Raw genomic sequence first — 56,313 nt, 5'->3', positions numbered from 1 at the left:
CATGCAGTCGGCCCTGGGCAAGATGCAGAAGGCCATGCAGTCCGCCCAGTCGGGCGCCGGGCAGTCGGGCGCCGGGCAGGGCTCGCAGTCCTCGTCCTCACAGTCCTCGGATTCGAAGTCCTCCACGTCGAAGTCGGCGGCCAAGCAGGAGGTCCCGAACATCACGGTGACGGACATCGTGCCGCTCAACGACAACGATCCGAACGGCTCCGGCCTGGCGATCGCCGGCCTGCCGCTGACGATCGGCGGCATCGTGGGCGGCGTGCTCATCAGCACCCTGGTCCACAGCCGCCGGATGCGCGTCGTGGCCGTCATCGCCTACGGCGCCGTGGGCGGCCTCGCGCTCGCAGGCATCCTCCAGGGGTAGTTCGGCATCCTCCAGGGCTCCTTCGGACTCAACATGCTCGCCGCCGGCCTCGCGATCGCCTCCACGGCTGCGATCGTCAACGGCTTCGTCTCGCTCATCGGCCCGGCGGGCATCGCGCTGGGCGCCCTGCTCACGATGTTCGTGGGCAATCCCATCTCCTCGCTGTCCCAGCCCAAGGAGTTCCTCGCCTGGCACTGGGGTGAGATCGGGCAGTACTTCGTCCCCGGCGCAGCGGGCACCCTGCTGCGCGACGTGTCCTACTTCCCCGACGCACCGCTCGGCCAGGCCTGGTGGACGCTCATCGCATGGACGCTGGCAGGCCTCGTGCTCATCGTCGTGGGGCACCTGATCGCCAAGGCCAAGGAGCGCGGCGCCCACCGCGGCCGGCACTAAGGGGCCGGCGGCCGGCTACCGGTCGCCGCGCGCTCCACCGGAGACGCGGTGGACCTCGGTCAGGCGCAGCGCCTCGGCGCGCTCGCGGGACTCGATCGCGGTGACGAGGTCCGCGTGCACGCCCAGGCGCCGGCGCACATACGGGGCCAGGGGCTCCTCCGGGTCCGGGAGGACAGCCGTCGTGTGCTCCTCGACGATGTCGAGGAGGCTGAGGTAGATCGAGCGCAGCAGCGCGTTCGGGCTCAGCTCCGCGATGCGGCGGTGGAGCTCCCAGTTCGCGCGCACGAACTCCTCCGGGTCCGCCACCGCGGCCTCCATCCGGGCCAGCGCGGCCCGCAGCTCCACATAGCCCGCGGGCGTGCCGTGCGCGACGGCGTCCTCGACGAGCAGGGGGTCCAGGGCGTCGCGGATCCGCACGGCCTCGCCCACGTCCGCGGCGGCCGCATCGAGGGCGAGCAGCGAATTGCCCAACCGGGCGACCGGGGTGGGCGCACCCGCGAAGAGACCACCGCCGGGCCCTGGGCGCAGCTCGACGGCACCGCTGGCGCGCAGCAGGCGCAGGGCCTCGGCAAACGTCCCCTTGGACACGCCGGCCCGCGCCTGCAGCTCGTCCTTCGTGCCGAGCCGCTGGCCGGGCTCGGCGCCCGCGAGGACACCCCTGAGCGCCTCGACCGCGTCGTCGATCCGCGACATCCGGTCCTCCTTCGTCGAGCCTCGGCTTCGTCGTCAAGCCCCCGCGCCTGCGCCGAGACCCGGCCCCACGGTAGTTGAACTGTTGACAACAGGGGGTGCGGGGCGCAGACTGCTATTCATCATAATCAATCATGATGAATAGCAGTCATGGTGAACAGCGGAGCAATGCACCCGCTCGGCACCGCAATTTCGTAGCACCGCCACTCAAAGGAGAGCAACGGTGAACACGACAGCAGCGCACACCCCCTATGACGTCGATGTCCTCGTCGTGGGCGCCGGCCCGGCCGGCCTCACCCTGGCGAACCTGCTCGCCCGCGAGGGGGTGGACGCGCTGACGATCACCAAGTACCCATCGACCGCCCACTCCCCGCGCGCCCACATCACGAACCAGCGGGCCATGGAGGTCTACCGCGACCTGGGCCTCGAGGCTGCCGTGCGGGCCGTGGCCACGGACAACTCGTACCTGCGCAACAACGTGTGGGCCACGAGCTTCGCCGGCCGCGAGATCGCGCGCCTCGAGACCTGGGGCGCCGGCGTCGAGCGCAGCTCCGACTACGAGGCCGCGAGCCCCACCGCCATGTGCAACGTCCCCCAGCACCGCCTCGAGCCCGTCCTGCTCGACGGGGCGCTGGCCGCCGGCGCCCAGGTGCGCTTCGACACCGAGCTCATCGCCGTCGCCCAGGACGAGGCGGGTGTGACGGCGAGGGTTCGCGACCGCCGGACGGGGGCCGAGTCCGCCCTGCGCGCCCGCTACGCCGTGGGAGCGGACGGCGCGCGCAGCCGCGTCGCCGAGCAGCTGGGCTTCTCCTTCACCGGGGAGACGGACCTGGGGGCGGCGCTCAACATCTGGCTCGAGGCCGATCTCACGCAGTACTGCGAGCACCGCCGCGGCACGCTGTACTGGATGGCGCAGCCGGGCAATGACTACTGGGTGGGCTCCGGCACGTGGATCAACGTCACGCCGTTCACCGAGTGGGTCCTCCTCGTCATGTACGACCCGGCCGAGGAGCCGGACATGTCCGAGGAGGCGCTCATCGAGCGCGCCCGCCTGACGATCGGCGATCCGGACGTGGAGATCACCATCAAGAGCGCCTCGAAGTGGTCGATCAACCACCTCGTCGCCGATGACTACCGGCGCGGGCGGGCGTTCCTCGCCGGGGATGCCGCGCACCGCCATCCGCCGGCCAACGGCCTGGGCACGAACACCTCCGCGCAGGATGCGTTCAACCTGGCCTGGAAGCTCGCCGCCGTGCTGCGCGGGCAGGCCGGCGACGCGCTGCTCGACACCTACTCCGCCGAGCGCCAGCCCGTGGGCCGCCACGTCGTCGACCGCGCCCTCAAGAGCGTGGAGGACATGGCCGGGATCTCGCGCGCGCTCGGCTTCGAGCCGGGTCAGAGCGCCGAGGAGGGCTGGGCCGCGCTCGACGCGCTGTTCGGCCCCGGCGAGGCCGCGCGGGCCCGCCGGGACGAGTTCAACACGGCGATCGAGCTGCAGAACCACCAGTTCAACGCGCTCGGCACGGAGATGGACGTCCGCTACGCCTCCACCGCCGTGCTCGCGGACCCGGCCGACGAGGCCCCACAACGCCCGGCCGACCGCGACCCCAACCTCCACTTCGAGCCCAGCGCCCGCCCCGGGGCCATGCTCCCGCATGCGCGCATCGAGCGCGAGCGCCGGGCCGCGTCGAGCATCGACGTCGTGGGCCACGGCCGCTTCGCCCTCATCACCGGCATCGACGATGCCGCCTGGCGCCAGGCCGTCGACGAGTTCAATGCGCAGGCCGCCGCCGCGGGCCGCCCGGGACTCGAGCTCGTCCAGATCGCGCAGGGCGGCCAATGGCACGACGTCTTCGCCGAGTGGGACCGGCTGCGCTCGGTGGGCGACGCAGGGGCCCTCCTCGTGCGCCCCGACCGCGTCATCGCAGCGCGGTTCCCCGCCGCCGATGCGGCCGAGGCGCGCGCCCGGCTGGGTGCGGCACTCGACGCCATCCTCGGCACCGCGCGCCTCGCGCCCGCCTGAGCCCGGGCGCCGTGCAGCCCGCGGCCGTATGACCCCGGACGTCAGCGGCCCTGGGCAGGCGGTGGCGGGCCTGGTAGACATGAGCCAGACCCGCCACGCCTACGAAGGAGCACGCATGAGCACCCAGATCCGCACCTCGCACGCGGGCTCCCTGCCCCGCAGCGAGGCCCTCATCGCCGCGAACCGCGCCAAGCGGGAGGAGGGCCGGGCACCGGCGGACTTCGGCGAGCTGCTGCGCGGCAGCGTCGTGGAGATCGTCGCCCGGCAGCGCGAGCTGGGCCTCAGCGAGCCCAACGACGGCGAGTACGGGCACACGATGGCCTCGCCGCTGAACTTCGGGGCCTGGTGGCACTACTCGTTCGAGCGCACGGGCGGCCTCGAGCTCGCCGAGGGCGGCCTCTACAACGCCACCCCCGCCCCGGCGGCGGCCGGCGGGCTGGAGCTCACGAGCTTCGAGCAGCGCCGCGACCGCCAGGCCTTCCCCGGCGCCTACCGCGACGAGGCGGAGGCCATCCATCCGCGCCACAACATCGCCTTCCCCACCATCGTCGGCCCGCTGGCCTACACCGGCCAAGAGGCCGTGGCCGCGGACATCGCGGACCTCAAGGCCGGCCTCGCAGCGGCGGGCTACGAGGAGTCCCGCGGGTTCCTCAACTCACTCGCCCCGGGCTCGGCCGCGCGGATCGGCAACAGCCACTACGCCACCGACGAGGAGGTCGTGTGGGCGTGGGCGGACGTGCTGCGCGAGGAATACCTCGCCATCACCGAGGCGGGGCTCATCGTGCAGATCGACGACCCGTCCATCGCGGAGAGCTGGGACCAGATCAGCCCCGAGCCCAGCTACGCCGACTACCGCGCCTACATCCAGGTGCGCATCGACGCCCTCAACCACGCGCTGCGCGGGATCGACCCGCAGCGGGTGCGGTTCCACACGTGCTGGGGCTCGTGGCACGGCCCGCACACGACGGACATCCCGTTCGCCGAGATCGTCGACCAGGTCCTCTCCGTCAATGCGGCCGGACTGACGTTCGAGGGCGCCAACGCCCGCCACGAGCACGAGTGGCGGATCTGGGAGGACACGGCCCTGCCGGACGGGAAGTACCTGATCCCCGGCATCGTCTCGCACGCGACGAACGTCGTCGAGCACCCGGAGCTCGTCGCCGAGCGCATCGAGCGCTACGCCCGGCTCGTGGGCCCCGAGCGCGTCGTGGCCTCGACGGACTGCGGACTGGGCGGGCGCATCCACCCGGAGATCGCGTTCGCCAAGCTCGCCTCCCTCGTCGAGGGCGCCCGCCTGGCCAGCGCGCGGCTCTGATGGCCACCGCGCCGGGCGACCTGTCCCCGGCCGAGGCGCGAGCGGAGTTCCGCGCGGGGCTCGCCGTGCCCACGGCGGGGTGGTCGGCCGGCCACGCGCAGGCCAACCTCCTCATCGTGCCGCGCGAGCTCGCGTTCGACGTGCTGCTCTTCGCCCAGCGCAACCCCAAGCCGTGCCCCGTGCTCGGCGTGCTCGACGCGGGCGAGACGACGGGTCCCCTGCTGGCCGGCGGCGACATCCGCACCGATGTGCCCCGCTACACCGTCTACCGCGACGGGGAGAAGACGGCCGAGCCCACGGACCTGCACGCGGTGTGGCGCGATGACCTCGTCACGTTCATCATCGGCTGCTCGTTCACGTTCGAGGCGCCGCTCCTGGCCGCCGGCATCCCGATCGCGCACATCGAGCAGGGCGTCAACGTGCCGATGTACCGGACGAACCGCCGGTGCGCGCCCGCCGGCCGGCTGGGCGGCCCGCTCGTCGTGTCGATGCGGCCCATCGCGCCGGACCGGGTGGCCGATGCCGTGCGCATCACCTCGCGCTACCCCGCCGTCCACGGCGCCCCGGTGCACGTGGGCGACCCGGCGGGGCTGGGCATCGCGGACCTCGGAGCCCCGGACTTCGGGGACCCCGTGGCGATCCCGGCCGGCCACATCCCCGTGTTCTGGGCGTGCGGCGTGACCCCGCAGGCGGCGGTCATGGAGTCCCGCCCGGAGCTCGCACTGGGCCATGCGCCCGGCCACATGCTCATCACGGATGCCCGCGACGCGGACTACGCCGTACCCTGACCGCCCAGGGCGCCGGGCACGCGCTGCGGCGGCGCGGGGCTCAGCGCACGTCCTTGGCGGCGAGCTGGGCGAACACCGCGGCGAAGATCACCAGGAAGACCGCGCTCGCCAGGCCCACGAGGCCCACGGTGAGCGCCGCGGCCGGACCCGCGAGGATCCAGCCCACGACGCCGAGCACGGCGCAGCCGCCCGCCGTCCACGGCATGTAGCGCGCATAGAGCATGGCGGCCCCGTGCCCGCGCCGCCACGCCTCGGGCGAGGCCCGCGTGGCGGGCGTGCGGATGCCGAGGAAGCCGTTGGGGCCCAGCTGCCCGCGCGCGGCACGGCGCGTCGTGACGAAGCAGAGCGCGGCCACCCCCGCCTGCGCGACGAGCACCACCGCGGCCGCGATTGCGTCATCCACGCGGCACCCCCTCCGGCCGGTCAGCGCCTGATCCGCCGTGGCCGGGCCGCCCCGCCCCGCCCGCGCCGAGCACGTCGAGGATCCACGCGTACTCGAAGGCGCGCTCGCGCCAGGCGTCGTAGCGCCCGGACACGCCCCCGTGGCCAGCGACCATCTCCGTCTTCAGCAGCGCATCCGCGCCCACCTCGCGCAGCCGCGCAACCCACTTGGCGGGCTCGACGTAGAGCACCCGGGTGTCGTTGAGCGAGGTCAGGGCCAGGATCTTCGGATAGGGGTGCTCGCCGACGTTCTCGTAGGGCGAGTAGGAGCGCATGTACGCGTAGACCTCGGGGTCGTGGAGCGGATCGCCCCACTCGTCCCACTCGATGACCGTGAGCGGCAGCTCCGGCATGAGGATCGAGGTGAGCGCGTCGACGAACGGCACGCCCGCGCTGATGCCGGCGAACCGGTCGTAGCCCATGTTCGCGACCGCGCCCATGAGCAGCCCGCCCGCCGAGCGGCCGGTCGCCACGAGGCGCGCCGGCTCGGTGAGGCCCGCGGCGATGAGGTGGTCCGCGGCGGCGATGAAGTCGGTGAACGTGTTCTGCTTCGCCACCGTCTTGCCCTCGTCGTACCACCGGCGGCCCAGTTCGCCGCCGCCGCGCACGTGGGCGATGGCATAGACGACGCCGCGGTCGAGCAGCGAGAGCCGCGGGACGGAGAAGAACGGATCGACGCTCGTCTCATAGGACCCGTAGCCGTAGAGGAGGACGGGCGCCGGGGCGGCGCCGTCCGCCCAGCCGGCGGGCACGGCATCGCGGCACCAGACGAGCGAGATGGGCACCTGCGTGCCATCGGCCGCGGTGGCCCAGCGCAGCGCCTGCTCGTAGGCCGCCGTGTCCACCCCGCCCAGCACCTCCTGGCGCTTGAGCACGGTGCGCTCGCCCGTGGCGACGTCGAGGTCGAAGACGGTCGCCGGCGTCACGAGCGAGCCGTAGGCCAGGCGCAGGGTGGGCTGCGCCCACTCCGGGTTCGCCCCGAGCTCCAGGGTGCCGATCGGCTCGTCGACCTCCACCTCGTCCAAGGGCCCGTAGGGGCCGGCCTCCGCCGCCGAGGCGCCCGCCGGGCGGGCGAGCGCATCCTGGGCGGGCGCATCCTGGGCGAGCGGGATGAGGCCCACGCGGGCGAAGCCGCCGCTGCGGTAGCTCAGCGCCAGGAAGCCCTCGAATGCGTCAACGCCCTCGATGCGCTTGCCCTCGGCGGTGCCGATCACGGGCCGCTCGGGGCCCGTGGGATCGGCGACCGCGACGTCGAGGACGTCGAAGTCGACGCGGTCGCGGTTCGTCGTGATGAGGAAGCGGTCCTCACCCGCGACGACCACGTGCTCGACCGCGTAGTCGACGCCCTCGGCGCGCGGCCAGACAGGCTGCGGCTGCGCCTGGGGGTCCGCGGCGTCGACGAACCACCAACCGGAGGTGACCTTCGACTCGGTCACGAAGAAGACGAACCGCTCGGAGCGGGAGAGGAACATGCCCACGAAGTAGCGCTCGTCGGGCTCGTGGAAGACGCGCACGTCCTCACTCGCCGGGGTGCCCACCCGGTGGCGCCACACGGTGTCCGGGCGCCAGGCGGCATCGACGGTCGTGTAGAAGACGAACTCGCCGCTGCGGTCGAACTCGGCGCCGCCGAACGTGTCGGGGATGGCATCGGGGAGGTCCTCGCCGGTGCGCAGATCGCGCACGCGCAACAGGTAGCGCTCGTCGCCCGTGGTGTCCGCCGCCCACGCCAGACGGGCTCCGTCCGAGCTCAGCGAGAACGAGCCCAGGGAGAAGAACTCGTGGCCCGCGGCCTCGGCGTTGAGATCGAGGACCACCTCCTCGCCCTCCAGCGTCTGCCCGTCGCGCAGGGCCGGCGGCGTCCAGTCGCCGGGGACCGCCGGGATGCGGCACTGGACGGGGTAGTCCTTGCCCTCGAACGTGCGCGCGAAGTGCCAGTGGCCGCCGCGGCGCACGGGCACGGACATGTCCGTCTCCTTCGTGCGCGCGCGGATCTCGTCGAACACGTCCTCGCGCAGCGCCGCGAGGTGGGCGGTGCGCGCGGCGGTGTAGTCGTTCTCCGCTGCGAGGTGGTCGAGCAGCTCCTGCGAGTCCTTCTCCCGCATCCACTCGTAGTCGTCGCGGAAGGCATGCCCGTGGTGCTCGCGGACCTGCGGGTGCTTGGCCGCGATCGGTGCCTGCGGTGACTCCGGTGCCTGCGGGGCGGATTCCGTGCGCGCGTCGTCAGTCATGGCACCCACCCTACGCAACGGCGCCGGGTGCCCGCGGCCGCGGGAGCGGGCCCCTTAGCCTGGCCTCACCTCGGCGGCCGGGAGCCGATATGCTGGCCGGGATGAAGACGCGCCTGCTGACCGCCCGGCCCCCCGCCGCGCCGGCCCAGAACTCCGAGCCCACCGCCCCGCGCAGCACCGCGCCCGCGCAGGACCCGGCCGCGCGCACCGCCCCGCCCACGCGCCGCGCGCGCGGGCTCATCTGGACGCTGACCGCCGTCTTCATCCTGGGCTGGCTGGCCGTCTCCGGCGTGGGCGGGCCGTACTTCGGCAAGATCGGCGAGGTCTCGACCAACGACCAGAGCTCGTTCCTGCCCCGCTCGGCGGAGTCGACGCGCGCCTCGGACTGGGTGGAGCGCTTCAGCGACAGCTCCGGGCCCCCCGCCATCATCGTCGCCGAGCGGCCCAGCACGAGCTCCCCCAGCGATGCGCGCGCCGCCGACGCGCTCGAGGAGATCACCGAGCGCGCCCAGGACGCCGGGATCGTCGACGAGGCATCGCCCCCGGTGCCGTCCGACGACGAGCGCGCCTACGAGGTCATCGCCCCCATCGTCTCCGAGGATGCCGGCGAGGGGGTCGAGACCCTGCGCGCCATCATCGCCGACGCGGATGTGGAGGGGATGACGGTCCAGGTCACCGGGCCCGCCGCGTTCACCGCGGACCTCGTCGAGGCCTTCCAGGGCATCGACGGCCTCCTGCTGCTCGTGGCCGTGGGCGCGGTCTTCGCGATCCTCGTGGTCGTCTACCGCTCCCCGCTCCTGCCGATCGTCGTGCTCCTCACCTCCGTCTCCGCACTGTCCGCCGCGATCTTCGTCATCTGGCACCTGGCCAGCGCCGGCGTGCTGCCCATCAACGGGCAGGTCCAGGGCATCCTCTTCATCCTCGTCGTGGGCGCCACGACGGACTACTCCCTGCTCTACGTGGCCCGCTTCCGCGACGCGCTCGCGGTGCCGGGCGTGGGCCGCGCACGGGCCACGCTCACCGCGCTGCGCGGCGCGTGGGAGCCGATCCTCGCCAGCGGCGGCACCGTCATCGCCGGCCTGCTGTGCCTCCTGACCTCGGATCTGTCCTCGACGCGCGCCCTGGGGCCGGTGGCCGCAATCGGGCTGGTCATCGCGATCGCGGCCGCGCTCACGTTCCTGCCGGCCATGCTCGCGCTCCTGGGCCGCGCGGCGTTCTTCCCATTCGCACCCAAGCCCGGCCGGGGCACGGCCGCCCTCGGCGTCGATCCCGCGGTCGATCCGGGCTCCCGGGCCCAGCGCGTCGAGGGCCGGGGGCTGTGGGCCTCGATCGCCCGCCTCGTCGCGGCCCACCCGCGGCGGGTGTGGCTGGGCGCGCTCATCATCCTCATCATCCCCGCGCTGTGGGCGCCGCGGTTCTCCGCCGACGGGGTGTCCCAGGCCGACCTCGTGCTGGGGCAGTCGCAGACCCGCGACGGCCAGGCGACGCTCGAGAAGCACTTCCCCGGGGGCTCGGGCTCCCCGCTCCAGATCGTCGTGGACGCCGCTGAGCAGCGCCCGGTCGCCCGCGCCCTCCAGCGCCTGGACACGGTCGAGTCGCTCACGGTGACCTCGGCGGAGATGAAGTCCGGCTCGGCCTCCTTCGAATCCGACGGCCGGCTCACGAAGGTCCCCGAGCAGGCCACCGACCGCACGCCCACCGCGACCGCGTCGGACGCGGGCCCGGGGGCGCGCCGCGGGCCGCCGAAGACCGTCACCCCGAAGCCCACGACGGTGGAGGGCAGGGTGCTGCTCCAGGCTACGCTCGCCCAGGACCCCAACAGCCCGGAGGCGTGGGATTCGGTGGCCCAGGTGCGCGACGTCGTCCACGCCGAGGACCCCGATGCGCTCGTGGGGGGGCCGAGCGCCGTGGCGCTGGACTCCAACGACACGGCCGAGCGCGATCGCACCATCGCCATCCCGCTCATCCTCGCGGTCATCACGCTCATCCTCATGCTGCTGCTGCGCTCCGTGCTGGCGCCCGTGCTCCTCGTGGGGCTGACGGTCGTGAGCTTCGCGACCGCGCTGGGCACCTCCGCGCTCGTGTTCCAGCACGTGCTCGGGCTGCCCGATGCGGACCCGTCCGTGCCCCTCTACGCGTTCGTCTTCCTCGTGGCGCTCGGCATCGACTACAACATCTTCCTCATGTCGCGGGTGCGGGAGGAGGCCGTGCGGGTGGGCACCCGCCCCGGTGTGCTGCTCGGGCTCATGCGCACGGGCGGGGTCATCACGTCGGCGGGGATCGTGCTGGCGGCGACGTTCGCCGCGCTGGCCGTGCTGCCCATCATGTTCCTCGTCCAGCTCGCCTTCATCGTGGCCTTCGGCGTGCTGCTCGACGCGATCCTCGTCCGCTCGTTCCTGGTCCCGGGCCTCTTCTACGACATCGGCCGGGCCAGCTGGTGGCCGTTCGCGCGGCGCATCCGCTGACGCGAACCCCCGCGCGGGCCCCGGCGGGGGGTTAGAGTGGGCCCCACCGCGCACGGGCTCCGCGCGCGGTCCCGCAGCAGACTGGATGTGGATCGACGATGACCGACACTCAGCACACCCCGCCCGGTGAGCCCGCGCGCCCGCAGCCGGAGGGCGGCGGGATCACGCGCCGCCGCCTGGGCGCCTTTGCGTTCGGCGCCCTCGCCGTGGCGTCGGTGGGCACGGCGACGGGCTTCTCCATCAGCTCCGGCACGAAGTCCGGCGATCTGTCCGCCAACCTCACGATGATCGCGCCCGCCGGGGCCGGCGGCGGCTGGGACGGCTTCGTCCGCGAGACCCAGCAGGCCATGCGCCTGGCGGGCGTGACGAACAACGCCCAGGTGGTCAACATCCCGGGCGCCGGCGGCACGATCGGGCTGGGCCGGTTCTCCACGATGGACGGGCAGGCGGACACCATCCTCGCCACCGGCACCGCGATGACGGGCGGCATCGTGCTCAACAAGTCCCCCGTCGGCTTCGACGACGTCGCCCTGCTGGCCCGCGTGGCGGAGGACTACGACGTCCTCATCGCACCCGCGGACTCCCCCCTCAAGGACCTCGACGGGCTCATCTCCGAGTGGAAGAAGGACCCGGAGCGCTTCACGTGGACGGGCGGCTCCGCGGGGTCCGTGGACCACCTGACGATCGCGCAGCTGGCCAAGGCCAACGACATCGACCCCGCGGCCTTCACCTACATTCCCAAGGCCGGCGGCGGCGAGGCGATCGCGACCCTGCTCTCGCACACCTCGGACTTCGCCTGCACCGGCTACAACGAGGTCTCCGACCAGGTGGAGGCCGGGCGCGTGAAGGCGCTGGCCATCGCGGCGCCCCAGCGGCTCGAGGGCATCGACATCCCCACCATGACCGAGCTCGGCAGCAAGGTGGACCTGACGAACTGGCGCGGCTACCTGGGCGCCCCCGGCATCACGGACGAGCAGGCGGGGCAGCTCATCGACATCCTCCGGCGCACCCGCGATTCGGCGCAGTGGCAGGACGCGCTGGCGCGCAACGAGTGGACGGACGTGTGGCTCACGGGGCCCGCGCTCGCTGACTTCATCCGGGACGACCAGAAGCAGGTCAGCGAACTCATCGGGGAGCTGGGACTGTGAGCGAGCACGACGAGACCGCGGGCAGCACCAGCGCGGGCAGGGCGAGCGCGCGCACAGGCGCGGGCGCTGGCGCGGATGCCGCTCGCACCTCGGGCGCTGGCGCGGATGCCGCTCGCACCTCGGGTGCGGGTGCGGAGCCCGCCCACACCTCGGGTGCGGCGCCCGCCCCCGTGCGCTGGGGCCAGGGCACCTGGTGGGAGGGCCGCTCGAACCTCCTGGTGCCGCTCATCATGGCGGCGTTCTCGACCTACCTCCTCGTCGGCATCCTCGTGATGCCCACCGTGGAGGACGCGGACCCGCCTGGCCCGCGCTTCTTCCCCGCCATCATCATGGTGGCCGGCTACGTGCTCGCCGTGCTCCTCGCGATCGCCTGCATCCGCCATCCCGAGCCGGTCGAGGAGACGTTCCCCGAGCCGGACGCGGACGAGCTCAAGGCCCGCGAAGCCGCCGAGGAGGAGGGCGCCTTCACCTCCCCCCTCACCACCGCGCTGGCCTCCTCGCAGCTCAACGCGCACCCGGAGGAGGGCGAGGCGGGCGGCTCCCACGGCCAGGTGAGGGTGCGCCGCTCGGCCGACCTGCGCCACCGCACGCACTCGGACTTCGCGGCGCTGGGCTGGGCGGCCGGCGGTTTCGCGGCCTTCGCCGCGCTCATCGTGCCGATGGGCTGGATCATCGCCGCGGCCATCCTGTTCTGGTGCGTGTGCCGCTCGATGGGCTCGCGGCGTCCGCTCTTCGACCTGGTGCTCGCGCTGACGTTCGCCTCGCTCGTCTACCTGGGCTTCGATGTGGCGCTGGGGCTCAACCTGCCGTCCGGCATCCTGGGAGGCCTGTGATGCAGTCCGTCCACCTGCTCATCGAGGGCTTCGGCCACGCGCTCACGCCCATCAACCTGCTCTGGGTGGTCATCGGCTGCCTGCTCGGCACCGCCGTGGGCGTACTGCCGGGACTGGGCTCGTCCATGGCGGTCGCCCTCCTCCTGCCGCTGACCTTCGCCCTCGATCCCACCGGGGCGTTCATCATGTTCGCCGGCGTGTACTTCGGCGGGCTGTTCGGCGATTCGACGATGGCGATCCTCATGAACACGCCGGGACAGTCCTCGGCGATCGCCTCGACGTTCGAGGGCCACAAGATGGCCCTGAGCGGGCGCGCCCCGCAGGCGCTCGCCACCGCTGCGATCGGCGCGTTCATCGGCGGCATCGTCTCCTGCGTGGTCGTCGTCTTCCTGGCCCCGCAGCTGGCGGACCTCTCCGCGAGCTTCGGGCCCGCCGAGTACTTCGCGCTGGCGCTGTTCGCCTTCGCCGCCACCTCGTCCGTCGTGGCCGACTCGGTGCTCAAGGGGCTCGCCGCGCTGGTGCTGGGCATCGGGATCTCCGTCATCGGGATCGACTCCGTCTCCGGCACGGAGCGCTTCACGTTCGGCGTGCCGGAGCTGTTCGACGGCGTCTCGCTCGTCACCGTGACGGTGGCCGTCCTGGCGCTCGGCGAGGTGCTCTTCACCGCCTCGCGCATCCGGCGCCAGCGCAACGACGCGACCGTCCGCTCGTCCGGCCGGCCGTTCCTCTCCCGCGCGGAGCTCAAGGAGGCCGCGCCCGCCTGGTTCCGCGGCACCGCGATCGGGCTGCCGTTCGGCGTCATCCCGGTGGGCGGCGCGGACGTGCCGACGTTCATGGCCTACGGGCTCGAGCGGCGCCTGGACCGCCGGCGCAAGGACCCGCAGTTCGGCCACGGCGCCATCCGCGGGCTCGCAGCCCCCGAGGCCGCCGGCAACGCGACGACGGGCACCGCGATGGGCGCGCTGCTGGCGCTGGGCCTGCCCATCTCATCGACCGCCGCGATCATGCTCGCCGCGTTCCGGCAGTACGGCCTGCAACCGGGGCCCCTGCTGTTCGACCGCGCCCCGGAGCTCGTGTGGGGCCTGCTCGCCTCGTTCTTCATCGCCATGGTCGTGCTGCTCATCCTCAACCTGCCGTTCGCGCCACTGTGGGCGAAGCTCCTCCTCATCCCCGAGCCCTACCTGTACGCGGGCATCGCAGTGTTCTGCGGGCTGGGCATCTACGCCACCTCGTCGTCCGTGTTCGACCTCTTCATGCTGCTGGGCATCGGCATCCTGGGCTTCGTGCTGCGCCGCTACGGGGTGCCGTTGGCGCCGCTCATGATCGGCATGGTCCTGGGACCGCTCGCGGAGACGAACATGCGCGACGCGCTGCTGTCCTCCGACGGCGACTACCGCGTCTTCTTCCAGTCGCCGATCGCGATCGTCCTCTACATCGTGCTGCTGGGCGCGCTCGCCTACACCGGCTGGGGTCGCCTGCGCGCGCGGAGCAACGAGCGGGCGGAGGCCGAGGCGGCGGCGTGAGCCGCGGTGCGGGGGCGTCGACGTGAGCCGAGGCGTGAGCGTGAGCGCGGCGGCGTCGGCGTGAGCGCGGGGGCGTGAGCGCGGGTCCGGGTTGTCGTGGACAATCGCCGGGTCTGGCCCGGTGCTGGGTGAGGCGCTGGGCACGGCGCTACGGCTGAGTAGCCGAAGTGCTGGGCAGGGTAATCCGGCCGCTCGGCAGTGATCGGCGGCGGGTGCCATGATCGGCGCATCATGACGGCAGAACGTCGCCGAGGAGCGAGAGACATACCTCAGTGCGACGGGGCCGGTGGTGAGGCCCTTTGGACCCAAGCTGCGAGGCACTGTGAAAGCCGTGCAGTGGAAGAGGCGCCGCCACCGGGTGCGCCCAAAGCCACTCACGAGTGCCCACGAGAAGCGCACCGACGATCCGTTTGCCCGTCCGCAGCTCTGGTCGGTTCAGCCCCGCCCGCATGCACCGACGAAACACTCCCACATGGAAAACTTCTCGATCCACAGGCTTCTAACGCGTTGCGATTGGCTTTGTGTTCGATTAGTATTCGTATACCGATCGCGATGAGGCGGTCGCGGTGACAGGGAGGTGAGCCCGATGTCCACGACAGTGCACTGCCCGTTCCCCGCGGATGACCATGACGGCCCCGAGACACCGGGCACCTCCCACGGGGAGTTCGGCCAGCAGTCACTCGCGAGTTCCATCAACCTCCTCGAGGACGCGCAGCTCGGCCGTGCACACGCCCTCTGCCGCCATCTCACGACCGCGTACCTGCGCCACAATGCCCCGCTCACGGCCCGCGACCCCGAAGCCCATATCCCCGCCGATTACACACAGCTGCTGGGCGCACTGCCGGAGATCGTCTGGATCGAGCTGGCGTCGGCTCTCGACGTCACCATCTTCCGTGCCCACACGATCGCGGGCCGGGCCTTTGGCGTGACGGCAACCATGCCTCTCGTGCACGCACTGACCGTGGAGCACCGGCTCGGCTTCACCCGGCTCGAATACGCCAGCGGCAAGACCGCGACGCTGCCCCTCGGACTGCGCGGCGAGTTCGATGCACTCGTCAGCGACCTCGACGCCGCATGGGAGTGGAAGCGCTGGAAGAAGGCCGTGGACGACATCTTCGCCGCCCTGCTGCCGCCCGAGGACGCGCTCGACGATGCCCAGCGCAACCGCCGCGTGCGGTTCTGGAACAACGGAGACGGCACCGGCTGTTTGCAGTACACCGGCCCGATCGCGGATGTGACCGCGGCTTGGCGGCGCTCAACGGCATGGGCACACGCCATCGCGCTGTCGCACGCATCGCTGTTCACCGACCCTGAGACCGGGCGCCGGTTGGATCACGCGACCGCCTTCGACGAGGAGCGCTCGATCGATCAGCTGCGCTTCGACCTCGGCCTCTTCACCATCCCGACGCTGCCCCTCGAGGTCCTCGCAGCAGACGGCAGCCGGCGCTCACTCCAGCTCCAGATGCCGACGGCACGCGGCTGGCTGCGCCGACAGGCCGCCGTGTGCGTCACCATCCCATTCCTCTCTCTCATTGGGGAGTCGGAGCTGCCGGGCCACTTCGACGACGCCTCCCCCGTCTCGGCTGCGGATGCCCGGCGGATCGCCGCCTGCGCCCCCTCGATGCGGCGCCTGCTCACCGACCCCGCCACCGGGCGAGTAATCGAAGCGGTCGCCCGCACGTACGCGATCCCGCAGGCCCTGCGGACCACCGTCAACGCGAGATGGGTCTGGTGCACGGTGCCCGGCTGCTCGCGGCGCGCAACAAGCAGCGACACGGACCACATCACCCCGTTCAACCGCAGCGATCCCGCTCGGGGCGGCCCCACTCAGCTCGACAATCTCCACCCGCTCTGCCGCAGGCACCACCTGCACAAGACCAATGGGCTCTTCGCGGTCGAACGCGTGGGCGACGAGCCGGATGGCTCGGTCCGCTGGACATTCCCCGCGCCCCTCGTCGGCCCCGTTGACGCACCCTGTTCCCACATCGACATCGAGCATGCCCGCCGCGTGGCGCAGCTGTGCCGCGGTCGCTCCGAGGAAGCCGGTCGCCCATCCCGGCGAGGTTTCAGAACGGTCGTCCCAGATGATCCCTCGCGCTTATTAGCGGCCAACGGCGCAGAACCACACGAACCCGCGATCGAGGAAGACGATCCACCGCCGTTCTGACATGTTCCATTCCATTCATGGACTGCAACACCGCACTTCCCCCTCGTCGCTTTACTACCTCGAGAGTGGATGACGGGTGCACACAGGACAGCGGAGCGATTGTCTGCAGCGGGCCAACAACGGCTGGCTACGGTGGTGAGGCCCACACACCGTCTCCCGACTCCGACTGCGCACCGTGGACACCCGAAACCGCTCCCCCGCCGTTCTGACCAGCCTCGTTCTCCTCGACCAGCGTTCCGCAGGGCCGCCCAAAACTCCACGCTCCGTACCCGCCCCCACCAGCCCCCGAGCCCACAGCCGGGGCACCCCCGGGCACCCCCGGGTACCGCCGGCGTCAGTCGAGGCCGGCCTCAGTCGAGGAGGTCGTGGCGCACGATGGACTGCTCGCGGTCGGGCCCCACGCCGATGACGGACATCCGGCAGCCCGAGACCGCCTCGAGCGCCAGCACGTAGTTCTGCGCGTTGACGGGCAGATCCTCGAACGTGCGGGCGGCGGAGATGTCCTCGGTCCAACCGGGGAACTCCTCGTAGATGGGCTTCGCGTGGTGGAAGTCCGACTGGCTCATGGGCAGCTCGTCGAAGCGCACCCCGTCGACGTCGTAGGCCACGCACACCGGAATGGACTCGATGCCGGTGAGGACGTCGAGCTTGGTGAGCACGTAGTCGGTGAAGCCGTTGACGCGCGCGGCATAGCGGGCCACGACGGCGTCGTACCAACCGCAGCGCCGCGGCCGGCCCGTGTTCACGCCGAACTCGCCACCGGTCTTCTGCAGGCGCTCGCCCATCTCATCGAACAGCTCCGTGGGGAACGGCCCGGCGCCCACGCGGGTGGTGTAGGCCTTGACGATGCCCACGACGCGGTTGATCCGCGTCGGACCGATCCCGGCGCCGATGCACGCGCCGCCGGCAGACGGGTTCGAGGAGGTGACGAACGGGTACGTGCCGTGGTCCACGTCGAGCATGGTCGCCTGGCCGCCCTCCATGACGACGACCTCGCCGGCATCGAGCGCCTCGTTGAGCAGCAGCGAGGTGTCGGCCACCATGGGCCGCAGGCGCTCGGCGAACTGGAGGAAGTACTCGACGGTCTCCTCGACCTCCGCTTCGCGCCGGTTGTAGACCTTGATGAGCAGCTCGTTCTTCTGCCGCAGCGCGCCCTCGACCTTCTGGCGCAGAATCGACTCGTCGAAGATGTCCTGCACGCGGATGCCCAGGCGGGCCGCCTTGTCGGAATAGGCGGGCCCGATCCCCCGGCCCGTCGTGCCGATCGCGCGCTTGCCGAGGAACCGCTCGGTCACCTTGTCGAGGACCTGGTGGTAGGGCGCCACGAGGTGCGCGTTGGCGGACACGCGCAGCTTCGAGGTGTCCGCGCCGCGGGCCTCGAGCGCGTCGATCTCCTCGAACAGCGCCTCGAGGTTGACCACGACGCCGTTGCCGATGACGGGGGTGACGTTCGGGGACAGGATGCCCGCGGGCAGCAGCTTGAGCTCGTACTTCTCCCCGCCCACCACCACGGTGTGGCCGGCGTTGTTGCCCCCGTTGGGCTTGACGACGTAGTCGACGCGGGTGCCGAGGATGTCGGTCGTCTTCCCCTTGCCCTCATCGCCCCACTGGGCGCCGACGACGATGACTGCTGGCATGGGACCTCATCACTAGCGGTGCTGCGGCGGATGCGCACCCGCTGCACGAACCCCTCGATCCTATCGCGGCAGCCGTCCCGTCAGCTCAACCCTGCCCGTCAGCTCTGCCCGTCCCGTCTGCTTCACCCGTCCCGTCAGCTCCGCCCGGCCCGTCAGCTCTGCCCGGCCGCGATCGCATCGAGGGCCGCGGGATCGGACTCGCGCAGGAACTTCTCGATCCGCTGCGCCTCCTCGCCCTCGCCGATCGCCGCCGAGGCGCGGCCGAGCGCGTAGAGCGCGCGCAGGAATCCGCGGTTGACCTCGTGCTCGTAGGGAATCGGGCCGGCCCCGCGCCATCCCGCCGCGCGCAGCGCGTCGAGGCCGCGGTGGTAGCCCACTCGGGCATAGGCGTAGGAGTCCACGCGGCGGCCCTCGTCGAAAGCCTCGTCGGCCAGCAGCGCCCAGGCCAGCGAGCTGCCGGGCAGGTCGTGGGCGACGTCGAGGGGCTCCTCGCCGCCGTCCAGGCGCCGCCGCGCCTCCACATCGGGATGGTCGGCGGGCAGGTACGTGGGCTGGGGGCCCAGCTGGCTCGCGTCGAGGTTGCCGATGCGCTGGGGTCCGCCGATGCTCTGGCTCATGGTCGTCCTTCCTGTCATGGGCCCCGTCGCGGGTCCCGTCGCGGGTGTCTGCCTGGAACGATAGCCCGCCGGGCAGGCGTGGGCTCAGCCGGTCTGCACAGCCGCCGGCGCCACGGCGTAGGGGTTCGCGGTCAGGGCGCCCACGACCCCGCGGTCGGCGAGCCCGCTGAGCTCGTCCTTCGACCCGGCGCCCGTGACCCACACGGAGACGTCCGAGTGCAGCCACGCGTCCAGGTCCTTCGCATCGTGGGCGACGGCGGCCATCGTGATGCCCTCCGCGTGCAGGCGCTGCGCGCCCACCGCGGCCGGGCCCGTGTAGAGGCCGGCGAGGCCCTTGTTCGCGGCGGCCTTGAGCACGGAGACCTCCGCCGAGCGGATGATGACGGAGTCTTTGGCGCCGTGGCCCTCCACCGCGCCGGCCACCGCGTCGAGGGTGCGGGCGTCGTCGACCTGGGGCACGAAGACCGTGTCGTCGCCGTACTCGTCCAGGGCGGCCTCCCAGGTCATGGGCGTCCCGGAGCCGCTGCCGTCCTTCGGCCCGGGCACCGAGGCGCGCTGGAAGTCGGCGGTCGAGGTCTGGTCGAGCGGCTTGGCAAGGCCGAGCGCCCGCTGCGCGGTCCGGGCGTCGGCGAGGACCACCGTGCCATCCGCGTCGAGGGCCGTGTCCACGGCCGGGAGGTAGCCGAACTTCACGTTCTCCCCGATCGCCTCCTTGGAGTTCGCGGGGTAGACATCGGAGCCGGCGCCCAGCGCGGCCACGGCGGGGTGCTGCAGGCTGTCGACGGTCAGCCGCTGCTTGGGCGCCAGCAGGCTCCACGCCACCACCGCGATCACCGCCACCACGGCGATCGCTCCCGCGAGCAGCGGGGCGTTGAAGCTCCGGCGGCTCATCGGCTGCGGTCCGCCGTGGTGCCGGCGCCCCGCAGCAGCCCGCGCAGGAAGCCCGCTCCCCAGCACAGGTGCATGGTGGGCAGGATCGCGAGGTACCACGCGCGCTCCCGCAGGCCGAGGTCCCGGGCCCGCGCGACCTCGGCGAGCAGGCCCAGCACGTAGCCGGCCGGCGCGACATAGACGAGCGAGGTGAAGCGGCGCAGGAACTTCGGCCAGCGGCGGGTGGTGCCGCTGAGCTGGGCGAGCGCCTCGAGCCCGGCGGCGGCGAGCCCGAGCACCAGCAGGGGCGGGGCGAAGTAGCGCAGGGAGTTCTTCGCACCGTGGCGGCGGATGAGCTCGGCGCGCCAGATGCCGGTGGCGCGGAACTGCTGGGCGATCTTCTTCCAGCTGGTGCGCGGCCAGTAGGTGACCTGCAGGTGCGGGTCGAACCAGATGCGCCCGCCGGCCTCGCGGATGCGCAGGTTGAGCTCCCAGTCCTGGCCGCGGCGCAGCGTGGGGTCGAACCCGCCCAGCTCGTCGAAGACCTCGCGGCGGAAGACGCCCAGGTAGGCGCTCTCGGCCTCCTGGGGGGCGTCCCCGGAGTGGTAGGCCGGCCCGCCCAGGCCCACGGGCGACATGTAGGCGCGGGCCGCCGCGCGCTGGAACGGGGTCCGGCCCCGGGCCACCATGAGCCCGCCGACATTGGCGGCGCGGGTGGTGCGCAGCACCTCGACGCCGGCGGCGGCATAGTCGGGGGTGAGCTCGGAGTGGGCGTCCACGCGGATGATGACGGGGTGGCGGGTGCGGGCCACGGCGAGGTTGAGCCCGGTGGGCGTGTCGCCCGCCGGGTTGTCGACCACGACGATGCGCGGGTCGTCGGCGGCCAGCGCGCGGGCGATCTCGTTCGTGCCGTCCTCGGAGGGGCCCAGTGCGAGGACCACCTCGCGCTGCCCCTCGTAGTCCTGCGCGAGGATCGTCGCGACGGCGGCGGAGAGGCTGTCCTCCTCGTTGAGCACCGGCATGATGAACGAGACCCCGGGCAGGGCCGCCAGCTCCGGCAGCGCCTCGGGGGCCAGCGCACTGCCCGACCGCCGCCGGGACCGGCTCTCAGACCGGCTCTCAACCCGGGTCTCGGACCGGCTCACTTGTGCTTCTCGTATTCGTCGACGACGTCGTCGGTGGCGCCGTCGGCGCGCATGTCGCCCTTCTCGATCCAGATCGTGCGGTTGCACGTGTCGCGGATCGAGCGCATCGAGTGGGAGACGAGGAAGACGGTGCCCGCCTTCTCGCGGATGCCGCGGATGCGCGCCTCGGACTTCTTCTGGAACTCGCGGTCGCCCACGGACAGCGCCTCGTCGACGATGAGGATCTCGTAGTCCTTGGCGGTGGCGATCGCGAACTTCAGGCGCGCGGACATCCCGGAGGAGTACGTGCGCATGGGCATGTCGATGAAGTCCTTGAGGCCCGTGAACTCGACGATCTCGTCGTACTTCGCCTCGATCTCCGTCCGGGTCATGCCCATGGCCAGGCCGCCCAGGATGATGTTCTGGCTGCCGGAGAGGTCGTTGATGAGCGCGGCTCCCACGCCCAGCAGGTTGGGCCGGCTCGTGGCGAACACGGCGCCGCGGGTGGGCGGGATGAGGCCCGTGATGGTCTTCATGAGCGTGGACTTGCCGGAGCCGTTCGTGCCGATGATGCCGATCGACTCGTTGGCACGGGCGACGAACGAGACGCCCTTGAGGGCGTGCACCGACTTCATCGTGCGCTTGCGCTGGAGCAGGCCCTTCGCGGTGCCGCCGTTGACGCGCTTGCCGGTGGCCAGCGTCTTGAACTCGATGTGGACGTCGTCGCAGACGACGACGGGCTGGCTCTCCGCGGGCCGGTTGGGATGGTCCTCGACCGCAGGGCCGGTCTCCTCCGGGCCCGTCTCCGCGGAGCGGGCGGGCTCAGCTGTCTCGGCCATAGCGCTCCTCGGCCTGCCAGAAGTACACGATGCCCGCGACGATGAGGACGACGGCCCAGATCGCGAGCTTCCACCAGTAGTCCACGGGCACGGTGTAGCCCGGCAGCAGCAGCCCGCGGGCGATCGTGAGGACCTCGATGAGGGGGTGCCAGTCGATGATGCCGCGGATCGTCGGGTAGTTCTCCACCATCCTGTGCGGATCGAAGAACACGCCGGAGGTGTAGAAGACCATCCGCGAGATGAAGGGGATGAACTGGCTGAGGTCGCGGAAGTGCACGGTGAGGCGGGCGAAGATGAGCCCCACGCCCTGGTTGAAGATCCAGAACAGGATGACCATGGGGATGAGCAGCAGCCACTCGAGCGAGGGCCGCGCCCCGCCGAACAGCGTGATGACGATCATGAGCACGAGCGTGGGCAGGAAGTTCAGGAGGTTCTGCGTGACGGTCGCGATCGGCAGCACCATGCGCGGGAACGGCAGCGACTGGACGAGCGAGGCGTTCGTCACGATCGACTTGGCGCCTGCGTTCATCGAGGTGTTGAAGAACTCCATGCAGAAGACGCCCACCACAACGAAGGGCACGAAGTTATGCGGCCGCGCGCCCGCCAGCACCAGGCCGAACACCAGGGCGTAGACCCCGGCGGAGAGCGTGGGGCGCAGGAGCACCCACAGCATCCCCAGCCGGTTGCGCTCGTTCTCGCTCTGGATGCGGTAGCGCGCCAGCAGGAAGGTGAAGTCCCGGCGCTGCCAGACCTGTTTGAGGTAGGCGAGGAGGGGAGGCCTGGCTCCGACTCGGCCCAGATTGTTCTGGGCTGCGATTTCGGACAGAGTCATGAACGCAAGAATACTTCCGGTCGGTGCCGTGGACACGGCAATCCTATGCGACGCGGGCCGCGCGGGGCCGCAGACGCCCTAGCCTCGGTGCGCCCTGGCCCACTGGCGCAGGTCGAACCCCTCCCGTGCCGCCTCCCCGCGGGTGAGCTGCGCCCGGCCCTCTCCCGCACCGCCCTCGAGGCGGGCGGCGAGCACCCGGCGCGCCGCGGTGTGCGCCGGCGGCGGTCCGAGCGTCTCCGCGCCTACGAGCTCGGCGTCGTCGCCCCGGGACTCGAAGAGCAGCGCCTGCCCCCGTCCCACCGAAAGGTCGCCGACGATCACCGCGTCCGGGTCCGCGGAGCTGGCCGGCATCCCCGCGGTGAACACGCGCACGGGCCCCTGGAATGACCAGTGCCAGGGCACGTCGGTCCAGGCACCGCAAGTCCCGCCGCCGAGGCGCGGGTCGGCCAGCCGTGCGCCCAGCCAGGCGCCCTGGGACAGTGCCACGGACTCGGCTGCCGTGGGCGGATAGCCGGCCATGGGGCCGCGCAGCACGTGCGCGGCATCGCCGATCGCGTACGCGCGCCCGCCCGCGCCGATGAGGCGCAGCCAGGCGTCCACTTCGGCGAAGCCGCGAGCATCGGACTGCCACCCCTGGGGCAGCGGGGGCAGCGCCGGCTCCGCGCCCACCGCCGCCAGCCACAGCGGGTGCGCGGCCGGGTCCGGCTCCGGATCGTAGGGCGCGAAGCGCACGCCGGCCGCGGCGTGGAGGTCGCGTACGGCGCGGGCGGTGTGCGGGTGCAGCCCCGGCAGCGGGAGGGCGCCGCGCAGGTGCACGGTGGGGGTCAGCCCGGCATCGGCGGCACCGCGGGCAGCCTCGAGGGCCAGGAAGCCGGAGCCCAGGATGCCGAGTTCGCGCCCGGGCGCCTGTGCGCGGAGGCCGCGGGCGGCCTCGGCGTCGGAGACCAGGTGCGCGCCGCGCAGCGCGGGCGGGGCCAGGCGGGGCCGCAGCCCCGTCGCGAGCACGAGCGTGCCGTAGGGCACCGCGGTGCCGTCGGCGAGGTGCACGGCGTCCTCGGCGATGCGCTCCACGGTCCCCGCAAGCGCCTCGATGCCGGGCAGCTCGCGCTGGTGGGGCCGGAGGTCGAGGTCGTCCGCGAACAAAGACTTCGACAGGGGCGGCAGCTCCGCGGGCTCCGTGCGCGCGTCGATGAGCACGGCGCGCCCGCCCGCCGCGCTCAGGGCCTGGGCGCACGCCGTTCCGGCGGCTCCCCCGCCCACGATGACGATGCCGCCGCGCGCATCAGTGCTCTCGGCCATCGCGTCAGTAGTCTCCGCCATCGCGCTCTCCCCTCTGCCTGCTCCCAACGTACCGCCACGCCGGCGCGCGAGGGCGGGGCTGGGAGAATCGCGCCATGAGCACTCACCGCGCCAGCACCGCCACTCCCGCCAGCGCCGACGCCTCCGCCGTGGTCTTCGTCTGCACGGGCAACACGTGCCGCTCGCCGCTGGCGGAGCGGCTCGCCGCGCACCTGGACCCGTCCACGGCGTTCTCCTCGGCGGGCACCCACACGATCGTCGGACAGCCCATGGACCCCGGCATGGCCGCGCAGCTCACGCGGCTCGGCGGCGACCCGGCGGGCTTCGCCGGGCGCCTCCTCGACGAGGAGATCGCCGCGCGGGCTCGGCTGCTCGTGGGCCTCACCCGGTCCCACTTCGACCTCATCACGGGCGCGTTTCCCGAGGCAGCGGGCAGGACCGTCGTGCTCAAGCCCTACGCGCGCCTCGCGGCGGCGGGCGCGGTGGCGCCCTGGGAGGCGCCCAGCCTCGAGGTCCTGCGCGGCGCCGCCGGCCGCGCGGCGATCACCGGCACGGCCGACGACGACATCGCCGACCCCTACCGGCTGGGCTGGGAGGAGGCGGCCCGCGCCGCGGACGAGATCGACGCGGCGCTGCGGATGATCGTGGGCGCGCCGGGCGAACCGGCCGGCGCGTAGCGTGCACCGGCCCGGAGCCGCTCAGCGCGCGCCGGCGCGCAGTTCCCGGGCGACCTCGCGCCGGGCTGCCTGCTCGACCGGGTCCGGGACCGGCAGCGAGGCGATGAGCCGACGGGTGTAGTCGTGCCGGGGGCTGCCGAGCACCTGGGCGCCCGTGCCGGACTCCAGCAGCTCGCCGCGGTAGAGCACGCCGATCCGGTCGGAGAGCATGTCGACGACCGCCAGGTCGTGGCTGATGAAGAGGGCCGCGTAGTGGAAGCGCTCCTGGAGCTCCCGGAACAGGTCGAGCACGCGCGCCTGGACGGAGACGTCGAGCGCGGACGTGGGCTCGTCGGCCACGAGCAGCTCCGGATCCAGGCTGATGCCGCGGGCCAGGGAGGCGCGCTGGCGCTGGCCGCCGGACAGCTCATGAGGGTAGCGCGCGGCGTAGTCGCCGGGCAGCTGGACGGCGTCGAGGAGCTCATCGACCTTGCGCCGGCGGTCGGCGGCGGAGATGTCCGGCCGGTGCACGGCCAGTGGCTCGGCGATGCACTCGCCGATCGACAGGTGCGGGTTGAACGAGGCAGCGGGGTCCTGGAAGACGAAGCCGATCCGCTTGCGCAGGGACCGGAAGCCCCTCTCCTTGAACCCGACCATCTCGTGGTCGAAGACGCGCAGCGAGCCGCCGGTGGCGCGCGTGAGGCCCGCGATCGCGCGCCCGATCGTCGTCTTGCCCGAACCCGATTCGCCCACGAGGCCGTAGACCTCGCCCGGGCGGATGTCGAAGCTCACGCCGCCCACCGCCTGGAAGTCCTTCTTGCCGAAGCCGCCGGGGTAGACGATCTCGAGGCCCTCGGCAACGACGAGCGGTGCGGCATCGGGGCGCGCGGGCTCGGCGGGCGCCTCGGACGCGGTCTGGGCCCGCGCCTCGGCCGCGGTGGTGGCAGGCGCGGTGGTGGAGGCGATGTCCGCGCTCGCCAGGCGCGGGACCGCGGCGAGCAGGCTGCGGGTGTACTCGTGGCGCGGGCTGGCGAACAGGTCGCGCACCCCTGCCGTCTCCACGAGGTCGCCGCGGTACATGACGGCCACGCGGTCGGCGAGGTCGGCGACGACGCCCATGTTGTGCGTGATGAGCACGATCGCGGTGTCGAAGTCGTCGCGCAGCTCGCGCAGCAGGTCGAGGATCTCCGCCTGCACGGTGACGTCGAGCGCGGTCGTGGGCTCGTCGGCCACGATGAGCTTGGCGCCCAGGGCGAGTGCCATGGCGATGACGATGCGCTGCTTCTGGCCCCCGGAGAACTGGTGGGGGTAGTAGTCGTAGCGCTCGGCGGCGTCGGGGATGCCCACCTTCTCCATCGCCTCGACGGCGCGCGCCCGCAGCTCCTTGCGGCCCAGCTTGGGATTGTGGGCGCGCAGGCCCTCCGCGATCTGCCAGCCCACGGTGTAGACCGGGTTCAGTGCGGTGGAGGGCTCCTGGAAGACCATCGCGGCATCCGAGCCGCGCAGCCGGCGCAGGGCCGCCGGCCCCGCGGTGAGCACCGAGCCGCCCGCGAGCACGACGGCCCCGTCGACCACCGCGGTGTCCGGCAGCAGGCCCAGGATCGAGCGAGCCGTCACGGACTTGCCGGAACCGGACTCCCCCACGATCGCGAGCACCTCGCCCGGCGAGACCGCGATGCTCAGGTCGTTGACCGCATGGACCTCGCCCGCGTCCGTGGAGAAGGTGACGTCGAGGTCGTCGATGGTGAGTAGGGGCGCCTGCTGTGCGGCTGACTTCTCTTCTGCCATCTCAGGCCTCCTTCGCTGCGGTGCGGCCGGTCCGGGCGCGCTGCGCCCGGGCACGGCGGGAGCGGCGCGGCTTCTTGCGCAGCCGCAGGCGCGGATCGTTGAGGTCGTTCATCGACTCGCCCACGAGCGTGATGCCGAGGACGGTGAGCACGATCGCCAGACCCGGGAACAGGGCCGTCCACCAGATCCCGGAGGTCACGTCGGACAGCGCCTTGTTGAGGTCGAAGCCCCATTCGGCTGCGGACGTGGGCTCGATACCGAAGCCCAGGAAGCCCAGGGCCGCGAGCGTGAGGATCGCCTCCGAGGCGTTGAGGGTGAAGATGAGCGGGATGTTGCGGGTGGCGTTGCGGTAGATGTGGCGGGCGATGATGCGCGGCTTGGACACGCCGATCACCTGCGCGGACTCCACGAAGGGCTCCGCCTTCAGGCGCACCGCCTCCGCCCGCACGACGCGGAAGTACTGCGGGACGAACACGACCGTGATCGAGATCGCCGCGGCCATGACGCCGCCCACCACCTTCGACTGCCCGCCGGAGATGACGATCGTCATGACGATGGCCAGCAGCAGCGAGGGGAACGCGTAGATTGCGTCCGCGACCACCACGAGGATCCGGTCGAGCCAGCCGCCCAGGTACCCCGACACGAGCCCCAGGACGACGCCGATGATGAGCGAGATCGTCACGGCCACGACGATGACGAACACGGCCGTCCGGGTGCCCCAGACCACGCGGGAGAAGACGTCGAAGCCGCCCACCGTGGTGCCCCAGAGGTGGGCGGCGCTGGGCGCCTGCTGGGTGCCGAAGTCCCCGTTCGCGTCATTCATCTGCGCGAATCCGTAGGGGGCGATGAGCGGGGCGAAGAGGGCGCACAGGAGGATGAGCGCGCAGATCACGAGGCCGCCCAGCAGCATGCCGCGCTGCAGGCCCACGGCCTGGCGGACGTGGCGGACGATCGGCAGGCGGCGCAGCGGGGACTCGCCTGCGCGCTTGGCGGCACCGGGCAGCGGCGCGGGGCCCGAGGCGCCTGGGCCGGTGGGCTGGACGGGGGCAGCGGTGCTCATCAGTACCTCACTCGCGGGTCGATGAAGGCGACGATGATGTCGACGATGAAGTTCGTCACCGCCACGATGACGGCGAGCATGACGACGATGCCCTGCACCGCCACGAAGTCGCGCGCCTGGATGTACTGGTAAAGCTGGAAGCCCAGCCCCTTCCACTCGAACGTCGTCTCCGTGAGCACGGCCCCGGCCAGCGACAGCGCGATCTGCATGCCCATGACCGTGATGATGGGGATGAGGGCCGGGCGGTAGGCGTGCTTCGTGACGAGCCGGAACTCGGAGACGCCGCGGGAGCGGGCGGACTCGACGTACTGCGAGCCCAGCGTGCCGATGAGGTTGGTGCGCACGAGCCGCAGGAACGTGCCGGCCGTGATGAGCCCCAGCGCGATCGCGGGCAGCACCGCGTGGCGCAGCACGTCGCCGGCGGCGGACATGCTGCCGATCCGCAGCGAGTCCAGCAGGTAGAGGTGCGTGGGGTTGATGACACCGCCCAGCAGCAGCTCGGTGGCGGTGTTCGCACGGCCGGCCACCGGCAGGATGGGCCACAGGATGCCGAAGACGAGCTTGAGCAGCAGGCCGATGAAGAACACGGGCGTGGCGTAGGCGAGGATCGCGAGGATGCGCAGCACCGCATCGGGCCAGCGGTCGCGGAACTTCGCGGCGACCATGCCGAACGGGATGCCCACCGCGAACGCGACGACCAGGGAGAAGAGCACGAGCTCGAGGGTGGCGCTGCCGTAGTCCGCCAGCACCTTCGTCACCTGCTGGTGGTCGGAGACCGTGGTGCCGAAGTCGCCGGTGAGCAGCCGGCCCATGTACTCGAAGTACTGGACGATCAGCGGCCGGTCGTAGCCCGCGTCGTGCACGCGCTGGGCGAGCTGGTCCTGCGTGAGCCGGCCGCCCTGGGAGGCCGTGATGGGGTCGCCCGTGATCCGCATGAGGAAGAACACGAGGGTGGTGAGGATCCACACCGTGGGGATGATGAGGAGGAACCGGACGAGGATGTAGCGGCCCAGCCCGGAGGGGGATCTGGGGCTCTTCTTCACGGGTCCTGCCGCGAGCTCGGGGACCTCGACGCTTGCTGTCATACCGTCGCAATCTGCTGGTGGGCGGCCTGCCGGTGAGCGGCTGCCAGGTGGGCGGCCTGCCGGCGGGCGGCCTGGTGGGGGCCGTCGGCGGCCGGGGCACGGAGCGGGGCCCGGAGGGGTGTCCTCCGGGCCCCGGCCCGCTCAGCGCCGTGCGGCGCTGGGAGTGGGCATCACTTGCTCAGCATCGCCAGGCGGAACTGGAACGAGGGGTCGAGGGTCTCGTCGATGCCCTGGACGTCCTTGTTCGCGATCGCGATCTGGTTGCCCTGGAGCAGCGGCAGGGTGGGCAGCTGCTTGGCCAGCTCGTCCTGGATCGTGCCCAGCGCCTGCTCGCGCTTGCCGGAGTCTGCGATCGACGCCTGGTCGGTCAGCTGCTTGTTGATCTTCTCGTCGCGGAAGTGGTTGGCGAGGAAGCTCTGGGTGTCCTTCGTGTCGTAGAAGAACGGCACCAGGTAGTTGTCCGCGTCCGAGTAGTCCGGGAACCAGCCCAGCTGGTAGACCGGGTAGTTGTCCGCGGTGCGGTCCTTCGAGTACTGCACCCACTCGGTGGACTGCAGGTCCACCTTGAACAGGCCGGTCTTCTCCAGCTGGTCCTTGACCTTCGCGTACTCATCGCCGGAGGACGGGCCGTAGTGGTCCGGGTTGTACTGCAGCTTGATGTCGACGGGCGCGGTGACGCCGGCGTCCTCGAGGGCCTTCTTCGCCTTCTCCGCATCGGCACCGCCGTCGCCGTTGCCGTAGGCGCCCTTGAGTGCCTGGTTGGCACCGGGCAGGCCGTCCGGGACGAAGCTGTAGAGCGGGGTGTACGTGTCCTTGTAGACGTCCTTGGCGATCGCCGAGCGGTCCACGGAGTCCGCCATCGCCTGGCGGATCGCCAGCGCCTTCTTGGGGTCCGGGGAGCTGGACTTGGCGCCGTAGGGCATCGTGTCGAAGTTGAAGACGATGTAGCGGATCTCGCCGCCGGGGCCCTTGTGCACGGAGAGCTTGTCGTCCTTGCCGAGGTCCTCGATGTCCGTGGCGGACAGGGAGCGCCAGGCCACGTCGATCGAGCCCTGCTGCAGGTCGAGCTTCATGTTGTTGGCGTCCGAGTAGTACTTCATCTGGACGCTGTCCGTCTTCGCCTTCTCCAGCGGTCCCTTGTAGTCCGGGTTCGCGGCGTAGGAGACGAGCTTGTTGAGGTCGTACGAGTCGATCTGGTACGGCCCGCCGAACGCCTTGGCCTTGACGATCTCGTCGTCCTTCGTCACCTTCGTCGGGGAGAACGCCTCCTCGTCGACGATGGGCCCGGCCGGGCCGGCGAGCACGAGCGGGAACGTCTGGTCGTTCGGGCGGCTGAGCTCGAACTGGACGGTCTGGTCATCCGGGGTCTTCACGGACTTCAGCGAGCCCAGCAGTGAGGAGGGGCCGTTGGGGTCGGCGATCTTCTTCTGCCGGTCGAAGCTGAACTTCACGTCCGACGAGGTCAGCTCGTGGCCGTTGGCGAACTTCAGGTCCTGCTTGAGCTTGACCTCGTAGGTTGTGGGGTTGGAGAAGTCCGCGCTCTCCGCGATGTCCGGCTGCGTCTCCGCGGTGCCCGGCTTGTAGGAGGTGAGGAAGGGGAAGACCTGCTGCATGACGAGGAACGATCCGTTGTCATACGAGCCGGCCGGGTCGAGGGAGGTGACCTTGTCCGTCGTGCCGACGGTCAGCGGCCCGCCGGAGTCGGAGTCGCCGTCCTTCTGCGTGGTCGACGACGAGCAGCCCGACAGCACGAGGGCCGTCGCGCTCAGGGCCGCGGCTGCGGCGACGATGGTGGTCTTGAGTGCCATGGTGGGGGTGACTCGCTTTCGTCCGTGCGCTGCGAGAGCGTGCGCGGTAATGGAGGAAAGATTAAGCCAGCTCACAGCGCGTGACCTATCCCTCGTGCGCGGGACCGGACATCGAGACCGAATCGACACACAAATCCGGACGGGTGCCCCGGCCCGCCCCGGCCAGGGGGCCCGCTCCGTCGCCGGCTACGGGGGCCGTCCCGCCGCCGAGGCGCGGGGCGGCCCCCGCTCCGGCCTCGGCTCAGCCCTCGCTCTGGCCCGCGGAGCCCAGGCGCTGGCAGGCCTCGACGATGCGCTGGGCCATGCCCGCCTCGGCGGCCTTGCCCCAGGCGCGCGGGTCGTAGGCCTTCTTGTTGCCCACCTCGCCGTCGACCTTGAGGACCCCGTCGTAGTCGCGGAACATGTGGTCGGCCACGGGGCGGGTGAACGCGTACTGCGTGTCAGTGTCGATGTTCATCTTGATGACGCCGTAGGACACGGCCGCCGCGATCTCCTCGGCCGTCGAACCGGAGCCGCCGTGGAAGACGAGGTCGAACGGGCGCTCGCGGCCCACCTTCGCGCCCACCTCGTCCTGGATCTCCTGGAGGATCTCCGGGCGCAGCTTCACGTGACCGGGCTTGTAGGAGCCGTGGACGTTGCCGAACGTCAGCGCCGTCATGTAGCGGCCCTTCTCCCCCAGGCCCAGCTTCTCCACCGTCGCCAGGCCGTCGGCCGCGGTCGTGTAGAGCTTGTCGTTGATCTCGCCGGTGACGCCGTCCTCCTCGCCGCCCACGGCGCCCACCTCGATCTCGAGGATCTGCTTGGCGGCGTGGGTGAGCTCGAGGAGCTCGGCGGCGATGTCGAGGTTCTCCGGCACCTCGATCGCGGAGCCGTCCCACATGTGCGAGTTGAACAGCGGGTCCTCGCCGCGCTCCACCCGCTCGCGGCTGAGCGCGATGAGGGGCTTGACCCAGTCCTCGACCTTGTCCTGCTGCGCGTGGTCGGTGTGCAGCCCCACCGTGACGGGGTAGTTCTGCGCGACCGTGCGGGCGAATTCGGCCAGCGCCACGGACCCGGTGATGCGGTCCTTGACGGTGGAGCCGGAGGCGTATTCGGCGCCGCCGAACGAGAGCTGGAGGATGCCGTCCGAGCCGGCCTCGGCGAAGCCGCGCAGGGCCGCGTTGATCGTCTGGGACGAGGTCACGTTGATGGCGGGGTAGGCGAAGCCGCGCTCCTTGGCGCGGTCGATCATCTGGGCGTACTGCTCCGGGCTTGCGACGGGCATGGCTCTCCTTCGACGGCCTGTGGCCCCCGGCTGCGCGGCGCTTGGGTCCGCCGCGCGGCGGGCGCGGGGTTCGTGCCTCCCATACTTCCATCACCGCTGGTGGCGCGCCAGCCCGCGCAAGCCCATAGAGTGCCCCTATGACAGAGGCGTCCGCACTGCCGCGCACCCGCCGGCGCACCATCATGGCGTGGGCGCTGTGGGACTGGGGCGGCTCCGCGTACTCCGCGGTCGTCGTCACGTTCGTCTTCGCGCCCTACCTCACCTCCGCGGTCGCGGCGGACAAGGACGCCGGGGCCGCCCAGCTGGGCTGGGCGATGGGGATCGCCGGCGCGCTCGTGGCGATCATCGCCCCGGCGGCGGGCACTCGGGCGGACGCCGGCGGCCACCACCGCCGCTGGCTGGCCATCAACACGGGCCTCGTCGTGGCGTGCGTGCTGTGCATGTTCTTCATCCGCGACGAGCCGGCCTTCCTGTGGCCCGGCCTCGTCCTGCTGGGCGCGGCGAGCATCTTCTACACCCTCGCGGAGGTCTCCTACAACGGCCTGCTCACCCGCCTCGCCACCCCAGCCAACACCGGCCGGATCTCCGGGCTGGGCTGGGGCCTGGGCTACCTGGGCGGCCTGGCGATGCTCGTGTTCGCCCTCTTCGCCTTCATCCGCCCGGAGGTGGGGCTCTTCGGCGCCGTGGACGCCGGCGGGCTGCGCTACCGGATCGTCGCCGCGGCCTCCGGCGCGTGGTTCCTGCTCTTCGCGCTGCCCATCGTCTTCCTGGCCCCCAGGGACCGCAGCGCGCCCACCGCGCCCGAGGCGGGGGCCCGGATCCGCTCGCGTGCCGGGCTCGGCTCATGGCTGGAGAGCTTCCGGCTCGTCGTCGAGCGGATCGTCGCCCTGTGGCGCGAGGACCGGCCCACGCTCATGTTCTTCGCCGCCGCTGCCGTCTACCGCGACGGCCTCACGACGATCTTCTCCGTGGCCGGCGTGCTGGCGGCCGGCTCGTACGGGTTCTCCGCCTCCCAGGTCATCTACTTAGGCGTCGCGGCGAACCTCGTGGCCAGGCTGGGCTGCCTGGCCTCGGGCTGGTTCGACGACCGGTTCGGCCCGCGCGCGGTCATCCTCACCGGCCTCGTGTGCCTCATCGCCGGTGGCCTGCCCATCGCCTTCGGCGACTCCCAGGCGCTGTTCTGGGTGTGCGCCATGTGGCTGTGCCTGTTCGTCGGGCCGGTCAACGCGTCCTCCCGGTCCTACCTGGCCCGCATCACCCCGCCGGAGCGTGCCGGGGAGGACTTCGGGCTCTACGCGACGACCGGGCGCGCGGTCAGCTTCCTGGGGCCCACGTGCTTCGCGCTGTTCATCACCCTCTTCGGCTTCCAGCGCGCCGGGGCGCTGGGGATCGTGCTCGTGCTGGCCGCCGGTCTCGTGCTCATGCGGTGGGTGCCGCGGGCGGGCGCGCGGTGAGCCCAGCCGGGCGCCCCGGGCCGGGGGCGGGGGACAATCGGGCCATGGATCCCCGCTTCCTCGTCATCGGCGAGGCGCTCATCGACATCGTCGAGACCGCCGACGGCGCGCGCGCCGAGCACCCCGGGGGCAGCCCCGCCAACGTCGCGCTCGGGCTCGGGCGCCTGGGCCACCGCGTCGAGCTCGCGTGCGCGCTCGGCGCCGATGCCCGCGCCGAGCGCATCGCCGCGCACCTGGCCGCGAGCGGTGTGGGCCTGGGCGCCTCGCTCGGGGCGATCGCGCGGACCTCGACCGCGCACGCCCGCCTGAATGCCGCCGGCGCCGCGGACTACGCGTTCGACCTCGAATGGCGCCTCGACGCAACCGCAGCGCCGGCCGCCGACCACATCCACACCGGCTCGCTGGCCGCCCAGCTCGCACCGGGGGCCGACGCGGTGCTCGCGCTCCTGCGCGCCCGCAGGGACGCAGCCTCCATCAGCTTCGACCCGAACATCCGCCCGGACCTGCTGGCCGACCGCGCGGCGGCCCGCGCGCGCTGTGAGGAGATCGTCGCGCTGGCCGACGTCGTCAAGGCCAGCGACGAGGACCTCGCCCACCTCTACCCGGGCGTGCCCGTCGACCGGGCGCTGGCCGATTGGGCCGGCAGGGGCCCGGTGCTGGCGATCGCCACGCTGGGCGCCCGCGGGGCACTCGCGTGCCTGCCGGGCGGTGAGCCCACTGCGCTGCCCGCGCGGCCCGTGGCGGTCGCGGACACCGTGGGCGCCGGGGACTCGTTCATGGCCGGCTTGCTCTCCGGCCTCGCCGACGCCGGCCTGCTGGGAGTGGGGGGCGGCGGACTCCGGAGGCCGGCGGGCGCCTCGGCGGCGGGCGCGTTCACGGCGGCGCTTGAGCGGGCCACCGCGTGCGCGGCCCTCACCGTCGCCCGGGCGGGGGCGGACCTGCCCACCCGGTCCCAGCTGCCCGGCTGAGCGCCGCTGGGAACGGGCGCACAGGCAGGGGCCGCGGCTGTTTCCCCTTACCGCCCGTACGCTCTACACTCGGAATGAACCCTTCACTGAACGAACGATCGAGGGAGATCATGGACAATCTGCTGAGCCCAGAAGAGCTCGAGTTCGCGGAGAAGATGCGCGAGTTCTACCGCACCGAGATCCCGGAGGACATCCGGTTCCGCAACGCCACCGGCCAGGAGCTGTCGAAGGACGACATCGTCACGACGCAGCAGATCCTCAACAAGCACGGCTACGCCGTGCCCAACTGGCCCGTCGAGTGGGGCGGCCAGGACTGGACGCCGGTGCAGCGCCACATCTGGCTCGAGGAGATGCAGCTGGCCAACGTGCCCTCTCCCCTGCCGTTCAACGCCTCCATGGTGGGCCCCGTCATCGCGACGTTCGGCAGCCAGGAGATCAAGGAGCGGTTCCTGCCCAAGACCGCGAACATCGACATCTGGTGGTCGCAGGGCTTCTCCGAGCCCAACGCCGGCTCGGACCTCGCCTCGCTCAAGACCACGGCCGTGAAGAAGGGCGATCACTACATCGTCAACGGCCAGAAGACGTGGACGACCCTGGGCCAGTACGGCGACTGGATCTTCATGCTCGTGCGCACGGACCCGGACGTGAAGAAGCAGGCGGGCATCTCGTTCCTCCTCATCGACATGAAGTCCCCGGGCGTCACGGTGCGCCCCATCGAGCTCATCGACGGCGGCCACGAGGTCAACGAGGTCTTCTTCGACAACGTCGAGGTCCCCGTGGAGAACCTCGTGGGCGAGGAGAACAAGGGCTGGACGTACGCGAAGTTCCTGCTGGGCAACGAGCGCACCGGCATCGCCCGCATCGGCCAGTCCAAGGTCAACCTGGCCCGCGTCAAGGCCTACGCCGCGACGACGAAGACCGCCCGCGGCACCCTGCTGGACGATCCGCTGTTCTCCGCGCGCCTGACGAAGGTCGAGGCGGAGCTCACCGCGCTCGAGTTCACCCAGCTGCGCATGCTCTCCACCCAGGTGGCGGGCTCGGAGAAGCCGGACCCCCGCTCCTCGGTCCTCAAGCTGCGCGGCTCGCAGCTCCAGCAGGACATCACGGAGCTCCTCGTCGACGTGCTGGGCCCCCAGGGCCTCGACTTCGTCGACGACGCCCGCCTGCCCGGCGGCTTCACGGACCTGCCCCCGGCGGCCGTGGACGCGCTGCGCACCTACTTCAACTACCGCAAGGTCAGCATCTACGGCGGCGCCTCGGAGATCCAGCGCGGCATCATCAGCAAGGCCATCCTGGGCCTGTGAGCTTCTGAGGAACTGAGGAGAGAACCATGGATCTTGAACTCAACGACGTCCAGCGCGAGCTCGGCTCGACCGTCCGCCGACTGCTGCGCACCAAGTACAACGCCGAGGCCCGCGATGCGCTGCTCGCCTCCGAGCAGGGCTTCAGCCGCGACATGTGGAACCAGTACGCGGAGCTGGGCCTGCTCAGCCTGCCGTTCGCGGAGGAGTACGACGGCGCGGGCATGGGCTTCGCCGAGGTCGCCGTCGTCATGGAGGAGTTCGGCAAGGCACTCGTGCTCGAGCCCTACCTCTCCACCGTCGTGCTGGGCGGCGGCCTCGTCGCCGCCGCTGGCAGCGATGCGCAGAAGAAGGACATCCTCCCGGGCATCGTCTCCGGCGAGAGGCTCCTGGCCTTCGCCGGCTACGAGCCGGCCGGCCGCTACGAGCTCAGCGCCCCGGCCACGAAGGCCGCCGAGTCCGGTGACGGCGCCACCATCACCGGCGAGAAGACCGCCGTGCTGGGCGCCCCGGACGCCGACCTCTTCGTCGTCTCCGCCGCCACCGACTCCGGCGTGGGCCTGTTCCTCGTCGAGGCCGGCGCCGGGGGCGTGACCGTGAGCCCCCGCGTCCAGGCCGACGGCCTGCGCACCGGCAGCGTCCTGTTCGACGGCGCCCAGGCGCAGCGCCTGGGCTCCGGCGATGCGACGGCGGCGATCCAGGCCGTCATCGACACCGCCAACGCGGCCCTGGCCGCCGAGGCCGTGGGCGCCATGGAGGCCTCGCTCATGATGACCGCGGACTACCTGAAGACCCGCGAGCAGTTCGGCGCGCCGATCGGCCGCAACCAGGCGCTCCAGCACCGCGCCGCGGATGCCTACGCCACGCTCGAGGGCGCGAAGAGCATGGCGCTCTACGCCAAGCTCGCGATCACCGGCGCCGAGGGCGACGGGGCGGCCTCCGAGGCCGGCAAGGACCGCCACCGCGACATCCTCGCCGCCAAGCTCGTCATCGACCAGGCCGCGCACGAGATCAGCCAGGAGTCCATCCAGCTCCACGGCGGCATCGGCATGACGATGGAGTACCCGATCGGCCACTACGCCAAGCGGCTGACCGTCATCCCGCGCACGTTCGACGACCAGGACGGCGTCACGCAGGAGCTCGCGGCCCTCGGCGGGCTCATCGAGCCCAGCGCCATGGACGTGTGAGGAACTGAGCGGCGCTCACCCGAGCGCGGTGCGGCAGGGGCCGCGGGGAGCCAACCCCGCGGCCCCTGCCGTGTCTGCGCGGCGGCTGCCGTGTCTGGGCGCCCGCGCCCTGCCCCGCGGAGCCCGCTGCCAGCCGATGCGCGTAGGGTCGCAGCCACACGAACCGACTTCCGAGGAGTACCCCATGACGATGAACCAGCGCTATCTGCTCGCCAAGCGCCCCGAGGGCGCGCCCACCCCGGACGACTTCGCCCTGGACGAGGCACCGGTGCCCACTCCGGGCGAGGGCGAGGCGCTGCTGCGCACCCTCTACCTCTCGCTCGACCCGTACATGCGCGGGCGGATGAGCGATGCGAAGTCCTATGCCAAGCCCGTCGAGCTCGGGCAGGTCATGGTGGGCGCCACCGTCGCCGAGGTGGTGGAGACGAACTCCGACGCGGTCGCCCAGGGCGACATCGTGCTGGCCTACGGCGGCTGGCAGACCTACAGCGTGCAGGCCGCGGATCAGCTGCGCGTCCTCGACCCGGACTACCTGCCCGTCACCACGGCCCTGGGCGTACTGGGCATGCCCGGGTTCACTGCGTACTCGGGCCTCCTGCGCATCGGCGACCCGCAGCCCGGTGAGACCGTCGCCGTGGCCGCTGCCACCGGCCCCGTGGGCTCGGCCGTGGGGCAGATCGCGAAGATCAAGGGCGCGCGCACAATCGGGATCGCCGGCGGTGAGAGGAAGGTCGCCCAGCTGCGCGAGTTCGGCTTCGACGCGGCCCTCGACCACCGCGGCGACGACCTGCGCGGGGCGCTCAAGGCCGCGGCGCCGGACGGCATCGACGTCTACTTCGAGAACGTGGGCGGACCCGTCTGGGAGGCCGTCAAACCGCGTCTGAACACGTACGCCCGCGTGCCCGTCTGCGGCCTCGTCGCCACCTACAACGGAGCCGCCGACCCCAGCCCTGCCGGCTCCGCCGAGCGGCTCATGGGCCTCATCCTCACGAAGAGCCTCACGATCCGCGGCTTCATCCAGACCGAGTTCGTCGCGAGCATGGAGCGCCAGTTCCTCACGGAGATGGGCCAGTGGGTCCACGACGGCAAGGTGACGTACCTCGAGGACATCACGGACGGCTTCGAGCGCACGCCGGAGACGTTCATCGGCATGCTCGAGGGCAGGAACTTCGGCAAGACGATCGTGCGCGTGGCCGACTGAGGCCCGCACAGCACGACGGCGCCGAGCCAGGCTCGGCGCCGTCGTGCATCGCGGGGCGGCTGGGCGGGTGCCTCAGGCTCCCGAGGGGCCCTGGCCGCCCTGGTTCCAGCCCTGGTTCCACCCTTGGTCTCCCGGCTGCTGGCCGTAGCCGGGCTGGGCGCTGCCATACCCGGGCTGGGCGCCGGGGTTCTGGCCGTAGCCGGGCTGCGCGCCCTGGCCGCCATAACCGGGCTGGCCCGTGCCCTGCTGGCCATAGCCGCCCGGCTGCTGCGGGTAGCCACCGGGCTGGGCGCCCTGGCCGTAGCCCGGCTGCGAGCCGTACTGCTGGGCGCCGGGGAAGCCCCCACCGGCGGCGGGTGCGCCGTAGCCACCGGCCGCACCTGGGCCGTAGGCGCCCGGGGCGGCGGCCTGGCCGCGCTTCTTCTTCCGCCCGCGGGCGATCATGAGGATGACGACGAGCGCGATGATCGCGACGAGCACGATGCCGCCGATGAGGAAGAGGATCCACCACGAGAAGCCCGAGGCCTTCGCCGTCGCGCTGAGCTCATCGCCGTCGAACGTCTTGAGGTCCCACGTCGCGGACTTCCCGCTGACGTCCGCACCCGGCGCGCTCTCGACCTTGCCGGGGAAGGAGAGCTTGAGCTTCGCCTCGTCGATCTGGTCCTTCACCGCCCCGCCCATGCTCGCGCCGGCGGACGACGAGGAGCCGACGCCGCCCATGCCGCCGGCCGCTGCCAGGGGGTTCTTCATGTGGAACGTCAGCGCGTTGCCGTTCTTCTGGATCTCCGGCGCGATGCCGCTCGTGCCGATGTCGCTGGGCTGGACGTGGTCCATGGTGACCTCGACCCCCACCGACTGCCCGTCCTCGATGACCTTGCCCTTGAGGCCCTTGACCGTGTCCTTCGCGACCTCCTGGCGCAGCTTCTCGGCGGAGGTGTCCGCCGACTGCCCGTAGGCCTCGATCACCGAGCGGTCGAACAGGATCGTGTACTTGCCGCTCAGCGTGGCATCGGCTTCGACGTCGAGGTCGCCGGTGAACTTCCCGCACCCGGTCAGCACGAGGGCCAGCAGGAGCAGCAGCGCTCCTGCCGCCAGCTTCGTGACCGGCCGGCGCGTGGCTGCGGGGACTGCGGTTGTCATGGGAAGGGCCCTCCTGGTGACGTGCGGCACCGCTGGCGCGGCGCGGAAACGGTCCGTGCTGGGCTCCACGCTATGCCGAAACTCGGCAAAACGACAGTGCCGCCGCCCTCTCAGCCGGAGGCCGCCTGCCCGAACTCCCAGCGGCGCACCCAGGCGTGCATCGCGATCGCGGCCGCCGCGGCCGCGTTCATGGACCGGGTCGAGCCGAACTGCTCGATCGACAGGACGGCGGTGCAGGCGGCATGGGCCTCGGGGCTCAGCCCCGGGCCCTCCTGGCCGAAGAGCAGCACGCACTCGCGCGGGAGTGCGTACGTCTCCAGGGGCACGGAGTCGGGGAAGTTGTCGACGCCGATGAGCGGCAGGCCCCGGGCGCGGCACCAGTCGGCGAGTCCCGCGAGGTCCGCGTGGTGCTCGAGGTGCTGGTAGCGGTCGGTGACCATGGCGCCGCGGCGGTTCCAGCGCCTGCGGCCCACGATGTGCACGCTGCCCGCGTTGAAGGCGTTGGCGGTGCGCACCACGGAGCCGATGTTGAAGTCGTGCTGCCAGTTCTCCACCGCCACGTGGAAACCGTGGCGCCGCGTGTCGAGGTCCGCGACGATCGCCTCGAGGCGCCAGTAGCGGTAGCCGTCCACCACGTTGCGGCGGTCCCCGTGCGCCAGCAGCTGCGGATCGTAGCGCTCATCGTCCGGCCAGGCGCCCTCCCACGGCCCCACGCCCACCGGCGCAGCGTCTTTGGTCCCGGCAGCGGAATCGGGCGCCCCCGCGGCTGCGGAGGCGCCCGATGTCCCGGGTTGCGCTGCGGTCACTCGTCCGCGGCGGCACTGGGCTTCGCGCCCTTCGCGGCCGCCGAGGTGCCGCCCGCACTGGGCTTCGCCTTCGCCTTGGTCTTCGTCTTGGTCTTGGCGTCCGCGTCCTCCGCCGTGGCGCTCTCGTCCTCGGCGGCATCCGCGGGAGCCGCGTCCGCCTTGGCAGCGCCGTTCTTCGCGTCGCCGGCCTTGGCCTTGCGCGCCTTCTTCGCCGTGACGGCCCTGCCCGCCCGGCCCGTACCGCGCAGCAGGTTCGCCCGGTAGGCCGCGGCGGCCGCGGCGAAGACGATGAGCCCGGCGACCAGCGCGATCGCCACGGCGATGAGCGCCTCCCACCACTGCGCCTGGTTCGCGAAGATGCGCAGCGGCATCGCCACGGTGGAGGCGAACGGAATGTAGGAGAGGATGCGCAGCACTTCGGCGGACTTCGCGAAGACCATGGGCACGAGCACTCCGGCCACCGCGAGCACGACGGTCAGCCCGAGGAGGAAGCGCGCCGCGCGCTTGCCGGTCAGCGTGCCGGCCCACAGGAAGAGGGCCAGCGACAGGAAGACCGTGCACAGGTAGAGGCCTGCGAACCAGCCCAGGCCCGGCAGCATCGCCACGGCGAGATCGGTCTCGCCGATGATCGACATCCCCAGCAGCGCAACGCCCGCCGCGATGACGAGGTAGCCCAGGCTGAGCACCGTCAGGCCCCACACGCGCCCCCACGCCGCGGCGCGCGGCGAGATCGTGGCGGCGAGGATCTCGGTGATCCGATTCCTGCGCTCGGTGCGCAGGTTGCCGTACAGGGCGGCGCCCAGCGTGAGGATCGCAGCGAGGGCGAGCCCGCCCATCGCCCAGGCGAGCGGGACGGCCACCTCGGCCTTGACGGCCGGCTGCTCGAGGTAGGTGACGTTCATCTTCGGCTGCAGCTTCTCCATCACCGCCGTGGGCTCGGAGTTGAGCGCGATGAGCGTGGCCTCGCCCTGGCCGGTGGGATCGGAGACGTAGGCGGCGTCCACTCGGTGCTCGCGCACGAGCTTCTGCGCCTCCTCGACCGACTGCACATCCTGGACCTTGATGCCCAGCTGCTGCTCGATCATGGCGGCCTGGTCGCCCGCGCCCACGGTCGCAAGCGTGGTGTCACCGCCCTGCGGGTCGGACTTCTGGCCCACGCCGATGATGAGCCCGGCGATCACGGCCAGGCCGATGACGAGCGCGGTCACGTAGAACAGGGGGCTGCGGGAGACGACGCCCGTCTCCCGGTTCGACACGAGCCAGGCGGCCTGTCGGCCGCTCAGCTCGCGGAACTCGGCGACGAGACCCGTCTTGGGCTCGCGGCCGGCAGCGGGCGCCTCCTCACGCAGCTCGAAGGGCACATCCTCCGAGTACTCGACGATCTCGATCTCCTCGTCATGGGGCCCATCGGCCGCCGCGCGGTCGGCGGCCGCGTCGGCCTGCACACCCGGCTCGTCGACGACGGTGTCGTCGTCGGACCGGCCCGGACCGGCCGCGCCGATGTCCGCGGGATCCTGCGAGCGCTTGGGACGGCCGGGCTTGCGCTGGCTGTCATTCGTGCGGTCGGTCAAGTTACACCCGCTCCTTGAAGAGTTCTGCCAGGTCAGGGCCTGTGGTTTCGAAGCTGAGCACACCGGACTGGCGTGCGATGAGCGCGGCGGCGGCGGCCGCATCGGCCGCCGGGAACGCCACGTGCGCGCCCTCGGCGCGGGCGCTGGGAATCTGCGCGGCGGCCTTCTTGGCCCGCGCGTCCGATTCGAACTCCGCCCGGCACTCCACCCCGCCGCGCTGCAGCTGGGCCAGGGTGCCCGCCTCGGCGATCGTGCCGTGGCTGAGGATCGCGAAGTCGTCCGCGGCGGACTGGGCGAGCTCCCAACGGTCCGTGGTGAAGAGGACCGGCACCCCGGAGTCGGCGTGGTCGCGCAGCAGGTCGAAGACGAGCTCGGCGCTCACGGCGTCGAGGCCGTCGAACGGCTCGTCGAGGACGACGACATCCGGATCGGCGGCGAGCAGCGCGGCGATGTCGACGCGCGCGGCCTCGGTGCCGCTGAGCTGCGAGAGCGGGGCGTAGCCGCGGTCGGAGAGGTCGAGGCGCGCGAGCAGCGTGATCGCGTTGCGCTCGGCGGCGCCCATCGTCATGCCGTGGAGGCGGGCGAAGAACACGATCTGGTCGAGGACCTTCATGTTCGGGTAGCCGCCGCGCTCGGCCGGGAGGTAGCCGAAGTTCTGGCGATCGCCGAAGCCCAGCTCCTCGCCCTCGAGCGAGATCGTGCCCGCGGCGGGCTCGATGAGGCCCATGATGGCGCGGGCCAGCTCGGTCTTGCCGGAGCCGCGGGGGCCCACGACGCCGGTGATGCGGCGCGCGGCGGCGGTCAGCGAGACGTCGTCGAGCCAGGTCTTCGAACCGGACTTCACCGTCAGATGGGAGATGTCGAGCACTGATCGTCCTTCGCGTAGCGGATTGAGCGCGCCTCCCAGTCTGTCGCGCGGGGGGCCGCTGGTCCAATCCCGGCCCGCGCAACCGGCGCACTCTGGGGCGACTCCCAGTCGCCGCGAAACGGCGCGCGGCCGGGCGCCCGCCTCAGTCCAGGCCGAGGTCTGCCGTGGTGAGCGCGGCCAGGTAGGGGATCCCCTCGGCCTCCACGCGCTCCTTGGCGCCGGTGCTGCGGTCCATGACGACGACGACGGCCACCACCTCCGCCCCGGCCTCGCGCAGCGCCTGGACGGCGGTGAGGACGGAGCCGCCGGTCGTCGAGGTGTCCTCGACGGCGACGACCTTGCGCCCGGCGACGTCAGGGCCCTCGACGCGGCGGCCCATGCCGTGCTTCTTGGCCTCCTTGCGCACGACGAAGGCGTCGACGGGGGCGCCGCGCAGCACGGAGCGCTGCATGGCGGCCGTGCCGACGGGATCGGCGCCCATCGTCAGCCCGCCCACGGCCGAGACCTCGGCCAGCAGCCCCGCCTCTTCGAGCACGTCGAGGACGAGGTCGCCCACGAGCGGGGCCGAGCGGTGGTCGAGGGTGATGCGGCGCAGATCCAGGTAGTAGTCGGCCTGCCTGCCGGAGGACAGGGTGACCGCACCACGGACCACGGCGAGTTCGTCGATGAGGGCCAGCAGCGCGGCACGGGTCTGCGCGGGAGATGATGAAGCCATGGGCCAATCCTATGGGGCCCCTGCGGGCAGCGCGCGGGGGAATGGGAAGAGGCCCGAGCGGCGCGAACGCTGCACTCGGGCCTCGCGGCACTCCCCTCGAGTACCTGGACGCATCCCCATACGCCCATTATCCGCCCGATCCCCACCGGACGGATGCCCCTATCCTACGGCCCATCTCAATAATCGGACAAGTCTGCAGCGTCACGTTTCCGTCACGTCCGACGGCCGGACAGGGCTCCCTGCGGCCCGCCAGGGCGGGGATTGCACAGGGCGCCCTTGCCCGTGCGAGCACCGCGGAGCAGCAGGCGCCCCTGCCGCTTATGAGACCGGGGCGGCGCGCGCGGCGCGGTCGAATCCGAAGCCGGCGCTGGCCCAGCGCACGAGCGGCCGGGGCACCAGCGGGGCAACCGCCGCGAGGACCCGGTACTGGGCGCCGGGCACGCAGGTCACGGCCCCGCGGCGCGCGGCGGCCAGCGCCTCGCGCGCCACCTGCTCGGGACGCAGCCACGCGAGCCGCGGGAAGGTGGGCCGCTGCGCGCCCATGGCCGCGTGGAACTGCGTGGCGACGAAGCCCGGCAGCACCGCCGTGGCGGTGACCGGGGTGCCCGCGAGCTCCGCGGCGAGGCTCTCGGTGAAGACGGTGGCGGCCGCCTTGTCCGCCGCGTACTCCCCCATGGTCGTGAGCGCTGCCAGCGAGGTGACGGTGACGATGCCGCCGCGCCCGCGGTCGAGCATCCGCCGGGCCGCATGCCACGAGAGCACCTGCACGGCGCGCAGGAGCACCGTCGACATCGCGGCGAGCTCGGCCACCGGGGTCTCGAGCGCGGAGCTCGCCAGCCCGTAGCCCGCGTTGTTGACGAGCACGTCGATCCGCTCGGCGTCGATGACCTCCGCGACGGCGGCGATGCCCGCCTCGGTCGCCAGGTCGGCGGGCACCGCCGAGGCGCCGATCCCCCAGCGCTCGCGCAGCTGCGCGGCCTGCGCCTCGAGCCGCTGAGCGCCGCGGGCGACGAGCACGAGGTCATAGCCCTCCTGGGCGAGCTGCGCGGAGAATGCGGCGCCGATCCCGCTCGTCGAACCGGTGATGAGCGCGCGCGGGGCCGTCTCGCGCGGCGCGGCCGTGTCCAGGGGCTCTGTGTCCTTGGGGGCTGTGTCCATGGGCCCAGCGTAGGCGCGCGCTCGAGGCGGGCGCGAGGCGCCGTCCGCTAGAGTCGGCAGCGTGCGCATCGCTACCTGGAACGTCAACTCGATCCGAGCCCGAGCCGAGCGCGTGGGGGCCTTCCTCGACCGCTCGGACGTCGACGTGCTCGCCATCCAAGAGCTCAAGGCGAAGGACTCCCAGTTCCCCCGCGAGGTCTTCGACTCGCGCGGCTACGAGGTCGCCTTCCACGGGCTCAACCAGTGGAACGGCGTCGCCATCGCCTCCCGCGTGGGCCTCGCGGACGCCCGGATCGGCTTCGAGGGCATGCCCGGCTGGGGCGAGGACGACGCCGCCGAGGCGCGGGCCATCTCCGCGCTCTGCGCCGGGGTGCGGGTCCACTCGCTCTACGTGCCCAACGGCCGGGAGCTCGACCACCCCCACTACGCCTACAAGCTCGCGTGGCTCGACCGCCTGCGGGAGGCGGTGGCCGCGGAGCTCGCGGCCGATGCCGCTGCCCGGCTGGTGCTGTGCGGGGACTTCAACGTCGCCCCGCGCGACGAGGACGTGTGGGACATGGCGGAGTTCGAGGGCGCCACGCACGTCTCGCAGCCGGAGCGCGACGCATTCCAGGCGCTCCTCGACGCGGGGCTTGCCGAGGTCACCCGCGCGCACACGCCGGGCGCCTACACGTTCTGGGACTACCAGCAGCTGCGCTTCCCCAAGAAGCAGGGCATGCGGATCGACTTCCAGCTCGCCTCGCGGGCGCTGGCCGAGCGGGTCGCCGATGCGCGGATCGATCGCGAGGAGCGCAAGGGCAAGGGCGCCTCCGACCACGCCCCGGTCATCGTCGACTACGCGGACTGACGCCGCCTTCCCCGCGCGCGGGCGCACCCCGTAGGCTCGGGGCATGACCCAGCCTCCCCGCCCCGACGGCCAGCCGCGCTACCCGCAGGGCCCGCCGCCCGCCTCGGCGGCACCGGGCTTTCCGGGACAGGGGCCCGGCCCCGGGCCGCAACCCTCCTACCGCCAGGATCCCTCCTACCGGCAGGATCCCTCTCAGCAGCAGGATCATTCTCAGCAGCAGAGCGGCTTCCAGCAGCAGGGCGGCTACCACCAGGGCTCCTACCCGCAGCAGGGCGGCTATCAGCAGCAGCCCTACGGCGCCTACCCGCCCGGAGGCGCCGCGGGCCTGCCCCCCGCGGGCCCGCGCAGGCGCCGCGGCGGGCTCATCGCCATGCTCGTCATCGCCGGCGTCATCGTCCTGGGCCTCGTCGCCGGCGGCGGCCTCGCCGCGGTGCGCGCCCTGAGCGGCCCGTCCGGTGACGAGCCGCAGGCGGGGACCGGCCCGAGCGCAGGGCAGGGCGGCGACTCCGACGAGGGCGCCTCGGACGCGGGAGGCTCCGGCCGGGCCACCGTGGCGCTCGGCGCGCTCCAGGTGGGCGACTGCATCGCGGAGAAGCCCGGCAGCGTGCAGACGGTGGAGCGCATCGAGTGCACGCAGCCCCACTACGGCCAGGTCTACGGGTCCAAGCCCCTGGCGACGAGCTCCTACCCGGGCTCCTCGGCGCTCAAGCAGGAGGCCACGAGCTTCTGCAGCAAGCAGGCCAAGGGCGCCGTCGACAGTTCCAAGGCCGCCGGGGGCAACTACATCAGCCAGTTCAGCGCCCCGAACGAGGCCGGCTGGCAGAACGCGGAGAGCCGCGCCATCGTCTGCCTCGTCACCCGCGGCGACGGCCAGAAGATCGACGAGAACCTGCTGCCGGCCTCCTGAGCCGGCCCGCACTCAGCGAGCGGCGGGGCGCCGATCTTCCGATCGGCGCCCCGCCGCTCGCTGCGCTGGGCCTGCGCTGGGCGCTCGGCTCAGTCGTCGACGACCTCGGCGTCGACGACCCCGTCATCGCCTTCGTCGGACTGCGCACCCTCCTGGCTGTCCTCCCCGCGCGTGGCGGTCACGCTCAGGCCCACGTCCGTGGCACCGCCGGAGTGGTCGACGAGCACGGTGTCGCCGTCGTGGATCTCCCCGGAGAGGATCTCCTTGGCCAGCCGGTCGCCCACCTCGCGCTGGACGAGGCGGCGAAGCGGGCGCGCGCCGTAGGCGGGATCGTAGCCCTCGATCGCCAGCCACTCGGAGGCGGCCGGGCTGACCCGCAGCGTGATCCGCCGGTCGCTCAGGCGGCTCTGCATGGACTGGATCTGCAGGTCCACGATGTGGGCGAGGTCCTCCGTCGTGAGCGCCTCGAACATGACGATGTCGTCGAGCCGGTTGAGGAACTCCGGCTTGAAGGACTGGTGGACGATGTCCATGACCGCCCGCTCCTTCTCCTCCTTGTCCATGGACGCATCGACCATGAACTGCGAGCCCAGGTTCGAGGTGAGGATGAGGATCGTGTTGCGGAAGTCCACCGTCCGGCCCTGGCCGTCGGTCAGGCGGCCGTCGTCGAGCACCTGGAGGAGGATGTCGAAGATGTCCGGATGGGCCTTCTCCACCTCGTCCAGGAGGATGACGGAGTACGGGCGCCGGCGCACGGCCTCGGTGAGCTGGCCGCCGGTCTCGTAGCCCACGTAGCCGGGGGGCGCCCCCACGAGGCGCGAGACCGAGTGCTTCTCGCCGTACTCGCTCATGTCGATGCGGATGAGCGCGCGCTCGTCGTCGAAGAGGAACTCCGCGAGCGACTTCGCAAGCTCAGTCTTTCCCACGCCGGTGGGGCCCAGGAACAGGAACGAGCCGGTGGGGCGGTCCGGATCGGAGACCCCGGCCCGCGAGCGGCGGATCGCATCGGCCACCGAGTGCACGGCATCGCGCTGGCCGATGAGCCGGCGGCCCAGGAACTCCTCCGCGTAGAGCAGCTTCTCCCGCTCGCCCTGCAGGAGCTTGCCCGCGGGGATGCCCGTCCAGGACGAGACGACCTCGGCGATGTCATCGCCGGTGACCTGGTCGCCCACCATGGGCTTGGCGTCCTTGTCCTTCTCCTTGTCCTCCGGCTGCTCCTCGGCCTCGGCGGCGGCGATCTCACGCTCCACAGCGGGGATCTCGCCGTAGAGCAGGCGCGAGGCCTCCGCGAGATCCGTGTTGCGGCGCGCGGCCTCGGCCTGCGAGCGCAGGTCGTCGAGCTTCTTCTTCAGCTCGCCCACGCGGTTGAGTCCCGCGCGCTGCGATTCCCACTGCGCGTTGAGGCCGGCGAGCTCCTCCTGCTTGTTCGCCAGGTCCTCGCGCAGGTGCGCGAGGCGCTCGCGGGAGGCGTCGTCGGACTCGTTGGCGAGCGCCATCTCCTCCATCTTCAGGCGGTCCACCGAGCGCTGCAGCTCGTCGATCTCCACTGGCGCGGAGTCGATCTCCATGCGCAGGCGCGAGGCGGCCTCGTCGATGAGGTCGATCGCCTTGTCCGGCAGCTGGCGGCCGGTGATGTAGCGGTTGGACAGCGCGGCGGCCGCCACGAGGGCGCCATCGGAGATCGTCACCTTGTGGTGGGCCTCGTAGCGCTCCTTGAGCCCGCGCAGGATCGCGACCGTGTCCTCGACGCTCGGCTCGCCCACGTAGACCTGCTGGAAGCGGCGCTCCAGGGCGGGGTCCTTCTCGATGTTCTCCCGGTACTCGTCGAGCGTCGTGGCGCCCACGAGCCGCAGCTCGCCGCGGGCCAGCATGGGCTTGAGCATGTTGCCCGCGTCCATGGCGGAATCGCCGGTGGCGCCGGCGCCCACGACCGTGTGGATCTCGTCGATGAACGTGATGACCTGGCCGTCGGAGTCCTTGATCTCCTCGAGCACGGCCTTGAGGCGCTCCTCGAACTCGCCGCGGTACTTCGCGCCCGCGACCATCGCGGACATGTCGAGGCTGATGAGCGTCTTGTTGCGCAGCGACTCGGGCACATCGCCCGCGACGATGCGCCGCGCCAGGCCCTCGACGACCGCGGTCTTGCCGACGCCGGGCTCGCCGATGAGCACCGGGTTGTTCTTCGTGCGCCGCGAGAGCACCTGCACGACGCGGCGGATCTCCTTGTCGCGGCCGATCACGGGATCGAGCTTGCCCTCACGGGCCTGCTCCGTGAGGTCGACGCCGAACTTCTCGAGCGACTGGAAGGTGTCCTCCGGGTTCTCGCTCGTGACCTTCTTGCCGCCGCGGACCTCCGGCAGCGCCTGCAGGAGGGCATCGCGGGTGACGCCGGCGGCCTTGAGGATGCGGCCCACCTCGCCGGTGTCGGAGGCCGCGGCGATGAGCAGGTGCTCGGTGGAGAGGTACTGGTCGCCCAGCGCCTCCATCTCCTTCTCCGCGTTATTCACGAGTTCGAGTGCGGAGCGCGAGAGCTGCGGCTGGGACACCGACGAGCCCGAGGCGGCGGGCAGGCCGGCGATGACCCGCTGGGCCTCGTCGACGATGTCCTGGGTCTTGGCGCCCAGCGCCGTGACGAGGGCCGCGGCGATGCTGTCCTTCTGGCTGAGCAGGGCGGCGAGGATGTGGGCGGGCTCCACCTGGGAGTTGCCCCGGGCGACCGCGTCCTTGACGGCCGTCGAGATCGCCTCCTGCGACTTCGAAGTGAGCTTGGCGTCCATGGTGGACTCCTTTCTGACGTGCGAATAAGTCTCTTCTCCGTGTACAACGCGCCAGACTTGAGTCTATTCCGCTCAACTTCTGGACCGGTGCTGCGGAGGCTGCGCGCTCGTGCTGCCCTCAGTCTTGCTCGCGCGCGGCGCCCGCGCCACCCCCCGCGGCCCCCGGCTGCGGCCAGTTCTCCGGCCGCTCGCGCACGAGCGGGAGCATTCCCGTGGGCTGGTCGAGCAGGGCGGTCTGGAGGTCGAGCCGGTGGAGGACCTGATCGGCGGCCGCGGGATCGACCCCGCGCTCGGAGCGGGCCCGCAGCACCTCGGCCCGGGCGGCCTTGAGCGAGAGCGCCTGCATCTGCCTGAAGGCGCCGCGGTACTGCTGCAGCTGCTTGATGGCGCCGGTGCGCTGCCCCTCCTCGTCCTCGCCCGCGAGCCGGCCCTCGAGCTGGTGCATGCGCTTGCGCAGCTCCTCGCGGACCTCCTCGGGAACGTCCGGGGCGTGCTTGAGGGCGCTGAGCGAGGCGCGCCGGGCGCGCGCGGCGATCCGCGCCTCCTGCGCGTGCTCCTTGGCCCCCGTCAGGCCCAGGCGGTTGACGAGCGCGGGGAACGTCAGGCCGGCGGCGAGCAGCGTCGTGGCGAGCACGGCGACGACGACCATGAGGATGGACGTGCGGGCCGGGAAGGGGCTGCCGTCGTCCGTCGTGTACGGCAGGGACAGGGCGAGCGCCAGGGTGGCCAGTCCGCGCATGCCGCCCCACGTCATGACCACCGTGCCCTTGAGGTAGTCCGCGAACGACCGGCCCCGCTGGGCCCGCGGGTCGATGAGGTAGGTGCCGGCGAACAGCCACGCGAACCGCGTGACGAGCATGACGGCGGAGATGACGAGGCCGCCCACGATCGCCTGGACGATGTTCGCGTCCGTGCCCATGAGGGTGATGCGCAGCTCCAGGCCGATGAGGCCGAAGGCGACGCCCGTGATGAGCATCTCCAGCACCTCCCACGTCGCGTTCTGCATGAGCCGCTCCTCGACCTGCTCCGCATCGTCGTGCTGGCGCATCTCCAGCGCCGCGACGACCACGGCGATGACGCCGGAGGCGTTGACGTGCTCGGCCACGAGGTAGACGGCGAACGGGAGGACGAGGTGGGCCATTGAGCGCGCGACGCTGTTCTGCGTGAAGCGCAGGAGGACGCGCAGGCCCAGGGAGAGGACGAGGCCGACGACCACCGCGAGCACCGCGGAGACCACGAAGCTGAGGAGCAGCTGGCCGAAGTCCACCCGGGAGCCCTCCATCGTCGCGGCCACGGCGAACTGGAAGACGACGAGGGCCGCGGCGTCGTTGAACAGGCCCTCGCTCTGGAGCACCTGGAGGATGCGCCGGGGCAGGGAGACGGACCCGGAGACCGCCTCGACGGCCACGGGGTCCGGGGGCGCGACCATGGCGCCCAGCGCGATCGCGGCGGAGAGGGTGATGCCGGGGATGAGCCACAGCGCGGTGGCGGTGACGACGGCGACGGTCGCGCCGACCAGCCCGACCGCGAGGAAGAGGATGGTGCGCCAGCGGCTGCGGAACATCGTCCAGGAGGTGCGCTGGGCGGTGGCGAAGAGCAGCGGGGGCAGAAAGAGGGGGAGGATGAGATCGGGGTCGATCTCGATGACCTCGAGGCCCGGGATGAGGGCCACCGCGGCGCCGAGGAAGACCATGAGCGCCGGCCACGGCAGCCGCAGGCGATCGCCCACGCCCACCACGAGCACCGTGCCCATGCCCAACACGATGAGCAGGATCATCATCTCCACGCCGGGCCTCCTCGGTTCTTCCGCTCCAGTATGGCAAAGGCCGGCCGGCCACGGGCCGGTGTCCGCGGGCGGGCGGCGCCCGGGTGGACTGCCCGCGGGCGGGCGGGCCGGGCGGCGGCGCTAGGGTGGCGCCCGGGTGGACTGCCCGCGGGCGGGCGGGCCGGGCGGCGGCGCTAGGGTGGCGCCATGGCCGGCCGGGGGAAGACGCTGTCGATCGCCGCCGGCTTCGCCGCCGCGATCGGCGTGGGCCGCTTCGTCTACACCCCGCTGCTGCCGCTCATCGGCGCGGACACGGGGCTCGCCCCGGCCGCGGGGGCTGCGATCGCCGCGGCCAACTACCTGGGTTACTTCGCCGGCGCGGCGCTCACCATCGCGGTGCCGCGCACCGGCGACCACCGCGGACTCTTTCGTGCCTCCCTCCTCGCCATCGTGGCCAGCGAGGCGGCCATGGCCCTGGAGCTGGGCGCGGCGAGCGTGCCCGTGTGGTGGCTGCTGCGGTTCGCCGCCGGGCTGGCCAGCGGGATCGTCTTCGTCCACTGCTCCCGGGCGATCGGGTCCAGTGCGCGCCTGGCCCGCGGGTTCGCGGGAGTGGGGGCCGGTATCGCGGCCTCCAGCTGCCTCGTCATCGCCGGCCGCGCGGCCGGGCTGAGCAGCGCGCGGCTGTGGCTCATCGCGGCCGGGCTCACCGCGATCCTCGGGCTCCTCGCGCTCCACCCGGGCCTCGCCGAGCGCGCGGCCGACGCTCCGCCGCGGGCGGCCCCGCGCGGCCCGGCGCCGGCCTCCGCGCCATCGCCCGCGGGCTCTGCTGCCCTGTCCCCCTCCCCCGGGGCGCCCGCCGGGCGCGTGCGCATGTGGCTGCTGGCGGCCTCCTACGGCCTCGAGGGCATGGGCTACATCATCGTCGCGACGTTCCTCGTGGCCGCCGTCCAGGCCTCCGCCGGGCCTGCGGGCGGGGCCGGTGCGGGCCCGGGGCTGAGCCCCGCCCTGCTGCTGGGCAACCTCGTCTGGGTCACGGTGGGGGCGTGCGTCATCGCCTCGACCCCGGTGTGGGAGCGCCTGCGAGCGCGCTTTACCCTCCAGCGGCTGCTCGTCGCCGCCCTGACGGTCCAGCTCGGCTGCGCGCTGCTGCCCGCGCTTGCCCCCGGAGCGGTCGCGGGCTTCGCGGCGGCCGCCGCCCTGGGTGCCACGTTCATGGCGATCGCCCAGCTGTCCCTGGCCCGCGGCCGGCAGCTGGGTGCGCGGAACTCGGCGGCCGTCCTCGTCACGGTCTACGGGCTCGGCCAGATCGCCGGCCCGCTCGTGGTCGCGCCCCTGCTGGGCGCGGGGCCCGCGGGCTACCGCTGGGCGTTCGGCATCGCGGCGGTGACGATCGCCGCGGCCGCCGCACTGGCGTGGGCCGAGGGCCGCAGGCGCTGATGCGCCGCCGCCCCCACCAGGGCGTTTGGCCATGGCGTCCGCCGTGTCCGTGACCTGGGGCACACTGGGGACATGGACGAGAACCCGGCCCGCGCCTCGGCGGCGGCACAGGACCTGGTGGCCACGGCCGCCCAGGGCCCCATCACCACGCTCACCCTCAACGACCCGGCCAAGCGCAACGCCCTGTCCCTGCCCATGATGCGCGCGCTGACCGCGGCGCTCGAGCGGGTGGCCGCGGATCCGCAGTGCCGGGCCGTCGTCCTCGCCTCCACGGGCACGGTGTTCTCCGCGGGCCATGACCTGGCGGAGCTGCGCGGAGCCCCGGAGAGCGCGGCGCAGGAGCTCTTCGACACCTGCGCGCAGCTCATGCTCCTCATCCAGCGCATCCCCCAGCCCGTCATCGCCCGGGTGCAGGGGCTGGCCACGGCGGCCGGGTGCCAGCTCGCAGCCACCTGCGATCTGGCCGTGGCGGCACAGGGCGCGTCCTTCGCCACGCCCGGCGTGCGGATCGGCCTGTTCTGCTCAACGCCCATGGTGGCGCTCAGCCGGGCGGTCGACCGCAAGACGGCCCTGCGCATGCTCCTCACCGGCGAGGCGCTGAGCGCCCAGGACGCCCTGGTCCACGGCCTCGTCTCCCACGTCGTGCCGGCCGAGCAGCTCGAGGCGCGCGCGCACGAGGTCGCCGCGCAGGTCGCCAGCGCCTCCGGGGCCACGGTCGCGCTCGGCAAGCGCGCGTTCTACGCGCAGGCGGAGCTGCCCACGGCCGAGGCCTATGAGCAGATGGCCCGGGTCATGACCGCCAATGCGGGGCTGGGCGATGCGCAGGAAGGCATCGGCGCATTCATCGACAAGCGCGCACCGGTGTGGCAGCACCGCGGGGCTGCGGCCACGCCGTAGCCTGAGGGTCGAGCGTTGGCCCTGGCGGCGAACGGAAGGGAGCCACATGTCCATCGTCGTCACCGGAGCCTCCGGATTCATCGGCGGCGCGGTTGCGCGCGCGCTGGCCGCGCGCGGCGCCGATGTGCTCAGCATCGGCCGCACGGACCCGGGCATCGACGGCGTCTCCCACCTGGACTGGGACCTGCGCGAGACGGCCCCCCAGGCCCTGGCCGCCCGGTCCGCGGGAATCGAGGCCCTGGTCCACGCTGCGGCGCTCGTCGCCGACTGGGGCGAGGCGACCGCGTTCCACGAGGTCAACGTGGCCGGCACCCGCCGCCTGCTCGACGCGCTGCCGCGGGCGCGCGTCGTCCACCTGTCGAGCACCGAGGTCTACGACCCGCGGGCCGACCACGAGGGCCTCTACGAGGAGGGCGGCCCGATCGGCGCGGACGGCTACCTCAGCGACTACGCCCGTTCGAAGGCCGCCGCCGAGGCCGTCGTCCAGCGCGTCCACCCCCAGGCCGCCATCCTGCGCCCCGCACCGGTCTACGGACCCGGCGACACCCACTGGTTCCCCGCGTTCGCGCGCCGGATCCGCCGTGGCGTGCTGCGCCTGCCCGCGGCCCACGGCCGCCTCACCTCGCTCACGCACATCGACAATGCCGTCATCGCGGTGCTCGCAGCGCTCGGCCGGTCGCACGCCGCCGGGCCCATTAACGTCGCCGATCCCCACCCCTATGAGCTGCGCCAGGCGCTCAACACGTACATGGCGCGGGCGGGCATGGCGCCCGTGCGCATCGAGGAGCAGCCGGCGGACCTTGCGATGATCCGGGCGTGGGCCGCGGAGCGGCGGGCCCGGACGCTTCGCCGCGGCCGGCGCGCCCCGCACACCACCCGCGTCGCGGTTGCGCGCCTGAGCCGCGGCCGCAGCTACGACGTCACGCGCCTGCGCACGGTGCTCGGCGTCGAGCCCTGCCAGGAGCTCGCGCCCCGCTGAGCACTGAGGACCGAGCTGAGCGCTGAGGGCTGAGCGCCCGGCCTCGCGCTAGGCGCCTGCGCCGCGGATCGCGCCCAGCCACTCGTGCGCGGCGGCGTACGCGGCATCGGCCGTTCGGGGGTCGACGCGCACCTCTGAGGCGTTGGCGGCCGGGTAGGAGCCCAGGAACTGCACCCGCCGGGCGATCCGGTGGACGCCGGCCAGCGCCTCGGCCATCCGGGCATCGGCCACGTGGCCCTGCGCATCGATCGAGAACTGGTAGAGGCCCAGGCCGTCGCCCGTGGGGCGCGACTCGATGCGGGAGAGGTTGACGCCGCGGGCGGAGAACTGCTCGAGGAGGTTGAGCAGCGCCCCGGCCTCGTCGGTGGCCAGCGCGACGACGAGCGTGGTCTTGTCCGCCCCGGTGCGCGCCGGCGGGGCCGAGCGCCGGCGCACGAGGACGAACCGCGTGACCGCGCTCGAGTGGTCGCCCACGTCCGCGGCCAGCACCTCGAGGCCGTAGCGCCGGGCGGCCAGCGCGGGGCAGATCGCCGCCTGCGCGGCGGAGGCGCCGGCGGCCAGCTCCTGCGCGGCCGCGGCGGTCGACGAGGCGGGCAGGTAGGACGCGCCCGGGATGTGCTCGCTCACCCACACCCGCGTCTGGGCCTCCGCGTGCGGGTGCGTGGCGAACGCGCGGATGTCGCCCACCCGGGTACCGGGCCGCACGGCCACGACGAAGCGGACGTCGACGAGCGTCTCCGCACAGATCTGCATGGTGTGGTGGCTGAGGGCGTCGAGGGTGGCGGGCACCCCGCCCTCGACGGAGTTCTCGATCGGCACGACGGCGCCGTCGAGCTCGCCGGCCGCGAGTGCGGCGAAGGCGGCCTCGGCGTTGCGCATGGGCACGCGCTGGGCCTGGGGTGTGCCCTGTGCCTCGAGCAGCCGGATGAGGGCGGCCTCGGTGAAGGTGGCCTCCGGCCCCAGGTAGCCGTAGCGGTCGGTCAATGCAGGTCACCGCCCAGTTCGCGGTCGCCGCGGCTGTGCTCCTCGCCCGCGCGCAGGGCGCGGGCGAGCGCGCCGCGCTTGCCGCTGCGCTCGTGCGCCGCCGGTGCGCGCCGGGGCCGGGCGCCCGAACGGGTCCTGCCGCCGGCGAGGCGGCCCATGCGCGCGCGCAGGCCGCGCCAGTGCTCGCCCGCCCGGTCGGCTGAGCGGCCAGCGTCCGGGTCGCGGGCGGCCGAGCCGCCGGCGGTGCCCGCACCACCGTCGGCCGAGGCGGGCTCGGGGCAGCCCGGCAGGTCCGCCTGCACCACGGTGAGTCCCGCGGCCCGGATGCGCCGCTCGTCCTCGGCGAGTGCCGCCGCGTCCCGGGCGGCCTGCGCGCGCACCCCCCAGCCCTTCGCGGTCGCGGGGCGGCGCGCCCCGGCGGGCTGCTTCGCGGCGGCGTCGAGGCTCGCGCGGCTGGCGCAGCGCAGGGCGGGCTCCCCGGCGGCGGACGCGAGCGCAGCCCGGCCCTCGAGCACGGGGGCCACGAGCGCCGCGGCGGCGCGGGCCCGCTCGCCGGCTCCCGCCGGGACGAAGAGCACGGGGCGCAGGCGGGGGGCGCGGTCGGGCATGACGGCGGAGACATCGCGGTTGCGCACGGCGCAGGCCCCGGTGAGCTCGGAGGCCGCGCGGCCGCGGCGGACGTCGTGGACGAGCACCTGCGCGCCGGCGCGGCGGGCGGCGCGCTCCGTGCCGTCGGCGGAGGCGTCGTCGACGACGATGACGGCGTCGACGGCCGGGATCTCCTTGGCCGCGCGCACCGTCTGGGCGATCGTGCGGGCGGCGTCCTGGGCCCAGATCACGCAGGCGGCGGATCCGGCGGCAGCGCCGCCTGCGGCGTGCTCGGCCGCCATCAGCGGATCGTGAGCTGGCGGGACACGACGCCGGAGCGGGCGCGCCGCTCATCCGCGCTCAGCGCGGCGGTGTCGGCGATCGCCGCGTCGAGTGCGCGGGCGAAGCCCTCGAGCACGCCCTCGACCTCGTCGGGCTGCTCGTGTGCGCCCAGCTCCCACACGGGGATCGCAATGCCGTGGGCGCGGAAGCAGCCCAGGTAGCGGCCCAGGCCGCCCAGCGTGTTCTCGCCCCGGGCGTGCAGGCGGGCGAGGCCGTCCATGACCGCGTCCTCATCCTCGGAGCGCGCCCAGCGGACGTAGTTGCGCCCGCCCATCGACGTCCAGTAGACGCCCTCGGCGCCCACGAGCTTCTCCGTGGGGCTGATCGACTCGTTGGCCTGCTCGAGGGTGTCGCGGATCTCCTCGTCCTGCAGGGCGGCGTCGGCCGGCAGCCAGTAGTCGAACGTCTCGCTCACGCTGACCGTGAACGGCGCGGAGGCATCGAGGATGTCCTGCAGCCGGGGCCCCTGGCCCGGGTCGCCGGTGGCCTCGGCGTGCGTGCCCGGCTGGGCGTCCTTGACCGCGAGGATCGCGGCCGCGACGTCGCGCGACGGATCGGGCGAGGAGACGGGCGTCTGCAGGCCGGCCATGATGACGCCGTCGGCGCGGTGCAGGCCCTGCCAGGCGGCGGGCAGCAGCGAGGCGAAGACGATCTCGTCGCCCCCGTACTCGGCGGTGAGCTTCGCCGTGGCGGTGGCCGCCGGAACGAGTTGGCGCAGGCTCACGAGGTCGGCCTCGAACGGCAGGCCCTCGAACGGGCGCTTGACGAACGCGGAGGCCTGGGCCCGGGCCAGGCGCTTGGCGATGACATCGGCGGTGGACTTCTTGGACTTCTTTCCCATGTCCGGCAGTCTATCGGGCGGGCGCGCGGGGGCGCAGGCGCTTGCCGTCCAGCCAAGCGGGGGCGCAGGCGCTCGCCGTCCAGCCAAGCGGGGGCGCAGGCGCCTAGGGTGGAGGCATGGCCGACGACGCGCAGCAGCCCGCAGCCCAGCCCCGCGCCGCCTCCGGCGCAGCCCCCGGCACCTCGCCGCACGGGTTCGGGACACCGCCCCCGCCCTCCGTGCTGGAGATCCCCGCCGCCGAGCTGGCGGGCATCCGGCTCATCGTCAGCGACATGGACGGCACGCTGCTCGATCACCGCGACCGGCTGCCGCCGGCCCTG

48 protein-coding genes (2 of these 48 only partly in view) are annotated in these 56,313 nt (G+C 72.6%); 22 read left to right on the top strand and 26 right to left on the bottom strand.

The annotated features are described in order from the left end of the window. Together BRM1_RS11550 and BRM1_RS11545 are read left to right on the top strand one after the other, a co-directional pair. A protein-coding gene (locus tag BRM1_RS11550) for an ABC transporter permease (RefSeq protein ID WP_268526106.1) crosses the window boundary here: on the top strand, nucleotides 1–367 show its 3' portion. 437 nt of this gene lie to the left of the window's left edge; the window shows 367 of its 804 coding nt (coding positions 438–804); the start codon falls outside the window, past its left edge; its stop codon occupies nucleotides 365–367. Nucleotides 368–400: 33 nt separating this feature from the next. Beyond that, nucleotides 401–760 (top strand): hypothetical protein, encoded by a 360-nt coding sequence (locus tag BRM1_RS11545; RefSeq protein WP_268526104.1) that lies wholly within the window; start codon nucleotides 401–403, stop codon nucleotides 758–760. A gap of 15 nt (nucleotides 761–775) precedes the next feature. Here the strand turns inward: BRM1_RS11545 and BRM1_RS11540 are convergent, their stop codons facing one another. Further along, entirely contained in the window at nucleotides 776–1,453 is a 678-nt protein-coding gene (locus BRM1_RS11540; protein ID WP_268526102.1) for a FadR/GntR family transcriptional regulator, read from the bottom strand. A 220-nt stretch (nucleotides 1,454–1,673) separates the two neighbouring features. Between BRM1_RS11540 and BRM1_RS11535 the strand changes: the two genes are divergently transcribed. The 3 genes from BRM1_RS11535 to BRM1_RS11525 all read left to right on the top strand — a co-directional run bounded on the left by BRM1_RS11535 (nucleotide 1,674) and on the right by BRM1_RS11525 (nucleotide 5,576). Further along, on the top strand, nucleotides 1,674–3,473 hold the full coding sequence (locus BRM1_RS11535) for an FAD-dependent oxidoreductase (RefSeq protein WP_268526100.1): 1,800 nt from the start codon (nucleotides 1,674–1,676) through the stop codon (nucleotides 3,471–3,473). 115 nt (nucleotides 3,474–3,588) lie between these two features. Then, nucleotides 3,589–4,788, top strand: coding sequence for a cobalamin-independent methionine synthase II family protein (locus BRM1_RS11530; RefSeq protein WP_268526098.1), 1,200 nt, complete (start codon nucleotides 3,589–3,591; stop codon nucleotides 4,786–4,788). Then, nucleotides 4,788–5,576, top strand: coding sequence for a putative hydro-lyase (locus tag BRM1_RS11525; RefSeq protein WP_268526096.1), 789 nt, complete (start codon nucleotides 4,788–4,790; stop codon nucleotides 5,574–5,576). The genes BRM1_RS11530 and BRM1_RS11525 overlap by 1 nt, the downstream gene beginning before the upstream one ends. 40 nt (nucleotides 5,577–5,616) lie before the next feature. On the opposite strand, the gene BRM1_RS11520 is transcribed toward BRM1_RS11525, so the two are convergent. Both BRM1_RS11520 and BRM1_RS11515 read right to left on the bottom strand, forming a co-directional pair. After that, nucleotides 5,617–5,979: an SdpI family protein gene (locus tag BRM1_RS11520; RefSeq protein ID WP_268526095.1), complete on the bottom strand. Its 363-nt coding sequence runs from the start codon at nucleotides 5,977–5,979 to the stop codon at nucleotides 5,617–5,619. Further along, nucleotides 5,972–8,245, bottom strand: a complete 2,274-nt coding sequence (locus tag BRM1_RS11515) for a S9 family peptidase (protein WP_268526093.1) — start codon at nucleotides 8,243–8,245, stop codon at nucleotides 5,972–5,974. The genes BRM1_RS11520 and BRM1_RS11515 overlap by 8 nt, the downstream gene beginning before the upstream one ends. 101 nt (nucleotides 8,246–8,346) lie before the next feature. Here BRM1_RS11515 and BRM1_RS11510 point away from each other — a divergent pair, with 101 nt between their 5' ends. From BRM1_RS11510 to BRM1_RS11490, 5 genes are all read left to right on the top strand, one after another. Next, a complete protein-coding gene (locus BRM1_RS11510) occupies nucleotides 8,347–10,710 on the top strand; it encodes an MMPL family transporter (protein WP_268526090.1) in 2,364 nt (787 codons plus the stop codon). A 98-nt stretch (nucleotides 10,711–10,808) separates the two neighbouring features. After that, complete coding sequence (locus BRM1_RS11505; RefSeq protein ID WP_268526088.1) at nucleotides 10,809–11,858, top strand: Bug family tripartite tricarboxylate transporter substrate binding protein; 1,050 nt, start codon at nucleotides 10,809–10,811, stop codon at nucleotides 11,856–11,858. Beyond that, the gene (locus BRM1_RS11500) at nucleotides 11,855–12,691 is read left to right on the top strand and encodes a tripartite tricarboxylate transporter TctB family protein (RefSeq protein WP_268526086.1); all 837 of its coding nucleotides are present in this window, start codon (nucleotides 11,855–11,857) and stop codon (nucleotides 12,689–12,691) included. The genes BRM1_RS11505 and BRM1_RS11500 overlap by 4 nt, the downstream gene beginning before the upstream one ends. Further along, on the top strand, nucleotides 12,691–14,214 hold the full coding sequence (locus BRM1_RS11495) for a tripartite tricarboxylate transporter permease (protein WP_268526084.1): 1,524 nt from the start codon (nucleotides 12,691–12,693) through the stop codon (nucleotides 14,212–14,214). The genes BRM1_RS11500 and BRM1_RS11495 overlap by 1 nt, the downstream gene beginning before the upstream one ends. 586 nt (nucleotides 14,215–14,800) lie before the next feature. Continuing rightward, a complete protein-coding gene (locus tag BRM1_RS11490) occupies nucleotides 14,801–16,381 on the top strand; it encodes an HNH endonuclease signature motif containing protein (RefSeq protein WP_268526082.1) in 1,581 nt (526 codons plus the stop codon). A gap of 350 nt (nucleotides 16,382–16,731) precedes the next feature. Here the strand turns inward: BRM1_RS11490 and BRM1_RS11485 are convergent, their stop codons facing one another. The 7 genes from BRM1_RS11485 to BRM1_RS11455 all read right to left on the bottom strand — a co-directional run bounded on the left by BRM1_RS11485 (nucleotide 16,732) and on the right by BRM1_RS11455 (nucleotide 23,620). Next, nucleotides 16,732–18,018 (bottom strand): adenylosuccinate synthase, encoded by a 1,287-nt coding sequence (locus BRM1_RS11485; RefSeq protein WP_268526081.1) that lies wholly within the window; start codon nucleotides 18,016–18,018, stop codon nucleotides 16,732–16,734. 152 nt (nucleotides 18,019–18,170) lie between these two features. Then, nucleotides 18,171–18,635 carry a DUF3151 domain-containing protein gene (locus BRM1_RS11480; protein ID WP_160952231.1) on the bottom strand — a complete coding sequence of 155 codons (465 nt, stop codon included), beginning with the start codon at nucleotides 18,633–18,635 and terminating at the stop codon, nucleotides 18,171–18,173. Between the two features lie 84 nt (nucleotides 18,636–18,719). After that, nucleotides 18,720–19,526, bottom strand: coding sequence for a hypothetical protein (locus BRM1_RS11475; RefSeq protein ID WP_160952230.1), 807 nt, complete (start codon nucleotides 19,524–19,526; stop codon nucleotides 18,720–18,722). Then, on the bottom strand, nucleotides 19,523–20,527 hold the full coding sequence (locus BRM1_RS11470) for a glycosyltransferase family 2 protein (RefSeq protein ID WP_268529838.1): 1,005 nt from the start codon (nucleotides 20,525–20,527) through the stop codon (nucleotides 19,523–19,525). Before BRM1_RS11470 ends, BRM1_RS11475 begins: the two co-directional genes overlap by 4 nt. 119 nt (nucleotides 20,528–20,646) lie before the next feature. Continuing rightward, nucleotides 20,647–21,468 carry an ABC transporter ATP-binding protein gene (locus BRM1_RS11465; RefSeq protein ID WP_160952229.1) on the bottom strand — a complete coding sequence of 274 codons (822 nt, stop codon included), beginning with the start codon at nucleotides 21,466–21,468 and terminating at the stop codon, nucleotides 20,647–20,649. Then, nucleotides 21,452–22,300, bottom strand: a complete 849-nt coding sequence (locus BRM1_RS11460; protein WP_160952228.1) for an ABC transporter permease — start codon at nucleotides 22,298–22,300, stop codon at nucleotides 21,452–21,454. Before BRM1_RS11460 ends, BRM1_RS11465 begins: the two co-directional genes overlap by 17 nt. A gap of 78 nt (nucleotides 22,301–22,378) precedes the next feature. Continuing rightward, nucleotides 22,379–23,620 carry an FAD-dependent oxidoreductase gene (locus tag BRM1_RS11455; RefSeq protein ID WP_268526078.1) on the bottom strand — a complete coding sequence of 414 codons (1,242 nt, stop codon included), beginning with the start codon at nucleotides 23,618–23,620 and terminating at the stop codon, nucleotides 22,379–22,381. 74 nt (nucleotides 23,621–23,694) lie between these two features. Between BRM1_RS11455 and BRM1_RS11450 the strand changes: the two genes are divergently transcribed. Continuing rightward, nucleotides 23,695–24,276 carry an arsenate reductase/protein-tyrosine-phosphatase family protein gene (locus tag BRM1_RS11450; RefSeq protein ID WP_268526076.1) on the top strand — a complete coding sequence of 194 codons (582 nt, stop codon included), beginning with the start codon at nucleotides 23,695–23,697 and terminating at the stop codon, nucleotides 24,274–24,276. Nucleotides 24,277–24,297: 21 nt separating this feature from the next. On the opposite strand, the gene BRM1_RS11445 is transcribed toward BRM1_RS11450, so the two are convergent. From BRM1_RS11445 to fbaA, 5 genes are all read right to left on the bottom strand, one after another. Further along, entirely contained in the window at nucleotides 24,298–26,043 is a 1,746-nt protein-coding gene (locus BRM1_RS11445) for a dipeptide ABC transporter ATP-binding protein (protein ID WP_268526074.1), read from the bottom strand. Nucleotide 26,044: 1 nt separating this feature from the next. Next, the gene (locus tag BRM1_RS11440) at nucleotides 26,045–27,103 is read right to left on the bottom strand and encodes an ABC transporter permease (RefSeq protein WP_268526072.1); all 1,059 of its coding nucleotides are present in this window, start codon (nucleotides 27,101–27,103) and stop codon (nucleotides 26,045–26,047) included. Then, nucleotides 27,103–28,188 (bottom strand): ABC transporter permease, encoded by a 1,086-nt coding sequence (locus tag BRM1_RS11435; protein WP_160952223.1) that lies wholly within the window; start codon nucleotides 28,186–28,188, stop codon nucleotides 27,103–27,105. Before BRM1_RS11435 ends, BRM1_RS11440 begins: the two co-directional genes overlap by 1 nt. Before the next feature lie 170 nt (nucleotides 28,189–28,358). Further along, nucleotides 28,359–29,996 (bottom strand): ABC transporter substrate-binding protein, encoded by a 1,638-nt coding sequence (locus BRM1_RS11430; protein ID WP_268526070.1) that lies wholly within the window; start codon nucleotides 29,994–29,996, stop codon nucleotides 28,359–28,361. Nucleotides 29,997–30,237: 241 nt separating this feature from the next. Next, entirely contained in the window at nucleotides 30,238–31,260 is a 1,023-nt protein-coding gene (fbaA, locus tag BRM1_RS11425; protein ID WP_268526068.1) for a class II fructose-bisphosphate aldolase, read from the bottom strand. Between the two features lie 137 nt (nucleotides 31,261–31,397). On the opposite strand from fbaA, the gene BRM1_RS11420 reads away from it, so the two are divergent. From BRM1_RS11420 to BRM1_RS11400, 5 genes are all read left to right on the top strand, one after another. Beyond that, on the top strand, nucleotides 31,398–32,714 hold the full coding sequence (locus BRM1_RS11420; RefSeq protein ID WP_268526066.1) for an MFS transporter: 1,317 nt from the start codon (nucleotides 31,398–31,400) through the stop codon (nucleotides 32,712–32,714). 44 nt (nucleotides 32,715–32,758) lie between these two features. Continuing rightward, nucleotides 32,759–33,682, top strand: a complete 924-nt coding sequence (locus tag BRM1_RS11415; RefSeq protein ID WP_268526064.1) for a PfkB family carbohydrate kinase — start codon at nucleotides 32,759–32,761, stop codon at nucleotides 33,680–33,682. Between the two features lie 110 nt (nucleotides 33,683–33,792). Continuing rightward, the gene (locus tag BRM1_RS11410) at nucleotides 33,793–34,986 is read left to right on the top strand and encodes an acyl-CoA dehydrogenase family protein (protein WP_160952218.1); all 1,194 of its coding nucleotides are present in this window, start codon (nucleotides 33,793–33,795) and stop codon (nucleotides 34,984–34,986) included. A gap of 26 nt (nucleotides 34,987–35,012) precedes the next feature. Then, nucleotides 35,013–36,170 carry an acyl-CoA dehydrogenase family protein gene (locus BRM1_RS11405; protein ID WP_268526061.1) on the top strand — a complete coding sequence of 386 codons (1,158 nt, stop codon included), beginning with the start codon at nucleotides 35,013–35,015 and terminating at the stop codon, nucleotides 36,168–36,170. Between the two features lie 184 nt (nucleotides 36,171–36,354). After that, on the top strand, nucleotides 36,355–37,371 hold the full coding sequence (locus BRM1_RS11400) for an NADP-dependent oxidoreductase (protein WP_268526059.1): 1,017 nt from the start codon (nucleotides 36,355–36,357) through the stop codon (nucleotides 37,369–37,371). 72 nt (nucleotides 37,372–37,443) lie between these two features. On the opposite strand, the gene BRM1_RS11395 is transcribed toward BRM1_RS11400, so the two are convergent. The 6 genes from BRM1_RS11395 to BRM1_RS11370 form a co-directional block, all read right to left on the bottom strand. Continuing rightward, a complete protein-coding gene (locus tag BRM1_RS11395) occupies nucleotides 37,444–38,511 on the bottom strand; it encodes an LppM family (lipo)protein (RefSeq protein WP_268526057.1) in 1,068 nt (355 codons plus the stop codon). A 110-nt stretch (nucleotides 38,512–38,621) separates the two neighbouring features. Further along, nucleotides 38,622–39,317 carry a TrmH family RNA methyltransferase gene (locus tag BRM1_RS11390; protein WP_442864278.1) on the bottom strand — a complete coding sequence of 232 codons (696 nt, stop codon included), beginning with the start codon at nucleotides 39,315–39,317 and terminating at the stop codon, nucleotides 38,622–38,624. Then, a complete protein-coding gene (locus tag BRM1_RS11385) occupies nucleotides 39,314–40,888 on the bottom strand; it encodes an ABC transporter permease (RefSeq protein WP_268526053.1) in 1,575 nt (524 codons plus the stop codon). The genes BRM1_RS11390 and BRM1_RS11385 overlap by 4 nt, the downstream gene beginning before the upstream one ends. Nucleotide 40,889: 1 nt before the next feature. Beyond that, nucleotides 40,890–41,756, bottom strand: a complete 867-nt coding sequence (locus BRM1_RS11380; RefSeq protein WP_268526050.1) for an ABC transporter ATP-binding protein — start codon at nucleotides 41,754–41,756, stop codon at nucleotides 40,890–40,892. A 142-nt stretch (nucleotides 41,757–41,898) separates the two neighbouring features. Then, nucleotides 41,899–42,471, bottom strand: a complete 573-nt coding sequence (pyrE, locus tag BRM1_RS11375; protein WP_160952212.1) for an orotate phosphoribosyltransferase — start codon at nucleotides 42,469–42,471, stop codon at nucleotides 41,899–41,901. Nucleotides 42,472–42,789: 318 nt separating this feature from the next. Next, entirely contained in the window at nucleotides 42,790–43,629 is an 840-nt protein-coding gene (locus tag BRM1_RS11370) for an SDR family NAD(P)-dependent oxidoreductase (protein ID WP_268526048.1), read from the bottom strand. A 61-nt stretch (nucleotides 43,630–43,690) separates the two neighbouring features. Here BRM1_RS11370 and BRM1_RS11365 point away from each other — a divergent pair, with 61 nt between their 5' ends. Continuing rightward, a complete protein-coding gene (locus BRM1_RS11365) occupies nucleotides 43,691–44,476 on the top strand; it encodes an exodeoxyribonuclease III (RefSeq protein WP_160952210.1) in 786 nt (261 codons plus the stop codon). Nucleotides 44,477–44,519: 43 nt separating this feature from the next. Further along, entirely contained in the window at nucleotides 44,520–45,383 is an 864-nt protein-coding gene (locus BRM1_RS11360) for a septum formation family protein (protein WP_268526045.1), read from the top strand. Between the two features lie 89 nt (nucleotides 45,384–45,472). Here the strand turns inward: BRM1_RS11360 and clpB are convergent, their stop codons facing one another. Then, on the bottom strand, nucleotides 45,473–48,160 hold the full coding sequence (gene clpB / locus BRM1_RS11355; RefSeq protein ID WP_268526043.1) for an ATP-dependent chaperone ClpB: 2,688 nt from the start codon (nucleotides 48,158–48,160) through the stop codon (nucleotides 45,473–45,475). Between the two features lie 118 nt (nucleotides 48,161–48,278). Next, nucleotides 48,279–49,940 (bottom strand): Na+/H+ antiporter, encoded by a 1,662-nt coding sequence (locus BRM1_RS11350; RefSeq protein WP_235936211.1) that lies wholly within the window; start codon nucleotides 49,938–49,940, stop codon nucleotides 48,279–48,281. 192 nt (nucleotides 49,941–50,132) lie between these two features. On the opposite strand from BRM1_RS11350, the gene BRM1_RS11345 reads away from it, so the two are divergent. The 3 genes from BRM1_RS11345 (at nucleotide 50,133) to BRM1_RS11335 (ending at nucleotide 53,238) form a co-directional block, all read left to right on the top strand. Continuing rightward, nucleotides 50,133–51,362 (top strand): YbfB/YjiJ family MFS transporter, encoded by a 1,230-nt coding sequence (locus BRM1_RS11345; protein ID WP_268526041.1) that lies wholly within the window; start codon nucleotides 50,133–50,135, stop codon nucleotides 51,360–51,362. Between the two features lie 72 nt (nucleotides 51,363–51,434). Further along, the gene (locus BRM1_RS11340; RefSeq protein ID WP_268526038.1) at nucleotides 51,435–52,259 is read left to right on the top strand and encodes an enoyl-CoA hydratase; all 825 of its coding nucleotides are present in this window, start codon (nucleotides 51,435–51,437) and stop codon (nucleotides 52,257–52,259) included. Between the two features lie 46 nt (nucleotides 52,260–52,305). After that, nucleotides 52,306–53,238 carry an NAD-dependent epimerase/dehydratase family protein gene (locus BRM1_RS11335; protein WP_268526037.1) on the top strand — a complete coding sequence of 311 codons (933 nt, stop codon included), beginning with the start codon at nucleotides 52,306–52,308 and terminating at the stop codon, nucleotides 53,236–53,238. 48 nt (nucleotides 53,239–53,286) lie between these two features. Here the strand turns inward: BRM1_RS11335 and pheA are convergent, their stop codons facing one another. Genes pheA through BRM1_RS11320 form a run of 3 tightly spaced genes read right to left on the bottom strand, consistent with a single transcriptional unit; the run spans nucleotide 53,287 to nucleotide 55,993 of the window. Further along, nucleotides 53,287–54,222, bottom strand: a complete 936-nt coding sequence (gene pheA / locus BRM1_RS11330; RefSeq protein ID WP_268526035.1) for a prephenate dehydratase — start codon at nucleotides 54,220–54,222, stop codon at nucleotides 53,287–53,289. Beyond that, on the bottom strand, nucleotides 54,219–55,112 hold the full coding sequence (locus tag BRM1_RS11325) for a glycosyltransferase (protein WP_268526033.1): 894 nt from the start codon (nucleotides 55,110–55,112) through the stop codon (nucleotides 54,219–54,221). The genes pheA and BRM1_RS11325 overlap by 4 nt, the downstream gene beginning before the upstream one ends. Continuing rightward, on the bottom strand, nucleotides 55,112–55,993 hold the full coding sequence (locus BRM1_RS11320; protein ID WP_268526031.1) for a DUF5926 family protein: 882 nt from the start codon (nucleotides 55,991–55,993) through the stop codon (nucleotides 55,112–55,114). Before BRM1_RS11320 ends, BRM1_RS11325 begins: the two co-directional genes overlap by 1 nt. 116 nt (nucleotides 55,994–56,109) lie before the next feature. Here BRM1_RS11320 and BRM1_RS11315 point away from each other — a divergent pair, with 116 nt between their 5' ends. Continuing rightward, nucleotides 56,110–56,313, top strand: the 5' portion of a protein-coding gene (locus BRM1_RS11315) for an HAD hydrolase family protein (RefSeq protein WP_268526029.1). It continues 792 nt past the right edge of the window; the window shows 204 of its 996 coding nt (coding positions 1–204); the start codon lies at nucleotides 56,110–56,112; its stop codon lies beyond the right edge, outside the window.

It is taken from the genome of Brevibacterium sp. BRM-1, from assembly GCF_026802075.1.
In the GTDB taxonomy this organism is placed as follows: Bacteria; Actinomycetota; Actinomycetes; order Actinomycetales; family Brevibacteriaceae; genus Brevibacterium; species Brevibacterium rongguiense.
Note: the sequence above shows the minus strand (reverse complement) of the source record. Positions and strands in the feature narration are given on the sequence as shown.

Excerpts from the sequence above, each read along its gene's own strand:
- BRM1_RS11545 (WP_268526104.1), top strand. The coding sequence starts at position 401 with ATGCTCGCCGCCGGCCTCGCGATCGCCTCCACGGCTGCGATCGTCAAC.
- BRM1_RS11540 (WP_268526102.1), bottom strand. The coding sequence starts at position 1,453 with ATGTCGCGGATCGACGACGCGGTCGAGGCGCTCAGGGGTGTCCTCGCG.
- BRM1_RS11530 (WP_268526098.1), top strand. The coding sequence starts at position 3,589 with ATGAGCACCCAGATCCGCACCTCGCACGCGGGCTCCCTGCCCCGCAGC.
- BRM1_RS11525 (WP_268526096.1), top strand. The coding sequence starts at position 4,788 with ATGGCCACCGCGCCGGGCGACCTGTCCCCGGCCGAGGCGCGAGCGGAG.
- BRM1_RS11515 (WP_268526093.1), bottom strand. The coding sequence starts at position 8,245 with ATGACTGACGACGCGCGCACGGAATCCGCCCCGCAGGCACCGGAGTCA.
- BRM1_RS11510 (WP_268526090.1), top strand. The coding sequence starts at position 8,347 with ATGAAGACGCGCCTGCTGACCGCCCGGCCCCCCGCCGCGCCGGCCCAG.
- BRM1_RS11505 (WP_268526088.1), top strand. The coding sequence starts at position 10,809 with ATGACCGACACTCAGCACACCCCGCCCGGTGAGCCCGCGCGCCCGCAG.
- BRM1_RS11495 (WP_268526084.1), top strand. The coding sequence starts at position 12,691 with ATGCAGTCCGTCCACCTGCTCATCGAGGGCTTCGGCCACGCGCTCACG.
- BRM1_RS11490 (WP_268526082.1), top strand. The coding sequence starts at position 14,801 with ATGTCCACGACAGTGCACTGCCCGTTCCCCGCGGATGACCATGACGGC.
- BRM1_RS11485 (WP_268526081.1), bottom strand. The coding sequence starts at position 18,018 with ATGCCAGCAGTCATCGTCGTCGGCGCCCAGTGGGGCGATGAGGGCAAG.
- BRM1_RS11480 (WP_160952231.1), bottom strand. The coding sequence starts at position 18,635 with ATGAGCCAGAGCATCGGCGGACCCCAGCGCATCGGCAACCTCGACGCG.
- BRM1_RS11475 (WP_160952230.1), bottom strand. The coding sequence starts at position 19,526 with ATGAGCCGCCGGAGCTTCAACGCCCCGCTGCTCGCGGGAGCGATCGCC.
- BRM1_RS11470 (WP_268529838.1), bottom strand. The coding sequence starts at position 20,527 with ATGCCGGTGCTCAACGAGGAGGACAGCCTCTCCGCCGCCGTCGCGACG.
- BRM1_RS11465 (WP_160952229.1), bottom strand. The coding sequence starts at position 21,468 with ATGGCCGAGACAGCTGAGCCCGCCCGCTCCGCGGAGACGGGCCCGGAG.
- BRM1_RS11460 (WP_160952228.1), bottom strand. The coding sequence starts at position 22,300 with ATGACTCTGTCCGAAATCGCAGCCCAGAACAATCTGGGCCGAGTCGGA.
- BRM1_RS11455 (WP_268526078.1), bottom strand. The coding sequence starts at position 23,620 with ATGGCGGAGACTACTGACGCGATGGCCGAGAGCACTGATGCGCGCGGC.
- BRM1_RS11450 (WP_268526076.1), top strand. The coding sequence starts at position 23,695 with ATGAGCACTCACCGCGCCAGCACCGCCACTCCCGCCAGCGCCGACGCC.
- BRM1_RS11445 (WP_268526074.1), bottom strand. The coding sequence starts at position 26,043 with ATGGCAGAAGAGAAGTCAGCCGCACAGCAGGCGCCCCTACTCACCATC.
- BRM1_RS11440 (WP_268526072.1), bottom strand. The coding sequence starts at position 27,103 with ATGAGCACCGCTGCCCCCGTCCAGCCCACCGGCCCAGGCGCCTCGGGC.
- BRM1_RS11435 (WP_160952223.1), bottom strand. The coding sequence starts at position 28,188 with ATGACAGCAAGCGTCGAGGTCCCCGAGCTCGCGGCAGGACCCGTGAAG.
- BRM1_RS11430 (WP_268526070.1), bottom strand. The coding sequence starts at position 29,996 with ATGGCACTCAAGACCACCATCGTCGCCGCAGCCGCGGCCCTGAGCGCG.
- fbaA (WP_268526068.1), bottom strand. The coding sequence starts at position 31,260 with ATGCCCGTCGCAAGCCCGGAGCAGTACGCCCAGATGATCGACCGCGCC.
- BRM1_RS11420 (WP_268526066.1), top strand. The coding sequence starts at position 31,398 with ATGACAGAGGCGTCCGCACTGCCGCGCACCCGCCGGCGCACCATCATG.
- BRM1_RS11415 (WP_268526064.1), top strand. The coding sequence starts at position 32,759 with ATGGATCCCCGCTTCCTCGTCATCGGCGAGGCGCTCATCGACATCGTC.
- BRM1_RS11410 (WP_160952218.1), top strand. The coding sequence starts at position 33,793 with ATGGACAATCTGCTGAGCCCAGAAGAGCTCGAGTTCGCGGAGAAGATG.
- BRM1_RS11405 (WP_268526061.1), top strand. The coding sequence starts at position 35,013 with ATGGATCTTGAACTCAACGACGTCCAGCGCGAGCTCGGCTCGACCGTC.
- BRM1_RS11400 (WP_268526059.1), top strand. The coding sequence starts at position 36,355 with ATGACGATGAACCAGCGCTATCTGCTCGCCAAGCGCCCCGAGGGCGCG.
- BRM1_RS11395 (WP_268526057.1), bottom strand. The coding sequence starts at position 38,511 with ATGACAACCGCAGTCCCCGCAGCCACGCGCCGGCCGGTCACGAAGCTG.
- pyrE (WP_160952212.1), bottom strand. The coding sequence starts at position 42,471 with ATGGCTTCATCATCTCCCGCGCAGACCCGTGCCGCGCTGCTGGCCCTC.
- BRM1_RS11370 (WP_268526048.1), bottom strand. The coding sequence starts at position 43,629 with ATGGACACAGCCCCCAAGGACACAGAGCCCCTGGACACGGCCGCGCCG.
- BRM1_RS11360 (WP_268526045.1), top strand. The coding sequence starts at position 44,520 with ATGACCCAGCCTCCCCGCCCCGACGGCCAGCCGCGCTACCCGCAGGGC.
- clpB (WP_268526043.1), bottom strand. The coding sequence starts at position 48,160 with ATGGACGCCAAGCTCACTTCGAAGTCGCAGGAGGCGATCTCGACGGCC.
- BRM1_RS11350 (WP_235936211.1), bottom strand. The coding sequence starts at position 49,940 with ATGATGATCCTGCTCATCGTGTTGGGCATGGGCACGGTGCTCGTGGTG.
- BRM1_RS11345 (WP_268526041.1), top strand. The coding sequence starts at position 50,133 with ATGGCCGGCCGGGGGAAGACGCTGTCGATCGCCGCCGGCTTCGCCGCC.
- BRM1_RS11340 (WP_268526038.1), top strand. The coding sequence starts at position 51,435 with ATGGACGAGAACCCGGCCCGCGCCTCGGCGGCGGCACAGGACCTGGTG.
- BRM1_RS11335 (WP_268526037.1), top strand. The coding sequence starts at position 52,306 with ATGTCCATCGTCGTCACCGGAGCCTCCGGATTCATCGGCGGCGCGGTT.
- BRM1_RS11325 (WP_268526033.1), bottom strand. The coding sequence starts at position 55,112 with ATGGCGGCCGAGCACGCCGCAGGCGGCGCTGCCGCCGGATCCGCCGCC.
- BRM1_RS11320 (WP_268526031.1), bottom strand. The coding sequence starts at position 55,993 with ATGGGAAAGAAGTCCAAGAAGTCCACCGCCGATGTCATCGCCAAGCGC.